Source organism: Pseudomonas sp. LB3P93 (genome assembly GCF_054898025.1).
Genome location: NZ_CM142713.1, coordinates 3,554,735 through 3,611,178 on the forward strand (window position 1 = coordinate 3,554,735; position 56,444 = coordinate 3,611,178).

At 59.2% G+C, this 56,444-nt stretch carries 55 protein-coding genes and 2 pseudogenes (2 of these 57 running past the window's edge); 27 read left to right on the top strand and 30 right to left on the bottom strand.

Annotated features, from left to right (window positions below):
• Positions 1-395, bottom strand: partial view of a sterol desaturase family protein gene (locus ACYZT8_RS15955; RefSeq protein ID WP_461974061.1) — the beginning only. It extends 676 nt beyond the left edge of the window; only the first 395 of its 1,071 coding nucleotides appear in the window; the start codon lies at positions 393-395; its stop codon lies off the left edge, out of view.
• A gap of 205 nt (positions 396-600) precedes the next feature.
• Positions 601-1,932 carry an aminotransferase-like domain-containing protein gene (locus ACYZT8_RS15960; RefSeq protein ID WP_461974063.1) on the bottom strand — a complete coding sequence of 444 codons (1,332 nt, stop codon included), beginning with the start codon at positions 1,930-1,932 and terminating at the stop codon, positions 601-603.
• Between the two features lie 90 nt (positions 1,933-2,022).
• On the opposite strand from ACYZT8_RS15960, the gene ACYZT8_RS15965 reads away from it, so the two are divergent.
• Positions 2,023-2,919, top strand: coding sequence for a DMT family transporter (locus tag ACYZT8_RS15965; protein WP_461974065.1), 897 nt, complete (start codon positions 2,023-2,025; stop codon positions 2,917-2,919).
• Between the two features lie 131 nt (positions 2,920-3,050).
• Here the strand turns inward: ACYZT8_RS15965 and ACYZT8_RS15970 are convergent, their stop codons facing one another.
• The 3 genes from ACYZT8_RS15970 to ACYZT8_RS15980 all read right to left on the bottom strand — a co-directional run bounded on the left by ACYZT8_RS15970 (position 3,051) and on the right by ACYZT8_RS15980 (position 5,370).
• Positions 3,051-3,413 (bottom strand): DUF6124 family protein, encoded by a 363-nt coding sequence (locus tag ACYZT8_RS15970; protein ID WP_461974067.1) that lies wholly within the window; start codon positions 3,411-3,413, stop codon positions 3,051-3,053.
• A gap of 432 nt (positions 3,414-3,845) precedes the next feature.
• Entirely contained in the window at positions 3,846-4,247 is a 402-nt protein-coding gene (locus ACYZT8_RS15975) for a hypothetical protein (protein WP_461974069.1), read from the bottom strand.
• Positions 4,228-5,370, bottom strand: coding sequence for a polymorphic toxin type 44 domain-containing protein (locus ACYZT8_RS15980; protein ID WP_461974071.1), 1,143 nt, complete (start codon positions 5,368-5,370; stop codon positions 4,228-4,230). Before ACYZT8_RS15980 ends, ACYZT8_RS15975 begins: the two co-directional genes overlap by 20 nt.
• Positions 5,371-5,719: 349 nt before the next feature.
• On the opposite strand from ACYZT8_RS15980, the gene ACYZT8_RS15985 reads away from it, so the two are divergent.
• The gene (locus tag ACYZT8_RS15985) at positions 5,720-6,340 is read left to right on the top strand and encodes a LysE family translocator (protein WP_461974073.1); all 621 of its coding nucleotides are present in this window, start codon (positions 5,720-5,722) and stop codon (positions 6,338-6,340) included.
• A 250-nt stretch (positions 6,341-6,590) separates the two neighbouring features.
• Here the strand turns inward: ACYZT8_RS15985 and ACYZT8_RS15990 are convergent, their stop codons facing one another.
• Positions 6,591-6,950, bottom strand: coding sequence for a DUF6124 family protein (locus ACYZT8_RS15990; RefSeq protein ID WP_461974075.1), 360 nt, complete (start codon positions 6,948-6,950; stop codon positions 6,591-6,593).
• A 683-nt stretch (positions 6,951-7,633) separates the two neighbouring features.
• Between ACYZT8_RS15990 and ACYZT8_RS15995 the strand changes: the two genes are divergently transcribed.
• Positions 7,634-8,038, top strand: coding sequence for a DUF6632 domain-containing protein (locus tag ACYZT8_RS15995; protein ID WP_461974077.1), 405 nt, complete (start codon positions 7,634-7,636; stop codon positions 8,036-8,038).
• Positions 8,039-8,044: 6 nt separating this feature from the next.
• Here ACYZT8_RS15995 and ACYZT8_RS16000 read toward each other — a convergent pair whose 3' ends face one another.
• Positions 8,045-8,872, bottom strand: coding sequence for an alpha/beta fold hydrolase (locus tag ACYZT8_RS16000; protein ID WP_461974079.1), 828 nt, complete (start codon positions 8,870-8,872; stop codon positions 8,045-8,047).
• Between the two features lie 118 nt (positions 8,873-8,990).
• The gene (locus ACYZT8_RS16005; RefSeq protein ID WP_461974081.1) at positions 8,991-9,242 is read right to left on the bottom strand and encodes a DUF6555 family protein; all 252 of its coding nucleotides are present in this window, start codon (positions 9,240-9,242) and stop codon (positions 8,991-8,993) included.
• Positions 9,243-9,284: 42 nt separating this feature from the next.
• Here ACYZT8_RS16005 and ACYZT8_RS16010 point away from each other — a divergent pair, with 42 nt between their 5' ends.
• Both ACYZT8_RS16010 and ACYZT8_RS16015 read left to right on the top strand, forming a co-directional pair.
• Positions 9,285-9,434, top strand: coding sequence for a hypothetical protein (locus ACYZT8_RS16010; RefSeq protein ID WP_461974082.1), 150 nt, complete (start codon positions 9,285-9,287; stop codon positions 9,432-9,434).
• 142 nt (positions 9,435-9,576) lie between these two features.
• Entirely contained in the window at positions 9,577-10,602 is a 1,026-nt protein-coding gene (locus tag ACYZT8_RS16015; RefSeq protein WP_461974084.1) for a sensor histidine kinase, read from the top strand.
• A 294-nt stretch (positions 10,603-10,896) separates the two neighbouring features.
• Here ACYZT8_RS16015 and ACYZT8_RS16020 read toward each other — a convergent pair whose 3' ends face one another.
• From ACYZT8_RS16020 to ACYZT8_RS16030, 3 genes are all read right to left on the bottom strand, one after another.
• Positions 10,897-11,049 (bottom strand): YHYH domain-containing protein, encoded by a 153-nt coding sequence (locus ACYZT8_RS16020; RefSeq protein WP_231669741.1) that lies wholly within the window; start codon positions 11,047-11,049, stop codon positions 10,897-10,899.
• Between the two features lie 505 nt (positions 11,050-11,554).
• Complete coding sequence (locus ACYZT8_RS16025; RefSeq protein WP_461974086.1) at positions 11,555-12,505, bottom strand: alpha/beta fold hydrolase; 951 nt, start codon at positions 12,503-12,505, stop codon at positions 11,555-11,557.
• A gap of 62 nt (positions 12,506-12,567) precedes the next feature.
• Positions 12,568-13,773 carry an MFS transporter gene (locus ACYZT8_RS16030; RefSeq protein ID WP_461974088.1) on the bottom strand — a complete coding sequence of 402 codons (1,206 nt, stop codon included), beginning with the start codon at positions 13,771-13,773 and terminating at the stop codon, positions 12,568-12,570.
• Between the two features lie 105 nt (positions 13,774-13,878).
• Between ACYZT8_RS16030 and ACYZT8_RS16035 the strand changes: the two genes are divergently transcribed.
• From ACYZT8_RS16035 to ACYZT8_RS16065, 7 genes and pseudogenes are all read left to right on the top strand, one after another.
• Complete coding sequence (locus ACYZT8_RS16035) at positions 13,879-14,520, top strand: TetR/AcrR family transcriptional regulator (RefSeq protein WP_461974090.1); 642 nt, start codon at positions 13,879-13,881, stop codon at positions 14,518-14,520.
• Positions 14,521-14,635: 115 nt separating this feature from the next.
• A pseudogene (locus tag ACYZT8_RS16040) lies at positions 14,636-14,769 on the top strand (LysE family translocator); the annotation flags it as partial.
• 83 nt (positions 14,770-14,852) lie between these two features.
• Positions 14,853-15,344 carry an arsenate reductase ArsC gene (locus ACYZT8_RS16045; protein ID WP_461974092.1) on the top strand — a complete coding sequence of 164 codons (492 nt, stop codon included), beginning with the start codon at positions 14,853-14,855 and terminating at the stop codon, positions 15,342-15,344.
• Complete coding sequence (gene arsH / locus ACYZT8_RS16050) at positions 15,344-16,033, top strand: arsenical resistance protein ArsH (RefSeq protein WP_461974094.1); 690 nt, start codon at positions 15,344-15,346, stop codon at positions 16,031-16,033. The genes ACYZT8_RS16045 and arsH overlap by 1 nt, the downstream gene beginning before the upstream one ends.
• A 64-nt stretch (positions 16,034-16,097) precedes the next feature.
• Positions 16,098-17,180 carry a bifunctional transcriptional activator/DNA repair enzyme AdaA gene (locus ACYZT8_RS16055; protein WP_461974096.1) on the top strand — a complete coding sequence of 361 codons (1,083 nt, stop codon included), beginning with the start codon at positions 16,098-16,100 and terminating at the stop codon, positions 17,178-17,180.
• A 41-nt stretch (positions 17,181-17,221) separates the two neighbouring features.
• On the top strand, positions 17,222-18,025 hold the full coding sequence (locus ACYZT8_RS16060) for an isocitrate lyase/PEP mutase family protein (RefSeq protein ID WP_461974098.1): 804 nt from the start codon (positions 17,222-17,224) through the stop codon (positions 18,023-18,025).
• A 5-nt stretch (positions 18,026-18,030) separates the two neighbouring features.
• On the top strand, positions 18,031-18,648 hold the full coding sequence (locus tag ACYZT8_RS16065) for a DNA-3-methyladenine glycosylase family protein (protein WP_461974100.1): 618 nt from the start codon (positions 18,031-18,033) through the stop codon (positions 18,646-18,648).
• 155 nt (positions 18,649-18,803) lie between these two features.
• On the opposite strand, the gene ACYZT8_RS16070 is transcribed toward ACYZT8_RS16065, so the two are convergent.
• From ACYZT8_RS16070 to ACYZT8_RS16080, 3 genes are all read right to left on the bottom strand, one after another.
• Complete coding sequence (locus tag ACYZT8_RS16070) at positions 18,804-19,901, bottom strand: extracellular solute-binding protein (protein ID WP_461974102.1); 1,098 nt, start codon at positions 19,899-19,901, stop codon at positions 18,804-18,806.
• 2 nt (positions 19,902-19,903) lie between these two features.
• Positions 19,904-21,013 (bottom strand): agmatine deiminase, encoded by a 1,110-nt coding sequence (aguA, locus tag ACYZT8_RS16075; RefSeq protein ID WP_461974104.1) that lies wholly within the window; start codon positions 21,011-21,013, stop codon positions 19,904-19,906.
• 100 nt (positions 21,014-21,113) lie between these two features.
• Positions 21,114-21,998 carry a LysR substrate-binding domain-containing protein gene (locus tag ACYZT8_RS16080; protein ID WP_461974106.1) on the bottom strand — a complete coding sequence of 295 codons (885 nt, stop codon included), beginning with the start codon at positions 21,996-21,998 and terminating at the stop codon, positions 21,114-21,116.
• 278 nt (positions 21,999-22,276) lie between these two features.
• On the opposite strand from ACYZT8_RS16080, the gene ACYZT8_RS16085 reads away from it, so the two are divergent.
• The 3 genes from ACYZT8_RS16085 (at position 22,277) to ACYZT8_RS16095 (ending at position 24,107) form a co-directional block, all read left to right on the top strand.
• Complete coding sequence (locus ACYZT8_RS16085) at positions 22,277-22,681, top strand: PaaI family thioesterase (protein WP_461974108.1); 405 nt, start codon at positions 22,277-22,279, stop codon at positions 22,679-22,681.
• 46 nt (positions 22,682-22,727) lie between these two features.
• On the top strand, positions 22,728-23,216 hold the full coding sequence (locus ACYZT8_RS16090) for a GFA family protein (protein ID WP_461974110.1): 489 nt from the start codon (positions 22,728-22,730) through the stop codon (positions 23,214-23,216).
• 102 nt (positions 23,217-23,318) lie between these two features.
• Complete coding sequence (locus ACYZT8_RS16095) at positions 23,319-24,107, top strand: MipA/OmpV family protein (RefSeq protein ID WP_461974112.1); 789 nt, start codon at positions 23,319-23,321, stop codon at positions 24,105-24,107.
• Between the two features lie 135 nt (positions 24,108-24,242).
• Here ACYZT8_RS16095 and ACYZT8_RS16100 read toward each other — a convergent pair whose 3' ends face one another.
• The 3 genes from ACYZT8_RS16100 to ACYZT8_RS16110 form a co-directional block, all read right to left on the bottom strand.
• Positions 24,243-25,529, bottom strand: coding sequence for an ATP-binding protein (locus ACYZT8_RS16100; protein WP_461974114.1), 1,287 nt, complete (start codon positions 25,527-25,529; stop codon positions 24,243-24,245).
• Positions 25,530-26,237, bottom strand: a complete 708-nt coding sequence (locus tag ACYZT8_RS16105; RefSeq protein WP_461982484.1) for a response regulator — start codon at positions 26,235-26,237, stop codon at positions 25,530-25,532.
• 247 nt (positions 26,238-26,484) lie between these two features.
• Positions 26,485-27,093 (bottom strand): MiaE family protein, encoded by a 609-nt coding sequence (locus ACYZT8_RS16110; protein WP_461974116.1) that lies wholly within the window; start codon positions 27,091-27,093, stop codon positions 26,485-26,487.
• Positions 27,094-27,254: 161 nt separating this feature from the next.
• Between ACYZT8_RS16110 and ACYZT8_RS16115 the strand changes: the two genes are divergently transcribed.
• Positions 27,255-28,118: a universal stress protein gene (locus ACYZT8_RS16115; RefSeq protein WP_461959199.1), complete on the top strand. Its 864-nt coding sequence runs from the start codon at positions 27,255-27,257 to the stop codon at positions 28,116-28,118.
• Positions 28,119-28,238: 120 nt separating this feature from the next.
• Here the strand turns inward: ACYZT8_RS16115 and ACYZT8_RS16120 are convergent, their stop codons facing one another.
• Entirely contained in the window at positions 28,239-28,709 is a 471-nt protein-coding gene (locus ACYZT8_RS16120) for a DUF1289 domain-containing protein (protein ID WP_461974117.1), read from the bottom strand.
• A 510-nt stretch (positions 28,710-29,219) separates the two neighbouring features.
• Between ACYZT8_RS16120 and acnB the strand changes: the two genes are divergently transcribed.
• On the top strand, positions 29,220-31,829 hold the full coding sequence (acnB, locus tag ACYZT8_RS16125; protein ID WP_461982486.1) for a bifunctional aconitate hydratase 2/2-methylisocitrate dehydratase: 2,610 nt from the start codon (positions 29,220-29,222) through the stop codon (positions 31,827-31,829).
• A gap of 183 nt (positions 31,830-32,012) precedes the next feature.
• Here acnB and ACYZT8_RS16130 read toward each other — a convergent pair whose 3' ends face one another.
• The gene (locus ACYZT8_RS16130; protein WP_461974119.1) at positions 32,013-33,293 is read right to left on the bottom strand and encodes a serine/threonine transporter; all 1,281 of its coding nucleotides are present in this window, start codon (positions 33,291-33,293) and stop codon (positions 32,013-32,015) included.
• Between the two features lie 269 nt (positions 33,294-33,562).
• Here ACYZT8_RS16130 and ACYZT8_RS16135 point away from each other — a divergent pair, with 269 nt between their 5' ends.
• The 7 genes from ACYZT8_RS16135 (at position 33,563) to ACYZT8_RS16165 (ending at position 40,018) form a co-directional block, all read left to right on the top strand.
• A complete protein-coding gene (locus tag ACYZT8_RS16135; protein WP_461974121.1) occupies positions 33,563-33,946 on the top strand; it encodes a tautomerase family protein in 384 nt (127 codons plus the stop codon).
• Between the two features lie 44 nt (positions 33,947-33,990).
• The gene (locus ACYZT8_RS16140; protein ID WP_461974123.1) at positions 33,991-34,911 is read left to right on the top strand and encodes a DMT family transporter; all 921 of its coding nucleotides are present in this window, start codon (positions 33,991-33,993) and stop codon (positions 34,909-34,911) included.
• A 61-nt stretch (positions 34,912-34,972) separates the two neighbouring features.
• Positions 34,973-35,560: a TetR/AcrR family transcriptional regulator gene (locus ACYZT8_RS16145; RefSeq protein WP_461974125.1), complete on the top strand. Its 588-nt coding sequence runs from the start codon at positions 34,973-34,975 to the stop codon at positions 35,558-35,560.
• A 110-nt stretch (positions 35,561-35,670) separates the two neighbouring features.
• Positions 35,671-36,639 (top strand): 2-hydroxyacid dehydrogenase, encoded by a 969-nt coding sequence (locus tag ACYZT8_RS16150; RefSeq protein WP_461974127.1) that lies wholly within the window; start codon positions 35,671-35,673, stop codon positions 36,637-36,639.
• 201 nt (positions 36,640-36,840) lie between these two features.
• Positions 36,841-37,908 (top strand): phosphotransferase family protein, encoded by a 1,068-nt coding sequence (locus tag ACYZT8_RS16155; protein ID WP_461974129.1) that lies wholly within the window; start codon positions 36,841-36,843, stop codon positions 37,906-37,908.
• 48 nt (positions 37,909-37,956) lie between these two features.
• Positions 37,957-38,724, top strand: coding sequence for an SDR family oxidoreductase (locus ACYZT8_RS16160; RefSeq protein WP_219093920.1), 768 nt, complete (start codon positions 37,957-37,959; stop codon positions 38,722-38,724).
• 178 nt (positions 38,725-38,902) lie between these two features.
• Positions 38,903-40,018: a Gfo/Idh/MocA family protein gene (locus ACYZT8_RS16165; protein ID WP_461974131.1), complete on the top strand. Its 1,116-nt coding sequence runs from the start codon at positions 38,903-38,905 to the stop codon at positions 40,016-40,018.
• Between the two features lie 3 nt (positions 40,019-40,021).
• Here ACYZT8_RS16165 and ACYZT8_RS16170 read toward each other — a convergent pair whose 3' ends face one another.
• The 5 genes from ACYZT8_RS16170 to ACYZT8_RS16190 form a co-directional block, all read right to left on the bottom strand.
• Positions 40,022-40,648, bottom strand: coding sequence for a trimeric intracellular cation channel family protein (locus ACYZT8_RS16170; RefSeq protein ID WP_461974133.1), 627 nt, complete (start codon positions 40,646-40,648; stop codon positions 40,022-40,024).
• A 410-nt stretch (positions 40,649-41,058) separates the two neighbouring features.
• On the bottom strand, positions 41,059-41,313 hold the full coding sequence (locus ACYZT8_RS16175) for a DUF1652 domain-containing protein (protein WP_461974135.1): 255 nt from the start codon (positions 41,311-41,313) through the stop codon (positions 41,059-41,061).
• A 195-nt stretch (positions 41,314-41,508) separates the two neighbouring features.
• Positions 41,509-43,005, bottom strand: coding sequence for a helix-turn-helix transcriptional regulator (locus ACYZT8_RS16180; protein WP_461974137.1), 1,497 nt, complete (start codon positions 43,003-43,005; stop codon positions 41,509-41,511).
• Positions 43,006-43,326: 321 nt separating this feature from the next.
• A complete protein-coding gene (locus tag ACYZT8_RS16185; protein ID WP_461974139.1) occupies positions 43,327-44,610 on the bottom strand; it encodes a Zn-dependent hydrolase in 1,284 nt (427 codons plus the stop codon).
• Positions 44,611-44,776: 166 nt separating this feature from the next.
• Positions 44,777-46,261, bottom strand: a complete 1,485-nt coding sequence (locus ACYZT8_RS16190; protein WP_461974141.1) for an NCS1 family nucleobase:cation symporter-1 — start codon at positions 46,259-46,261, stop codon at positions 44,777-44,779.
• Between the two features lie 553 nt (positions 46,262-46,814).
• On the opposite strand from ACYZT8_RS16190, the gene hydA reads away from it, so the two are divergent.
• From hydA to preA, 3 genes are all read left to right on the top strand, one after another.
• Positions 46,815-48,254, top strand: a complete 1,440-nt coding sequence (gene hydA / locus ACYZT8_RS16195) for a dihydropyrimidinase (protein WP_461974143.1) — start codon at positions 46,815-46,817, stop codon at positions 48,252-48,254.
• Between the two features lie 160 nt (positions 48,255-48,414).
• A complete protein-coding gene (locus ACYZT8_RS16200; RefSeq protein ID WP_461982488.1) occupies positions 48,415-49,782 on the top strand; it encodes an NAD(P)-dependent oxidoreductase in 1,368 nt (455 codons plus the stop codon).
• Positions 49,783-51,057 carry an NAD-dependent dihydropyrimidine dehydrogenase subunit PreA gene (gene preA / locus ACYZT8_RS16205; protein WP_461974145.1) on the top strand — a complete coding sequence of 425 codons (1,275 nt, stop codon included), beginning with the start codon at positions 49,783-49,785 and terminating at the stop codon, positions 51,055-51,057. It abuts the gene before it with no gap.
• A gap of 109 nt (positions 51,058-51,166) precedes the next feature.
• On the opposite strand, the gene ACYZT8_RS16210 is transcribed toward preA, so the two are convergent.
• The 6 genes and pseudogenes from ACYZT8_RS16210 to pqqC all read right to left on the bottom strand — a co-directional run.
• Positions 51,167-51,787 carry a TetR/AcrR family transcriptional regulator gene (locus ACYZT8_RS16210; protein ID WP_403098525.1) on the bottom strand — a complete coding sequence of 207 codons (621 nt, stop codon included), beginning with the start codon at positions 51,785-51,787 and terminating at the stop codon, positions 51,167-51,169.
• Between the two features lie 214 nt (positions 51,788-52,001).
• Positions 52,002-52,142, bottom strand: a pseudogene (locus ACYZT8_RS16215) (IS110 family transposase); the annotation flags it as partial.
• 24 nt (positions 52,143-52,166) lie between these two features.
• The gene (locus ACYZT8_RS16220) at positions 52,167-53,894 is read right to left on the bottom strand and encodes a PAS domain-containing hybrid sensor histidine kinase/response regulator (RefSeq protein WP_461974147.1); all 1,728 of its coding nucleotides are present in this window, start codon (positions 53,892-53,894) and stop codon (positions 52,167-52,169) included.
• Positions 53,878-55,041: an alcohol dehydrogenase-like regulatory protein ErcA gene (gene ercA / locus ACYZT8_RS16225; RefSeq protein WP_461954414.1), complete on the bottom strand. Its 1,164-nt coding sequence runs from the start codon at positions 55,039-55,041 to the stop codon at positions 53,878-53,880. Before ercA ends, ACYZT8_RS16220 begins: the two co-directional genes overlap by 17 nt.
• A 224-nt stretch (positions 55,042-55,265) precedes the next feature.
• Complete coding sequence (gene pqqE, locus ACYZT8_RS16230) at positions 55,266-56,399, bottom strand: pyrroloquinoline quinone biosynthesis protein PqqE (RefSeq protein WP_461974149.1); 1,134 nt, start codon at positions 56,397-56,399, stop codon at positions 55,266-55,268.
• On the bottom strand, positions 56,396-56,444 hold the 3' portion of the coding sequence (gene pqqC, locus ACYZT8_RS16235; RefSeq protein WP_461974151.1) for a pyrroloquinoline-quinone synthase PqqC. Its footprint extends 704 nt past the window's final position; the window shows 49 of its 753 coding nt (coding positions 705-753); the start codon falls outside the window, past its right edge; the stop codon is at positions 56,396-56,398. The genes pqqE and pqqC overlap by 4 nt, the downstream gene beginning before the upstream one ends.

The window sequence follows — 56,444 nt, forward strand, 5'->3', positions numbered from 1 at the left end:
AAGAGGTGGTCCCCCACTTGTGCCCGTGCGCCCCAAAGGTTGGTCATGAAAAGGACGTAGTCCCCGGAGCGCAAAATGTACGGATCGACGAGACCGACGATGGGCACTACCAGCGCGACTTTCAGGATGGCGCGAACGAAGTAATAGCGGTAATCCAGCAACGCCGAGCGATGCAAATGTACCCGGGTGCCGCCGATGAATTGCCCGAAAGAACGCGCGTCGGTCAACCCGCGGGATTTCCTGAAACGGAACAGGCCGTAGGCAACGCTGTAGGAGGACAACAGAAACACCAGGCCAAGACGGCCGTTCAAATCGAAGATGCCAAGAAACTGGTCGGTGACCGGTGTAATCACCCAAAGAGACAAGTAGTCATAGAAAAGCGCAAGAACATCCACGAGCGGCCAGCCTCCGTCAACGAGCAGAAAGTGTAAATCAGATCGCCAGAGCGGTGAATGCCCCGACCCCTTCGCGAGCAAGTCGGATCACAGCACCGCCACTCCCACAGGGGAACGCATTTCACATGTGGGAGCGGGCTTGCTCGCGAAGAACGATGACGCGGTGTACTTGCCAGTCATCCTTCTTTGGCCAGGTATGGCTTCGCTACGTATAAGCCCCCACCACCCGCTTCACCTTTTCCAGCGCCACGGCGAGTGCGTCCATGTCCACCGACCCCAGGGCCAAGCGGATCGCGTGCGGCACATGGACCGAGGTCGCAAACGGTTCGGCGGTGGATACCGCCACCTGCTCGCGCATCAACGCCATGGCGATCTGGTCGGCCCTCGCGTCTTCCGACAAGGGCAGCCAGATGAAGTAGGAAGATGGGTGGCGCACGAAATGCAGGCCGGCCAGGTGCTTGTCGGCCAGGGCCTGCCTGGCCTGTGCGTCCGCGCGCTTTTGTGCTTCCAGCAGGCTGACAGTTCCATCATCGATCCAGGCGCAGGCAATTGCCGTCATCACCCCGGGCGTATTCCAGGTAGTCGCCCTGATCGTGCGCTCCAGTGCGGCCACTGTTTGCAAGGGTGCTGCGACGAATCCGACACGTAACCCGGTGGCGACGCTTTTGGAAAATCCTGAAACGTACACCGTTCTTTCGGGTGCCATTTGCGCTATCGGCGGCAGTAAATCTTCCGCCAGAAAAGCGTACGCAGCGTCCTCGATGATGTGCAGGTCGTGCTTGCGCGCAATCGCCACGAGACGCTCGCGTTGATCCCCTGCCATCACCCACCCCAGCGGATTGTGCAGGGTCGGCATGGTGTAAAGGGCACGCACCGACCGGCTCCGGCAGAGCTTTTCGAGTGCATCAAGATCAGGCCCGGTGTCAGTGCCAGGAATGGGCACGACTTCAAGATGCAGCGTTTCAGCCAGCACCTTGAACCCCGGGTAGGTCAAGGCATCTGCCGCGATCACGTCACCGGGTTGCAACAGCGCCATCAGGGCCACCGTCAATCCGTGCTGAGCGCCACTGACGAGCAACACCTGCTCGGCCTGGACCGTCAGCCCGCGCCTCTCCAGATGACGCGCGACTGATGCCCGCTCATGCGGACGCCCCGCATGTGGCTGGTAGCGCAGATGGGATTCCAGGTCACCGGACAACGCGAGCTGACGCAAGGCCGTACGCAGCAGATCGGCCTGCCCCGGCACGGAGGGATAGTTGAAGTTGAGGTCGATCATCCCCGCCACAACGCTGGGCTGGTGAATGCCCAGGCTGGGCGGCAACGAAGTCTCGCGCACGAAAGTGCCGCGCCCCGTTTCGCCACTGACCAGGCCCATGGCCTCCAGCTCCCCATAGACCCTGCTTGCAGTAACCAGGGCCAATCCGTGGGTAGCGGCAAGCAATCGGTGGGTCGGCAAGCGCGTACCTGGCGCCAAACGCCCGGAACGGATATCGGCTGCAAAGGCGTCCACCAGCGACTTGTACCGGGAGCGAGGCATAGGGAAATGTATCCATGACAATTTTTTGATTGTATCGATAGTCGGTCATACGATGCGCTGAATGCAACCCGACACATGAGTGGACGCTAAATGGAACGGATATCGAAGCTGCACAACCAGACGTTGGAAAAGAACACCAGCGGGCTGATCAATGGGCTGATCGGCGTAGTGATTTTCAGTGGTTCGCTGCCCGCGACACGGGTGGCCGTCCTGGAATTCGACCCGGTCTTTCTGACCGTGGCCCGCGCCACCATCGCCGGCGTTCTGGCGCTGTGCATTCTGTGGCTGTTCAAGGAAAAGCGTCCTGCGAGAAATCAGATCCTGCCCCTGGTCATCGTCGCGTTGGGCGTTGTGATCGGGTTTCCGCTACTGACCGCGCTGGCACTTCAGTACGTGACGTCTGCGCATTCCATTGTCTTCGTCGGCATGTTGCCGCTCGCGACCGCCGCGTTCGGTGTGCTGCGCGGTGGCGAGCGTCCGCGGCCGGCGTTCTGGTTCTTCTCGGTCCTGGGCAGCCTGCTGGTCGTCGGCTTCGCCGTTTCCCAGGGGCTGACCGCCTCGCCGACAGGCGACATCCTGATGCTGCTGGCCATCCTCGCCTGCGGTCTCGGTTATGCCGAAGGGGCGAAGCTGTCCAAAACCCTGGGTGGCTGGCAGGTGATTTCCTGGGCACTGGTATTGTCGCTGCCGATTGTCGCCCCGCTGACCTGGTGGCTGGCGCCCTCTTCGTTCTCGGGGATCAGTGCGCCGGCCTGGTTGAGCCTGGCGTACGTGTCGCTCTTCAGCATGCTGATCGGCTTTGTATTCTGGTATCGCGGGTTGGCTCAGGGGGGGATTGCAGCCGTCGGGCAGCTTCAGTTGCTTCAGCCATTTTTTGGATTGGCGCTGGCGGCGACGTTGCTTCATGAGCAGGTCAGCATTGGCATGCTTGGGGTTACTGTTGCGGTGATTCTGTGTGTGGTGGGTGCGAGGAGGTTTGCGAGATAACGTGTCGGTCCTCGGCGAGGCCAGTCGGTCTAGAGGCCAACAAAAACCCCCAGTGATCGGTAGACCACTGGGGGTTTTCTTTGCGCTTGTAACGCTGCGAGTCACTACCCGCTAACCACGCCAGACCGCACCTATTTGGGTAAATCAATTTTATCCAACACTCGGTTCGCGGTGATCTCCGCCACCATGATGCTGTTGGAAATGCCTAGCAGCGCATAACGCGATTCACCCTCCAGATGATCCACCAACTGGTGCACCATCACATCTACCGAGGCCAGTGTCTCAACCAGATAAACCGCCAGGGTTTCGGCCGTAGCCTCGGGGTCCACGGAAAACAGGGTGCTGCGTGTGCGCGGTGTGGACTTGATGTCGGCATTCGACGGGAAGTGGAAGTCGAGCGCCCGCTCGGCGGCTTCGTTGATTTTTTTGGAATCGGCGGTTTCGTAGGGGGAAACGTCGTCGGTTTCCGGGGGATTGGGTGTGGCTTTGAACATGGTGATGCTCCTTGATTAGTGGAGCCGCCACCGTTCGCGGTCAAACGAATAGAGGTGGCAGCTGTACGCGGGTTGACCGACCGGAAATCAAGGAATCCGGCACACCCGAAGATGTCCCACGCACAGCCACCGCAAAAAAGCCGGAAGCTTTTCTTGGGCACTGGTGCGCCTTGATTGAGTCAGACGGTCAAATCCGGACGCTGAATTGGCAGCGACCCGGAAACGATAGAGCCCAGGCCCAAGGCGTACAAGCCGGCGGATTCTGGCGCAGCCGTAGGCAACGGCGCAAGGATTTGTAGCTTTCAGGAAGTAAACTTGATGGCGATTAAACACGCCCCTCAAATCATGTTGTATGGGCGGGCGCGCACTCACGACGAACAACAGCTCTGCGTTCATGCGGCTCCCCTAGGATGACAAAAATCAGCCCATAGCTTAATCGCCAGCCGGAAATGGCCCACAAGGCTCAATTCGGCGACTGTCAGTGCGACTATCAATCTCTCCCTCTGGCCCAATGTAAATATCAGTATTAGGCCATACTGGTTTGACGCGAACGCAATGCGATTTTCCTCCGTTGCTCCAATCAAACTCCATGAAAAACTTCCTATCGGGAAAGATGTGACTTGGCCCACCAGTCACCTCACCGGGATAAATTTCACCCTTAGAGATCTCGTGCTGAACATTCAGGATGTAACCCAGACGGCCTTCGCCTTTCTCGGAAAAATAGAAGTTCACCTGAGGCGTTGCGAAATACCAAAAGATGATAGGCACCAGTAAAAGCAAGGCAATCCAACGCCAGATATGCTGGGGCCGAGGTTCACTTACAGACGTGGTCACGGATACCCTCCCCCCAGCTTGAGCGCGGCAGTGCTAACACTTCGTTCATCAACATCTTCGCTGTTATCCCGCCGTGTGGGTGCTGCTTGTAAAGTTTGACGCCAATACTGATCGACACCCTGTCGCCAATATCATCCCACGCCCGCATCCCTTCGATGTCTGCTGACCGGTGTGGCCCCTGTCTTTTGCCCCACTTTTGAATTTTTCGTAAAGAATCCGAGGCGATCTGTTCGAGACCGGCGCCGTCCAGGAGAACGCCTTCAGAAAGTCCCCCAGCCATGCCGACATATCCGTAGTGCACGTTCGACCAGATGTCGTAGAAATAATCGACCTTGCCCTGTTTCTGCCACGCCCCGCCGAACTGTTCCCCTATCGTCACTTTGTGATCCCACGGTCTGTTCTGCCCCACTCGTTCTGCCCATAGGGCCATCGCAGCGCCCTTGTTTCCCAGTTCCATGGCTTCGAAGTTGGGCGGAGATAGACGGGCATACCAAGGCTCTTGCTGAAGTTTTTTATATTCATTCGCGGCGTTAAAGCTGTTGAGCTTCTTCATTTTCATCACTGACGGGTGAGTGATGTTGCGGTTCATTTCGCCAGCGATGTAGCTCGATACCTCATCCATTAAATCAGGGTCTTTGCAAACGGCAGGCTTTGCTACCTTCTCTGCTTGCTTAGGTTCGGAAGCGGGGGCTGCTTTAGCCGCTGGTTTTACCAAGGCATTCGCAGCAGTTGCTTTCTCTGTCAACTTCGGATCAGCCAACAGGGTCGCCATGCGCTCATCATCCACGGAACCATCTGGCCGGAATGCTCCGAGCGTCATAAAGTTGATGATTGTTGCACCACCAGCGTCCCCCATCACAAAGCCACCGCCGACATCGCCTGACCCGCTGATGATGGTCCCACCATGGCTAGTCGGGCTACCCAAATGAGCCATTGGGCGTCCGTTCACTTGAATGGAGGGAAATCCTGTAGTGATGACGGCGCCACAACCACAGGTATCCCCCACACGGGCCGAGCCCATGAAGTTAATGTTCGTGTCAGCGCTGGCAGTGGCAATGGGCGTAGTGCCGTGTCCCGGCAATGGGCAGACGTGCTTATCGCCCAGTCGTGCAGAAGAAATCATTCGTCATCCTTGATACATCTTAAAATCCCGGCTTAAGGCGGGGCAGAATCACATTGCCGGGAGGTGCTGACGCCGACTGCAGGGAAAGACCCAACAGTCACATCTCACTTACCCAGCTCCATGTCATTGCCGAGGGATGATAACCGCTCTAGCACGGTGCGTTGAATGTAAAACTCGATGGATTTAATTCTCTCCGCTAAATGCACAAACGTACGTGAACAAATCAAAGTTACAGATTGTTTTTTTGACGTATCAAGGCACGTGTACGGCGACTTGCGTTCATGGCTGTATGGGTCAAACCCTCTCCCATCCATGATAAAAATACCGTTCTCGCTTCCGGAGACCTGTCATGGACCTCGCCACGCTCACGCTGTTTCTCCCCGCCTGCTTCGCGCTGAACATGGCGCCGGGCCCGAATAATCTGCTGTCGGTCAGCAACTCGACGCGCTACGGCTACCGCATCTCCTGCGTGGCAGGGATCGGTCGGTTGTTGGCGTTTGCCGGGATGATTGCCTTGGCGTCGGCCGGGTTGGCGGCGGTGCTGCAAACGTCCGAATTGCTGTTCTACGGCATCAAAATTGTCGGCGCGGCGTATCTGTTTTACCTCGCGTGGCAATTGTGGCGGGCGGATCCGGGGACGGAAAAAGCGGTGACGGGCGCGTCGGTCGGCGTGTTGGCGTTGGCGCGGCAGGAGTTTCTGGTAGCGGCCGGTAACCCCAAGGCGATCCTGATCTTCACCGCTTTCCTGCCCCAATTCGTCGACCCGACCCGCGCGGTGACACCGCAATTTGCGCTGCTCGGCGCGTTGTTCTTGATGCTGGAATGGATCGCCATCAGCGCCTACGCCTACATGGGCCTGCACATGCGCCGCTGGTTTGCCGAGCCTCGGGGCAAGCGGATATTCAACCGTTGCTGCGCAGGGTTGTTGTCGGCGGCGGCCTCGGTGCTGTTGATGGCGCGCCGTGCCTGAGTTCCAGGGTTGAGCGGATGATGCGCAGGTTCAAACTGCGGTGCGGAAATGGCGCAGTCACATCACTGCTTACATGAGCATTTGACCGGCGATGAAGCCGGCCGGTCTTGCTGCCAACAAAAGCCCCCTGTGATCGGCAAACCACCGGGGGTTTTCATCGCGTTTGAAACGCAGCGAGTCGCTGCTATGTCACTTCTGGCCCTGATTAACAGCCAAACATCAGTCAGCCATTCACCACAGCAAGCGGCACCTACTTGGACAGATCAATCTTATCCAGCACCCGATTCGCTGTGATCTCCGCCGTCATGATGCTGTTGGAAATACCTAGCAGCGCGTAACGCGATTCACCCTCCAGATGATCCACCAACTGATGGACCATCACATCGACCGAGGCGAGCGTCTCGACCAGATAAACCGCCAGGGTTTCGGCCGTGGCCTCAGGGTCTACGGAAAACAGGGTGCTGCGGGTTCGCGGGGTGGCTTTGATGTCGGCATTCGACGGGAAATGGAAGTCGAGTGCCCGCTCGGCGGCTTCGTTGAGTTTTTTGGAATCGGTTTCGTACGGGGAGACCGGATCGGTGTCCGGCGGATTTGGTGTGACTTTGAACATGGTGAAACCTCGTTTACGGGTGAAGCTGCCACATTCGTTTCCAAGCGAAGGGGTGGCAGCTGTACGCAGGTTGGAAAACCAGGGTAAACGAGCCCGGCAGACCTATAAGGTCTCCCACGCACAGCCGCCATAACGGAATGCACATAGTGCGAAAAAATACGTTATGAAGAGGTGCCTTCGTGTCGTTTACCCGTCGAGTTTCCAAGCCCGACCGCTGAGTGTTCAGCGGCACGGAAACGATAGAACCAAGGGCTACGACACACAAGCCGGCGGATTCTGGCGCAGCCGTAGGCAACGGCGCAAGGATTTGTAGCTTTCAGGAAGTAAACCCGGCGGAGCTTAAACAAGCGCCCTCAAAGCCTGTTGAATGAACGGGCGCGCACTCACTTTGAGTAAGCCAAAATATTCCGGAGTAGAAGCGGCTAACTAGGGTTTTGACTCACCCTGGGCCCGAAGCAGCCGACGGACGTAGCGATAGCTAATGAGTAGCTATGCTTGGTCTACTGCCGAAACTCATTGAGCAGATTGGGCTTTCCGTCCATTTTCAGCGGTTACCCGACTGTCACAATGCCCGGCCTAGTCAGGGCTAGACGACAGAACAAGGAATGTATCCACCAAGCCCGTGAGGGTGTTATCACCCCACTTGAGGTCAATTTAGAGTCAGGCCCAAAGAGGAATCCGTCATGACCGTAGTCGATCGCCTCAGGTATTTGCGCGTCGTTCTAGTGTTGACTGGCCTCGCGTGCCTTGCCCTCTACCCACTTATGTTGTTCTGGCCGTCCGGCTGGGCCTGGCACGTCGGTCACTCGGACTACCCGATGATGATCGTTGGCATCTACGCCACACTTGGCGTGTTCTTGATCCTGGCCGCACGTGATCCATTAGCCAATCTGAGCCTGATCTGGTTCACCGTGTGGTCTAGCGCCGTACACGGAGGAGTCATGGCCGTCCAGGCAGTCACCCAGCCGGAGCAAATGGGGCACTTGGCAGGTGACGTGCCGGCGCTCTTCATCGTGGCGGTTGCCTTGGCCATCTTGACGCCCCGCTCGCAATTGGCCGCTCGTCCCCGGACACACAATGGGGCCTAAGAGGCGTCAGCGATTAATCTGCTCGGATCGCAGAAAGCTGGCTTGAATATGCGGTTGGCGATCATCGCTGTGCGGTTGGCAGAGAAATTCGCGTATTACGTCGGCGGTTCGCCCGGCGTTGGTCACCACGAAAAAATGCCCCTCGCCCCCCAGTATGTGCATTTCGGAACGGCGAATGGTGCGGCGCAGGATGTGCGCGTTGTACAGCCGCACCAGGGTGTCGCGTTCGCCGGTGAGGATCAGCGTGCGTTGGCGCAGACGGAACAGCCGCAGCAGGCTGGTCCAGCCGACCAAGGCGGTAAGCTGGTGGTAATAGGTTCGCGGGTTGGCCGTGAGCATGCCGTTCACCACACCGAAGCGCAGCAGCGTCTGTATCGAATTGCGCGAGCCTTCTTGCTTGGGCAGTCTGGCGCTTTTGCTCCTGCCAAAAAAATCCAGGATGTCGGCGGGCTTCACCAGCATCACCGGACCGGCCGAGGTCGCCGCGAGGATCAGCCGGCGCACCATGCTCGGGTAACGCAGGGCGAATTCTTGCGCCAATGCACCGCCCCAACTCACGCCGAACACGTCGACCTGGTCGATTCCCAATTGCTTGAGCATTTCGGCGATCAGGTCGGCATGACGCGGCAGCCGCATCGGCCAGCGGGGCATTTGCGATTTGCCGACCCCGGGCACGTCCAACGTAATGGTCTTGTAGTCCGCCAGTTCATCGCGCAGGGGATCGAAGGTTCGGATCAAACCGCCCAGGCCGTTGAGCAAAAGCAGCGGTGAACCTTGGCCGCGAATTGAAACGTTCAACTGCAGGTCTTTAATGGTTAATTTGCGCGTTGTCATAGTCTCCCCCTTGGTCAACCCGCCGTTAAGAGATGCAATCGGACAATGAAGCAAGAAATTCCTGTTTTTCATTGCCCATCCTTCCTTCGAGTTGCTCTATCGGGCAGTGCCTTGGTCGTTATCTTGCGATCTCTGTCCAGACCAACGCGGCGGACTCACGCCATTTCACATCACTCAAGCCGTATTTTTCAGCTTGCGGCTTTGAGATGACTTTGAGCGGGGGCCTGCCCGGTTTCGGTATCGGAGCCACCCCAGCATCACAGCTAGCCCAATGCCATGCATCCGCATCACTTCGGATCCTTGTTCTGATAATGAAGGACTTGGGCTCCCCGTGAAGCTTGTATTCGATAATGAAAAGATCCGTATTCATGTGGCGCCCTCCTTTTAGCTCTCAAGCAAGGGAGGCCAGCATTTGAAAAAAATTCAAAGCGTTTCAGGGCTGATGGACGGTCGCGCTCCAGACTTGTCGATTGACGAGATTGCTCACCTGCTGGAAGGCGAGATCATCCGGCTAAAAGCCACCAGCGTAGGTCAAGTTCCGACCCAGTGCGCATTCCAATGAGTTACGTTAGTACTCTACATACGATGACGGCCTGCACATTGGCGAAATGTCCTCGGAACGATCAGGACCGCTCGGTGGTCGACCGGCAAGACAGTGTTCAGGAGCGTTATTCTCGGGAGACGAAAATGTTTGAGCCCCACCCATGAGCAACGCGGATGACAAAAACGAGCGTGAGACAGCCAATGCCGCTCACGAACTTTTCCTGCTTGGCCGGAAAACGGTCGCGGCACGTGCGGTGCTCGCGGCGTTGCATAAGGAACTCAGCAACGCTAACAACCAGGTCGTCGATAGCGTGCAAGTCGAGCAACTCATTGAGGCCAATCAGCAGTTGGTGCTGGCCATTTTATCGGCGCAATCGGATGTTGAGGATCAGAAAAACGCTCAGGCAGAACAGCATCTGTATTTGGAGATGCGTGAAGCCAACGAGCAATTGGTGATAGCAGCGCTTAGCGCTCAAGACTTACAGGTTGCAGCTGAACAGGCACTGAAACAGCAACGCAGCGTCCTCTCTTTGGTGGCCCACGAACTGCGAAATCCTCTGACGCCGATTAGCATGATTGCTGGCCGGCTGGTAAGGGTCCCTCGCGAAGAATTGCCCCGCATGCAACTCTTGATTGAAGGCCAAGTGCAGCAGATGTCCCGCTTGGTGGAAGATTTGCTCGACATTGCTCGCGCTACCACCGGGAAATTTCGCCTCAACTGCGAGGTTGTCGATATGGCTGCGATTATTACGGGGGCAATAGAAATCTGTACTCCGGTCATGGACGCTCACGGCTTGGATTTCAGCTCAGAACTCGTAGAGTCTCCTTTAGCGGTAAACGGAGATCCTATACGGCTGACGCAAATTCTCGGCAACCTACTGGGTAATGCGGCCAAGTACACGCCAAAGGGCGGCTCGGTCGTGCTTGATGTGTCCACTGAAGGCGATTCGGTGCGAATTTGTATAAGAGATACCGGCATTGGTATCACCGCCAAAGCGCTGCCTTTCATCTTTGAGCCGTTTGTTCAGGATGTTCACGCGATGGGTTTCAATGGCGCTGGCTTAGGCATTGGTCTGACGGTGGTGCGAGAGTTGGTTGAAGCCCATGGCGGCACAGTGACCGGTGCGAGTACCGGGGAAGGTAAGGGAAGCGAATTCGTGGTGACACTGCCACTGGTGAATCATTAATGGACAAGGTCAATCTACAGAACGCATGCCGAGTCTTGAGAGAGCCGTCGACTTACCGCGGCTCCTGCCACATTGGGCCAAAGTATGAAGATGAGTATATCCGTTTCTATTGGGACACGACTTCATGAGCGGCAGCCAAGGGTCAGTTGCTGCCCTTGGTGACAGGCAAAAAACGGCCAAAAGCGGTCGTTCACTTTAAAGTCTGAAGCGCATGAAAGAAGCCTTTCTTTAACTGGCCTCCACAAATGTGAGAAAGCCACCTTGCGGCCCAGCCGCAAGGTGTGCTCTTGCTGTTTAGTGGCAGTGGTAGTCGTTCGTTTTATGGTTGCGATGGCAACCTTTTGAATCAGTACCGCCACTGTGCGCGAAGACAGCTACGGACGTAATCGAAAGTAAAGCGGCGATCAAAATGGCGGACAGTTTCATCAGGGCTTGCTCCATGCTCATGTTTTTTTATCCGTGAGATATCTCACGCTTCGCAGCGTATGGCTAATTGCCTTCACTGGGCAAGCGACTTCCTAACTGTCTTCCCAACATTAGATGAACGGCTGAGCGCCTACTTCTTGAGCTACCACTGGCTCTGGTTTCGGATGGCCCCACATCCCCCTAGGGGGGATATAAAATCCCCTACAAACTGGAAACTCGTCGCTTTCATGCGGCGGTGGCGAAAAAGGCACAACCTCCGAGAGTGCCGAGCACGGCCATTCGCACGAGTAACACTCCGAAATAAACAAGGCTGCGATTGCGGCCTTGTTTATTTCTACGTGACGACACTGTCCTCTGAGCCAGCGATTGAGCGACTCAAAATGAATGTCGGCTTTGGGTCGTTTTCTGCCTCTCGCGACAAGCAGAAATCGACCAGAAGCCGACGTTGGCCAAGCCCCCGACCACGGCTCTCATCAGTGGCACCCGCGTTTCAAATAGCAGCCACCTTACGTATCAAGAGCATCCGTCAGTTATTCAAGAATTTGACCACCAGAGGATTCAATTCAGCGGAACACTCCTCCGGCAACCAGTGCCCACAATTGGGCAAGACTTGGCCTTCTACATTCGTCGCGTACTCTTTCATCTGATTCACTTGAAATTGCCCCATTCCGCCGTGCCCTCCACCGCCGATTGCCAGCACAGGCATGTTCAGGGAGGTCTTCGACAGCTCGACGTTTTCAGCGACCGATTGGTTAAGCGCTCGGTAGTATTCGAACGACGCGTTCAGCGTATGGGGCTTGGCGTATGACTTGGCGTACAGATCGAGCAGCTCAGGCGTGAAGACATCCTTGTTGGTCGCGTGTTCTTTGATGAAGTGCGAGAGGAACAGCTTTTCATGCCCTGTGATCAACTTTTCGGCCAACTGGTCGCCAGCGGCGAAGAAGCTGAAATGCCAGACCAGTGACTCACCCTGTGGTGAGAATGCCGGGAAATCGTAAATGCGCTTGTCGGGAATCGGTGCCTCCATGTAGACCAGTTTCTTTATCTGGCTTTGGTGGGTTACTGCCATTGGATAGGTGTTCCAGATACCGATGTCATGCGCAACCAAGTCAAACGGCTGGTTGCCGCTTAGCTGTGTCGCGAGGGCGAACAGATATTTCGAGACGTCAGTGCCGGTGTAACTGGTCTTGGGCGGTTCCGACTCGCCCAGGCCCGGTAAATCCACCGCAACGACGGTGTGAGTCTTCGCAAGTTCGGGCATCAAGCTGTGCCACTCATACCAGGCTTGACCAAATCCGTGGACCAGGTAAACCAAGGGCCCTGAACCGCCCTTCACATAGTGGAGCCTGACGCCGTCTATGATTTTAAACTCACTCTTGAATCCCGCTGGAACCGGAAACTCTGCCGCTTGTGCCAGGCATGGCAAAGCCACGGTGATTGCGACTGCGGCGAGGGCCGATCTAATGCTCTTTTTCATTTTATTTCTCCATCGAGGGATGACTGAAAATGACGACCATGCGAAGGCGTGCTACCCGCCGATCAATGACTGTGGATCGCCTGGGTGGTGTGCCGTTGACCTTGCGGAAAACCATGCGCCCGTGCCCGAAATGCAATGGCCAGGCTGATCAATAGCAACGCCAGCAACACGCCCGGAAATGCACTCGTTCCCCATTGGCCGAGTAACACGCCACCCAGCAGTCCTCCGCCGGCAATAGCGCTGTTCCAGACCACTACGTTCATGGAGAGCGCAACATCGGAGCCCTTACCTGCGGCGTCGGCGAGTGCTGTTTGCAGCAGAGTGGCCGCGCCACCAAAGGTCAGCCCCCACATGAAGACCCCCACATAAATGGCCGCGGCGGAGCCCGAGAACACTCCGAGGAAAATCGAAACCGCTGCGAAGGTTGCAAGGCTGACCAGCACGGTTGTTCGCAGGTGCCGGTCAACCAGTCGGCCCGTGAGCCAGATGCTGGCCAGCGCCGCGACACCAAATGTGAGCAATACCAAATCGACGTCACTGTTCAGCCCAGCCTTTGAAACAAAGGGCGCGACATAGGTGTAAAGAATGTTGTGGGCCAGCATCCAGGTGAAGACGACAGCCAATACCGAGCGGACGCCTGGGGTGAAAAACACCTGACGTAACGGCATGCGCTGTGAGGATGATTGGCCTGGGTAATCCGGCACTTTGATCAGCACCCAAACGATCAATACAAGGGTCATGCCGGACATCAGTCCGAAGGCCATGCGCCAGCCCATGAATCCACCCAGCCACGTTCCCATCGGCACACCCAGCGACAACGCGATGGGCGTACCCACCATGGCCACCGCCAATGCGCGCCCCTGCAAATGAGGGGCTACCATGCGCCGTGCATAGCCCGCGATAAGGCTCCAGGCCAGCCCGGCTGAAACCCCGGCGAAAAACCGTGCAATCAGCGTCAACCAGTAATCGGAAGACAGCGCCGTGAGGGAGTTGAATACCAGGAAGCCGACAATGGTCACCAGCAGTACCGTTCTGCGGCGCCAACTTTGCGTGGCAATGGTCAGCGGGATTGCCGCCAGCAGCGATCCCAACGCATAGACAGTCACCATCTGCCCGGCCAGAGACGCAGAGACACCCAGGCCACTACCAATTTCGGGCAGCAAGCCCGCTGGCAAGGTCTCGGTGACAATGCAAATGAAACCCGTCATCGCCAGTGCAAGTAATGCCCCAAGCGGAAGTTTTTTGCTCTGTCGCTCATCTGTAGTCATTTGTCACCTCACATATATACCGATCGATATAATATGGAGGTGTGTCGCGATCTAGTCAACGACTTATATATCGATTAGTATTTAAGTGATCGAAAGGAGGTTCACATGGCACAGATGGGACGTCCACGCACCTTTGACCGTGACGTGGCAATTACTCAAGCGATGCATTTGTTCTGGGAGCACGGCTATGACGCAACATCACTCAGCCAGCTCAAGGCAAATATCGGCGGCGGCATCACGGCACCCAGCTTCTACGCTGCTTTCGGCTCAAAGCAGGCGCTGTTCAATGAAGTGATGGAACGTTATCTGAACACCCACGGCCGGGTGACCGATAGCCTGTTTGACACCACGCTCCCCCCGAGAGAGTCCATCGAACTAACGCTGCGGCGCTCCGCGAAAATGCAGTGTGAGCCCGACCACCCAGCAGGATGCCTGGTGGCGCTGGGTCTGCTGAGTGCCTGCACGGATGAAAGCAAAGCCATCTCCCAGCCACTGGCTGACGCAAGATCCTTGAACCGTGCAGCGATGGTGGCGTGTGTCGAACGCGCTATCGCATCTGGAGAGCTGCCACCCACGGTTGTGCCCGAGGCATTGGCCACGGTGTTTGACAGCTTCGTGTTGGGGATTTCGGTACTGGCCCGAGACGGCGTGCCCCTGAAACAGATAGATGACGCGGTGACGCAAATCATGACGTTATGGGATGCGTCGTGTATCGATCGTCCGGCTATTGGTTCAGGCAATCCCTAAACGGCAGTAAACAGCGAACGACCGCGGATCGATTTAGCCAATCTGTTGCGTCGACCGGTTGAATCCACAGTCGAAAGCATCCCCCCGGGCATAGGGACATCAAACCAGGCCCAGTAACCCCAAGGCGATCCTGATCTTCACCGCATTCCTCCCCCAGTCCGTCGACCCGACCCGCTCGATGACGCCGCAATTACACCGCTCGCCGCGTTGTTCCTGATGCTGAAATGGATCGCCATCAGCGCCTACGCCCGAGGTAACGGCGCATAAAAGGGAGTTGGCAATCCGGACAAGCATCCGTATATTCGGATATCCATATATACGAGCTTCCAGCGATGAGCCCACTCCCCTCTCCCACCAAAGTTCTCTTCATGTGCACCGCCAACAGCTGCCGCAGCGTACTGAGCGAAGCACTGTTCAATCACTTGGCTCCCATGGGTTATGAGGCTGTGAGTTCCGGCAGTTTCCCCAGTGGCCGGCTCAATCCTCAAGCCGTGCAAACACTGCACAACCTCGGTATCTCGACCGAAGGCCTCTACAGCAAAGACTCTTCAGCGTTCGCCGATTCCCCGCCCGATATCGTCATCACCGTGTGCGACAAAGCCGCCGGGGAAGCGTGCCCGGTGTATTTCGGCCCGGCGATCAAAAGCCATTGGGGGCTGGCCGATCCGTCGGAGGTGCATGGCTCCGAGCAGGAGATTCAGGCCGCGTTTGCGAGCACCGTCGAAACGATCAAGCAACGGTTTGCAGCGTTCTTCGCGCTGGACCTGAAAAATCTTTCGGACGCCGAACTGAAAGTCGAACTCGACCACATCGGAGCCCTGTGATGAACGACGACCTGCCCAATCTCGATCTGGACCTGCTGACGCCTGCAACCGAAAGCACCCACAAACCGCGCATCCTGCTGCTCTACGGTTCCACCCGTGAGCGCTCTTTCAGTCGGCTGCTGACCGAGGAAGCCGCACGAATTCTGCGTCTGCTGGGGGCCGAAACGGTGATCTTCGATCCTTCCGGCCTTCCCCTCCCCGACGATGCGCCCAGCGACCACCCGAAGGTCCAGCAACTGCGCGAGCTGGTGCTCTGGTCAGAAGGCCAGGTCTGGTGCTCGCCGGAACGCCACGGTTCGATGTCGGCGGTGTTCAAGGCGCAAATCGACTGGATCCCGCTGACGATGGGCGCGGTACGTCCGACCCAGGGCAAAACCCTGGCGGTGATGCAGGTCTGTGGCGGCTCCCAGTCGTTCAACACGGTCAATCAACTGCGCGTGCTGGGCCGCTGGATGCGCATGTTGACCATCCCCAATCAATCTTCGGTGCCCAAAGCCTTCATGGAATTCGACGAGGCTGGCCGGATGAAGCCTTCGGCGTACTACGATCGGGTGGTGGATGTGATGGAAGAACTGATGAAGTTCACATTGCTGGTGCGTGGCCGCGAGGAGTTCCTGGTGGACCGTTATTCAGAGCGCAAAGAGAGCGCTGAAGAGTTGTCGAAGCGGGTCAATCAACGCTCGATCTGAGGCAGCGGAATTCTCTGTCGATTTTCCGGTGGAGGCGCCGGCCAACGCGCCTTATGCTCAGCCCATGAACCTACAAAACGCTTTGCTTCCGCCCCACGCCGAGATGGTTCGCGCCATGCTCGAACGAGACACCGCCTACGAGGGGGTGTTCTTTACTGCCGTGAAGACCACCGGGATCTTCTGCCGCCCCAGTTGCACAGCGCGCAAACCCAAACCGGAGAACGTCGAGTTCTTCGCCCACGCCGATGAGTGCATGTCGGCGGGCTACCGCGCCTGTCTGCGCTGCAAGCCGCTGGACGCCGCGGCCATTGCGCCGGATTGGGTGCAGGCGTTGCTCAAGTCCGTGGATATCGATCCCGAGGTGCGCTGGACCGATGCCCAACTGGTGGCCGAAGGCATCGAGCCGCTGAAACTGCGGCGCTGGTTCAAGCAGCATTTCGGCATGACCTTCCACGCGTGGCTGCGCACCCGGCGCCTGGGCATGGCGCTGGGCGGTATCAAACAGGGTGACTCTATCGACAACGCGGCGTTCGACTCGGGCTACGAGTCCCTGAGTGGTTTTCGCGATGCGTTTCAAAAGTCCTTTCACATCACGCCGGGCCGCGCGGCCAACAGTGAGCCGCTGCTGTTCACTCGCCTGACCACACCGTTGGGGCCGATGATCGCCATGGCTGAACGCCGTGGGCTGGTGCTGCTGGAGTTTCTGGATCGTCCGGCACTGACCCGGGAAGTTGAAGAACTGCAAAACCGTTATGGCTATGCCGTAGCGCCGGGGCATAACGCCCATTTGCAGCAGATTGAAGCCGAACTCGCGCAGTATTTCGCCGGCAAACTCACCGAGTTCTGCGTTCCACTGCACTTGCCCGGCAGCGAATTCGCCCGGCAGGTCTGGGCCGAGCTGGCGAAAATCCCATACGGCCAGACCAGCACCTACGGCACCATCGCCGCGATACTGGGCAAGCCCGGCGCCAGTCGTGCAGTGGGCCTGGCCAACGGGCACAACCGTCTTTCGATTGTGTTGCCTTGCCACCGGGTGATCGGTGCAGACGGCTCGTTGACGGGCTATGGTGGAGGACAACCGCGCAAGGCGTTTTTGCTCCGGCTGGAAAAAGCCGCCGTGCAGGTCACCGAGCAACTCGCATTCTGACCCCTTGGTATTCTCTGAAAAGTCATAAGGAAGGACACTCGATGGACACGCAATTTCATCAACTGCACCACGACGGTTTGTTGATTCTCACCAACGTCGCCGATGCCACCGGGGCGCGTATCGTCGAGCAACTGGGCTGCAAAGCCGTGGCCACCAGCAGCGCGGCGGTGGCCTGGGCTCATGGGTACGCGGACGGCAATGCCCTGCCCCTCGAACGCCTGATATCGACCGTCGAATCCATCGCCCGGGTGATCTCGGTGCCGTTGACCATTGACGTCGAGGCCGGTTATTCCGATGACCTGACGCGGGTTGCCGAAGTGATTGATGCGGTGATCGCTGCCGGTGCGGTCGGGATCAATATCGAGGACGGCGCTGCCCCGCCGGAGTTGCTGGCACGCAAGATTGAAGTCGCGCGGCAGGTTGCCAATCGCCGCAATGTGAAGCTGTTCATCAATGCCCGCACCGACGTGTACCTCAGGGGCCTGGTGCCTGCCGAAGATCGCGTCGCCGAAACGCTCAAGCGTGCCGCGTTGTATCAGGCGGCGGGCGCTGATGGGCTGTTTGCGGCGGGCGTCACTGCAAAATATGAGATTGAGGCGCTGTGCCAGGGCAACTCGTTGCCGGTGAATGTACTTGGACTGCCGGGTTTGCCATCGCCTGAAGAGCTGCAGGCGCTCGGCGTGCGGCGCCTGAGTGCCGGCTCGGGCATTGCCGAGTTTCTTTATGGCGCAATGGCTTCCTTGGCCAAAGGCTTTCTGGAGACCGGCAAACTCGACAGCAGCCACCTCAAGGCCTTCACGTATGGGGAAGTTAATGCTCTGCTGAAAACGGCTGGAAACACTTAATCGCCATGCCCGATCCCTATCTGTTCGCAACCGAGTTTCTGTCATCGATCGATGACGACTGGCGGCGCCACATCGAGGCCATCGGCCCGTGCTTGCACCAACCCCACGCGGCTCGCGATCCGTATGAGTCGCTGGTGCGGGCGATTGCCTATCAGCAACTGCACGCCAAGGCCGGTGATGCGATTGTCGGTCGGCTGCTGGGGTTGTTTCCGTCGACCGCGTTTCCAAGGCCTGAGCAGATTCTGGCGACCGGGTTTGATCAAATGCGCAGTTGCGGGTTTTCCGCGGGCAAGATCGCGACCATTCAAGGGATTGCGCAGGCGGCGTTGGACGGTGTGGTGCCGGATTACGCAACGGCACTGGCGATGGACGATGAGGCGCTGATCGAGCGGTTGATCACCTTGCGCGGGGTGGGCCGCTGGACGGTTGAGATGTTGCTGATTTACAGCCTGGAGCGCCCGGATATTTTGCCGGCGGATGACTTCGGGGTGCGTGAGGGGTATCGGCGGCTGAAGGGGCTGGAGGTGCAGCCGACGCGTAAGCAGATGGTTGAGATCGGGATGGCGTGGAGTCCGTATCGCACGGTGGCTTCCTGGTATTTGTGGCGGATGACTGGCAAGTAGACCGCGTTATCGTTCATCGTCGGAACGCCGCCCGGAGCAAGCCCGGCTCCCACAGGGATTGTTGTCGTATACAAAACCTGTATTCACTGAAGAACCTGTGGGAGCGGGCTTGCCCGCGATGACGGCGTCACATTCACTGCATCACCCAAAGCTGATCACAATCCCGACTTCAACCGGCTAAACGCCCGAATCAGCGCCCGGTTGAACGCCTTGCCATTGTCATTCTTGCTATACAACGAAGCCCTCACCTGCGCCGACGGATACGTCCCCGGATCATTACGGATAGCCGGATCGATCAACCCGTCCGCCGCCGTAATCGCGTTGGCGTAGTGAATGGTGTCGGTAATCGGCGCAATCACCTCGGGGGTCATCAGGTAATCCATCAACGCAAGCCCTGCCTCAGGGTGCGGTGCATCCTTGGGAATGACCATGGCGTCAAACCAGATCAACGTGCCCTCCTTCGGTATCCGGTAACTGAGCTTGAACGGCTTGTTCGCCGCCTCGGCCTGCCCGGCCGCGATGGCCACGTTGCCGTTCCACGACATCGCCACGCAGGTGTTGCCGTTGGCCAGGTCGCTGATATTCAGGTCATTGTCAAAGTAGCGAATGTACGGCCGGATCTTCGCCAGTTGTTGTTCGGCCAGTTTCAGGTCATCGAGATTCTGACGGTTGATGTCCAGGCCCATGTACTTCATCACCGCGGCGAAAACCTCGTTCGGGTCATTGAGCAGGCTGACCCCGCAATCGGCAAATTTCGAGACCACGGCCGGGTCGAACAGCATCGCCCAACTGTCCCGTGGCGCGTCCGGCAAGCGCTGTTTGATCGCCTCTTCCTGGTAGCCGACGCCCGTAGTGCCCCAAGCATAAATCCCGGCGTAACGATTGCCCGGATCGAACGCCGCCATGTGTTGGCGGAACTCTTCCCCGACGCCGGCAAAGTGCGGCAATTGTTGCAGGTTCAACGTTTGAATCGCTCCGCTCTGAATCGCCCGGGACAGGTGTTGCCCCGCCGTCAGCACCAAGTCATAACCGCTGCGGCCGGTCAGCAGTTTGGTCTCGACGGTTTCCAGGGAGTCGAAGTGATCGGCCACCACATGGATGCCGGTTTTCTTCTCGAAATTGGTCAGGGTATCCGGGGCCAGGTACTCGCCCCAGATGTACAGGTTCACCACCGGTTTCGCGGAGTCGGCAGCCTGCACACACAAGGGTGCAAGCACCAGCAATAACGCTTGAGTCAGTTTGTGCAGGCCCATGTTTAAATCCCCTTCCCGGCGTACTGCGGCATGGTGATACAGGCGACATTGCCGCCACCCAGAAGGATTTCCCGAGAGTTTTCGATGCCGACGATTTTGTGTTGCGGGAACAATTCGGCCAGGGTCGCCTGCGCCGCCTGATCATTGCGATCACCAAACAGCGGCACCACGATCGAGCTGTTGCCGGCGTAGTAATTGATGTACGACGCGCAGATTTGGGTCCCGGCCTGACGGGTATGGGTGCTGTCTTGCTGGTCCAGGCCTTCGGCCTCTTCGGCAGTCCATTCCAGCACATCCGGTTGCGGCAGCTTGTGCACGATCAAGTCGCGGCCACGGCTGTCGCGGGTGCTGCGCAGAATGTCGTAGGCCTCTTGATAGATCTCCCACTGCGGGTCTTCGCGATTGTCGGTCCATTGCAGCACCACTTCGCCGGGACGCACGAAGCAGGCGAGATCGTCGACGTGGCCGTCGGTTTCGTCGAACTTGCAACCCCGTGGCAACCAGATGATTTGCTCGGCGCCGAGGTAGTCGGTCAGACGGCGGGTGACTTCTTCCTTGCCCAGATGCTGGTTGCGATTGCGGTTCAGCAGGCATTGTTCGGTGGTGAGGATGCTGCCTTGGCCGTCACTCTGGATCCCACCCAATTCGGCAATCAACGGCGCGCGATAACGGTCGAAGCGCTCGATTTCGAGGATTTTGCTGGCGATCTGATCGTCCTTGTCCCACGGGTAGTACAAGCCGCCGTCGAGACCGCCATAGGCGTTGAACTCGAAGTCGACGCCGCGCACTTCACCGCTGGCGTCGTTGACCACAAAACACGGACCGCTGTCGCGGAACCAAGTGTCGTTGCAGGTCATTTCCACCACTCGTACCTGAGGCGGCAACTGGCGGCGGGCGGTGGCGAATTGTGCGGCTGAGGCGCAAACCGTGACCGGTTCGCTCCGGGAAATCGCAGTGACGATTTGCACCCAAACCTTCTGCGCAGGCTTGGCACCGTTGCGCCAGACGTCGGTGCGCTCCGGCCAGCCGAGCCAGCAACCGGCCTTGGTTTCGAATTCGCCGGGCAAGCGAAAGCCGTCGAGTTTCGGGGTGGAATCGAGCAAACGTGCCATGGTCAGACCTCATCAGCGGGGATTGGAATGACCACAGGCTAAGGTCGTCGGCGCCCTCCTCGCCAACGATGATTATTTCGGAATACTTGAATTTAACTCATCAATCGATCAGCTGATCGTTGAACCATTCCAGCATCTGCGCGACGGCCGGACGCTCCAGGCGCACCCGCTCACACACCAGCGCATATTGCCCGAGCGCGGTCATGCTGGCAGTGAAAGGCCGGACCAGCCGACCGCTGAGCAAGTCGTCCTGGGCGGTCAAATTGTCGCCCATGGCCACGCCCTGCCCTTGCACCGCCGCTTCCAGCGCCAGGCCCGCATGGGCAAAATACAGTTGCCGTTCGGGACGTTGATCGCCGGCATGACTGGTGAGCCATGCGGTCCAGGTCTTGCCGTCCTGATCGTCGTGCAGCAGGCAATGGCGCGCCAGGTCCTTGGGTGTTTTTAGGGTGCCCTGGTTGAACAGGCCGGGACTGCACACCGGGAAGAATTGCAGCGCCGGCAAGGGCCTGACGAAGTACGCGCTGCTGTCGACCGGGCCGGTGCCGTAAGTGATCGCCAGGTCGATGTCTTCCCCCGGCGCCGTGGCGTCGATCGGTTGTTCGTAGAGGTGCAATGTGATGTGCGGATAGCGCGCGTAGAAGTCGGTGAGGCGACTCATCAGCCACTTTTGCGCCAACTCGGCGGTGACCGCCAGACGCAACACGGCCAGCGAGGACGGGTCGCGCAATTCATCGCAGGCTTCGCCGATCAGTTCAAAGGCTTGCTGCAAGCTTTGCATCAATCGGCCAGCGGCCATGGTCGGGCGAATTTGCCGGCCTTCGCGGATGAACAGCGAGACGCCCAAGTGCTCTTCGAGCTGGCGAATTTGATGGCTGACGGCGCTGTCGGTGACGCACAACTCGGCGGCTGCCCGGCCGAAATGGGCGTGACGGGCGGCGCATTCGAAGGTTCTGAGTGCGGCTAAGGAAGGCAGTCGTCGCATGAATTCAGCCCCGGTGATGAAGGCGACCATGCTGCCTTGGCCATAGGTGGGCGTCCAGTCAGACCGCGTTATCGTTCATCGCGGGCAAGCCCGGCTCCCACAGGGTTCTCGTGTGAATACAAGTTTGGCATACGACAACAGTCCCTGTGGGAGCCGGGCTTGCCCGCGATGAGGCCGGAACATTCACCACCAATCCAATGGCCCATCACCCGCCCTTATCCACCATGACATCCCCCAAAACCCGGCGCATGTTGGTGCCTCAACCGGAGGGATTCGTCATGCTCAACGCACTCAAACAGATCAACTCAACCTCAGCCTTCAACCGCTGGGCCGGTTTCGAAGTGACCGCTGCCGCGAGCGGCGAAGCCGAGCTGATCCTGGCTTTTCGCGAAGCCGACATGGCGCAATATGCCGGTTTTCTGCATGCCGGCCTGATCGGCGCAATGCTCGACACGGCCTGTGGATTCGCCGCCGGAACGGTCGCCGGCAACGTGCTGGCTTCGCACTTTTCGGTCAACTGCCTGGCACCCGCCGTCGGTGAAGTGTTCATCGCACGAGGCCGGGTGGTGAAGGCCGGCAAGAAGCAGGTGTTCGCCCGCGCCGAGCTGTTCGCGCAAACCGGTGATCAGTTGAAACTGGTGGCGACCGGCGATGCGATTCTGGTGCCGGTCGAGGGCCGCTGACGGTCTAGGCTGTCTTGGGTAAACCCAACCCTCGTCGGAGGTTCCCATGCAGCTCGAAGGCTCCTGCCATTGCGGCGCTGTGTCGTTCAGTTTGACCAGCGCCCACCCCTACCCGTATCAGCGTTGCTATTGCTCGATCTGCCGCAAGACTCAGGGTGGTGGCGGTTACTCGATCAACATTGCCGGTGATGCCGCCAGCCTGAAGGTTCGTGGGCGCAAGCACGTCGCGGTTTACCATGCGCAACTCAAGAACGAAGGCGAAAAGCGTGCCCATCGCAGTAGCCTCGGCCGGCATTTCTGCTCGGTCTGCGGCTCTTGCCTGTGGGTGTATAGCCCCGAATGGCCGGAGTTGATTCACCCGTTTGCCTCGGCCATCGACACCCCCCTGCCGGTGCCGCCGGAACACACGCACTTGTTGCTCGACTCAAAGGCGCCATGGGTGGAGGTCAACATGCGACCCGGTGACAGGCAGTTCGAGGTCTATCCCGAAGAGTCCATTGCCGACTGGCATGAACGCCTGGGTTTGAGCCGCTAAAACCGCTTCACAGTCTTTGACAGTTTCCCGACAAAGCTCTCAAAGATTGCCGACCGGCAGCCGCCTAGCATGGGCGTATCCAATCTCCCTTCGGGTACTCCCATGTTACGTTCGCTGCCTCTGTCGTTGACTTCCCTTGCCCTGCTCTTTCCCGCCGACTCATTACGCGCTGAAGAATGGCAATACACCTTACGCGCCGGTGCCGCCAGCGTGCCGCGTTACAGCGGCAGTGACGAGCGCGTGGTCGCGCCGCTGTTGGGTGCCAAGGTTGTCAGCCCGTATGGAATCTTTCTGGACACAGAAAAGGGATTGGGCTGGGCGTTCGATGAAGACGACTTCGGCCTGAGCGTGTACATCGGCGCGAGCGATGTGCGCAAGGATCGCAAGAGCGGGTTCAAAGGCTCGGATGAGCTGAACGGAATGGGCTCGATCAAGTCGCGGCCAGTGCTGGGGCTGGACGGGACTTACGAAATGGGCCCAATCATTCTCGGTGCCAGTTTTGAGCATGCGCTGGAAAAGGATGATGACGATCACGACACCGGCTCAGCCTGGAATCGCCTGAAGCTGAGCATCAGCGCGCCGTTTTATGAGGGCGACTACGGCAAGGTCGTGGGCAGTCTGAACAGTCAGTTTGGTGACAGCAATTACGTGCGCACCTGGTATGGCGTAAGCGCGGCGCAGGCGTCGCGCAGTCAGTTCAGGGCGCATGACACTCACGGTGGGCTGGTGAGCCGCGGGGCGGATTTGACCTGGTCGTTGCCGATCAATGATCAATGGAGTGTTTCGACGGTGCTGGCCGTGCAGTATCTGGCGGGGGATGCGGCGGACAGTCCGATAGTCGAGCGGCGGATGCAGACATCGGTGGGTGGGCAGGTGGCGTACACCTTTTAGCAATGCTTTGTTGCTGATGGCCCCTTCGCGAGCAAGCCCGCTCCCACAGGAGTTCTGGTGTACACAGAACTTGTGTACGACATAAACACTGTGGGAGCGGGCTTGCCCGCGATGGCGTCAGTGAGAGCAACACAATCAATCCAGATGCGCCCAGGTCATGCGAAACGAAGCCCCGCCCCAGGGCGAATCCGCCACTTCCACTTGCCCACCATGGGATTGCGATACCCGCCGGACCAACGCCAGCCCCAGGCCAAACCCACCCGTGCGGCGATCACGGCTGGCGTCCAGGCGCGAGAACGGTTCGAAGATTTTCTCGCGCCCGTCCACCGGCACGCCCGGGCCATCATCGTTGACCAGCACTTCATAGCAATCACCGCTACGGACCAGCGACACTTCCACCCGCTCATCGGCATACCGAATGGCATTGCGCAGCAGATTGATCACCGCGCGGGCCATGAAGCGCGGTTCAATGCGCACCTCATCGACCTGACAGTCGGCAATCAACAACTGCACCCCGGCGGCCTCGGCCTCCAGCGCGACGCTGCCTACCACGCTGTCCAGCCAACTGTTGGCCTGAATGTTTTCCCGAGTGATGACTGTGGCACCGCGCTCCAGACTGGCGTAGGTCAGCAACTCGGAAACCATTTCCTCCAGCTCGCCGAGGTCGGCGTACATGTCGGCAATCAGTTCGCGGTTCTGAGCCGGATCGGGTTGTTGCTTTAGCTGATCGAGTTCGAAAGACAAACGCGCAATTGGCGTGCGCAATTCATGGGACACCGCGTTGGTCAGCTCGCGCTGATTGGCGATCAAACCTTCGATACGCGCCGCCATCAGGTTGAAGTGTTCGGACAGGTCACGAATGTTCGAGCGCTTGGACAGCTGGATCCGCGACGACAGGTCGTTATCGCCAAAACGCTCGGCCGCCAGGCGCAGTTTCTCCAGGTCTCGCCAATGCGGCCGGACCCAGAACATCAACACGAAACCGATCATCACCGCGATCATCAGATACGCCGCAGCAATGTAGAACGGCATCAGGCTGGGCTCGGCCGGCAGCTTGATGCTAAGCAGCTGAGAACCGTCGTCGATGCGCGAGATGAACTGCGTGTACTTGTCACGAATCACCAACTGCCCCAGGGCCAACTCGGCTTTCTCCTGATCGGTCAAGGACAGTTGACTGCTTTCGACCAAGGTCAGGCCCAAGCCATAGTGGGGGCGCACCGCTTCCAGTTGTCGCTCCCGGTCCGATCCGTCCAGATCGCGCAACTGCTCGGCCAGTGTCCAGGCCTGACCTCGCACCGCCTCACGGTTGTAGCTCTGCATCTGGCCGTCGAGCAGCGCATCGAACGTGCGCTCGACCGTTTGCAGCCCCAGGACCAGGCCAACGGTCATCACCAGAAACAGCCCAAGAAATAACCGCAGCATTTACAGCTCCCACGCAAACGGATTGAACAAGTAACCCTTGCCCCAGATGGTCTTGATGCACACCGGTTCGCGCGGGTTGTCCTTGAGCTTGCCGCGCAACTTGCTGATGTAGACGTCGACACTGCGATTGAGGCCGTCGAAGGCAATACCGCGCATGCGGTTGAGGATGTCGTCGCGGGACAGAATCTTGCCGGCGGCGCTGGCCAGCAACCACAGCAGTTCGAATTCCATGGTGGTCATTTCAATGACATCGCCCGCCAGCCGCACTTCGCGGCAGCTGCGGTCGATGCTCAGGCTGCCGAATTCCAGGGCGCTGCACACGCTGCTGTCCGGGGTCTGACGCCGTTGCAACGCACGCAGACGAGCCAGCAGGACCGGCGGTTTGATCGGTTTGATCACGTAATCGTCGGCGCCAGACTCCAGACCGAGGATGTGATCGAGATCATCTTCCTTGGCCGTGAGGATGACGATCGGCGTGTCGGACACGCTGCGGATCTCGCGGCACACGTGCAGGCCGCTCTGACCCGGCAGCATCAGGTCAAGCACGACAACTTTCGGTTTGAACTCGAGGAATGCGGCCAACGCGAGGTCACCGCGGTGCACCTGCCGGACCTCAAAGCCATGTTGGGACAGGAAATGCGCGATCAACCCGGAGAGCTTCTCGTCGTCTTCCACCAGCAATACTTTGCCAAAACCCAGGTTATCCATAACGACCGTCTGCTGCCCCTTGTGTGAAGTGGCCGGCATTATGGCGCCAATCGGTGACGGGACGGTTATGACGGGCAGCAAAAACCGGCCTCGGGGGCCGGTTTTGGGTGATGTTTCATACTCTTAAGAGTTTTTAACAATTCACATGCAAAAGATCGCAGCCTCGTTTCACTCGACAGCTGCTACAGGGGATACGCAGTTCTATGTAGCAGCTGTCGAGTGAAACGAGGCTGCGATCTTTTGATCTTTACGCCGTTGCTGGCACGCCACTGTGAAAACGGAACTCCACGTCCGGCGACTCAATCAATTCCTGCTCGGCAGCGCGAACCCGGTCGATCACCTGGGCAATGTCCTTGGCATCACCATACTGGTAAGCCAGTTTCAGGTAACCCTGGAAGTGCCGCGCTTCGCTTTTCAGCAAGCCGAAGTAGAACTTGCCCAGTTCTTCGTCCAGATGCGGCACCAGCGCCTCGAAACGCTCGCAACTACGGGCCTCGATAAAAGCGCCAACCACCAGGGTGTCCACCAGCTTGACCGGCTCGTGGCTGCGCACCACTTTGCGCAGGCCCGAGGCGTAACGCCCGGCGGACAGCTGGCGCAACTCGATCTTGCGCTTTTTCATCAGGCGCATGACCTGCTCGTGGTGCACCAGCTCTTCCCGGGCCAGACGCGACATCAGGTTGATCAGGTCGACGTGGGAGTGATACTTGGCGATCAGGCTCAACGCCGTGCTGGCCGCCTTGAACTCACAGTTCTTGTGGTCGATCAGCAGGGTTTCCTGATCGGCAAGCGCGGCCTGGACCCAACCGTCGGGGGTGCGGCAGCCGAGGAACTCGTGAATTTCGGGAAGGATCATGGGGCTCACGGAATAAAAGGTGTAAATCGAAGGGCGCCGATTATACCGGCCTGCCGCCAGACCACCAGTCGCGACCGTTGATATGCATCAACTACCGGGTTGGCAGCGAACAACTATAGTTGTCCAACGCAGTATTTTTTACCTCCCTGGAGATCCCGATCATGCAAGCCATTCGCAGCATTCTGGTGGTCATCGAACCCGAACACTCGGAAAGCCTGGCGCTCAAACGGGCCAAACTGATTGCTGGCGTGACCCAGGCTCATCTGCATTTGCTGGTGTGCGATCGCAAGCATGACCATAGCGGCATGTTGGGCGTGCTCAAGGCGGCCCTGATTGAGGACGGCTATAGCGTCACCACCGAGCAGGCCTGGAATGAAAGCCTGCATGAAACCATCGTCGATGTGCAGCAGGCTGAAGGTTGCGGGCTGGTGGTCAAACAGCATTACCCCGACAGCTCGTTGAAAAAAGCCCTGCTGACCCCGGCGGACTGGAAATTGCTGCGTTATTGCCCTACGCCGGTGCTGCTGGTGAAAACCTCAAAACCGTGGACGGGCGGGGTCATTCTGGCGGCGATCGACGTCGGCAATACCGAGAATGAGCACCGCACCTTGCACGCCGCCATCGTCGATCACGGCTACGACATCGCCAGCCTGGCGAAGGCTCGTTTGCACGTGGTCAGCGCCCATCCGTCACCAATGTTGTCGGCGGCCGACCCGACGTTGCAGCTCAGCGAAACCATCGAGGCGCGCTATCGCGAGCAGTGCAAATCGTTTCAGGCCGAATTCGATATCGATGATGAACACCTACATATCGCCGAAGGCCCGGCGGACGTGTTGATTCCGTTCATGGTGCACAAGCTTCAGGCGGCCGTGATCGTCATTGGTACTGTTGCGCGGTCCGGACTGTCTGGGGCGTTGATCGGGAATACGGCGGAGGTGGTGCTGGATGCGGTGGAGAGCGATGTGCTGGTGCTGAAGCCGGATACGATCATGGATCATCTGGAGGAGATTGTGACGCAGCATTGAGATCTGTGGCGCGAATAAGGACGCCATCGCGGGCAAGCCCGCTCCCACAGGTTTTGTGTCGTACAAAATGGTTGTGATCGATACAAAACCTGTGGGAGCGTGGCTTGCCCGCGATGCTTTTCAGCCGCCGAAGGCGTCTCTGAGGAAACCCGGGGCGATGTAGCGCTGGTAATGCGCCTCAGACAGCAAAAAGAATTCCCGATCAATGGCATCGCGCAATTCCGGCAGGTTCCAGTCGCGAAACTCCGGCATCAATACCATCCCGTAGGCTTCCAGGTTGTTGATGACCCGCGCACCCCGGGCGATCAGCTGATAAGCCCAGCAATACTCGGACTGATGCGGCACAAAGCGGATCTTGCGCTGCTCCAGCTGCAAGCGCAGGCGCTGGGCATCGAAAACCTCCAGCTTGCTGGCCATCACCTGGGACAACAGCTGCTCAAGACGCAGCCACACCGCGCGCTTTTCCTCCTCGTTGTAACCATTCCAGTTGATCACTTCATGGTGGAAACGCTTGCAGCCACGGCACACCAGATCACCGTAAACAGTGGAGCAGAGGCCGACGCAGGGGGTCTTGATGGTCTGATTGGGCATAGGTAGGCAAAACACGGGAAAGCAGAACAGGCCGGCATGTTAGCCCTTTGTCCGGCATTCATCACCCCTCAAAATGCAGGGGCTCAGGGTCTGCTGGACGTTGGTGACTGCCGCGACGGATGCCCGCGCCTTGCTTCGGACACGTTGGCACGGCAACGCGGCTCTCCACCAAAGTCCAATAGCCCCTGACTTACCTTTAATTTTTTTTTGCCGTAGAATCAGCCAGCCTTTTAAGGCGCCAATGTCCGTTAGAAGCTGTTTTCAAAGCGTCACGAGCACAGTCGTTCCTTCAGAGCGGTGTTGGCGATGGGTTTTTCCAGCGGGGAAAAGCCCAACGCCAACCCTCATCAGCTCCCGTTCTGCAGGCGTAAAACTTTGAAAGCAGCTTCTGTAAGGAATTGTCGGTAATTCTGGCTAAGTGGCCCACAACGCCACGCAGCGCATGAGTACGGCAATTTCGGGATGAGCGTCCCGGACACCCATTTGGGACCACTGATGAGGGTAATAACTGTGCTTGAAGCCTACCGCAAACATATCGAAGAGCGTGCAGCACTGGGTATCGTTCCCCAGCCGCTAAACGCCGAACAAACTGCAGGCCTGGTTGAGCTGCTGAAGAATCCCCCGGCTGGCGAAGAAGCTTTCCTCGTTGACCTGATCACCAATCGCATTCCGCCTGGTGTGGACGAAGCGGCCTATGTAAAGGCTGGTTTCCTGTCTGCCCTCGCCAAAGGCGAAGCAAAATCCCCTCTGATCGACAAGAAACGCGCGGTTGAACTGCTCGGCACCATGCAGGGCGGCTACAACATCGTGACGTTGGTTGACCTGCTCGACAGCGCCGAACTGGCCCCTGTCGCTGCCGCTCAACTCAAGCACACCCTGCTGATGTTCGATGCGTTCCACGATGTGGCGGAAAAAGCCCGCAACGGCAACGAACACGCCAAAGGCGTGATCCAGTCCTGGGCTGACGGCGAGTGGTTCCGCAACCGCCCTGTCCTGGCCGACAAGATCAGCCTGCGCGTGTTCAAGGTCACCGGCGAAACCAACACCGACGACCTGTCCCCTGCTCCGGACGCCTGGTCCCGCCCGGACATCCCGCTGCACGCCCTCGCCATGCTGAAAATGGCACGTGAAGGCATCGTACCTGACGTCCAGGGCGTTACCGGCCCGATGAAGCAGATCGAAGAAATGCGCAATTCCGGTTTCCCAATCGCCTACGTCGGTGACGTGGTCGGTACCGGTTCTTCGCGTAAATCCGCCACCAACTCGGTGCTGTGGTTCTTCGGCGACGACGTTCCGAACGTTCCGAACAAACGTGCCGGCGGTTTCTGCTTCGGCAGCAAAATCGCTCCGATCTTCTACAACACCATGGAAGATGCCGGCGCACTGCCGATCGAATTCGACGTCTCCAACATGCACATGGGCGACGTGATCGACCTGTACCCGCATGCGGGTAAAGTCTGCAAACACGGCACCGACGAAGTCCTGACCACCTTCGAAATGAAGACCCCGGTGCTGTTGGACGAAGTTCGTGCCGGCGGCCGTATCCCGCTGATCATCGGCCGTGGTTTGACCGACAAGGCTCGTGCCGAATTGGGCCTGGGCCCTACCGATCTGTTCAAACTGCCTGAAGCACCTGTCGACACCGGCAAGGGCTTCACCCTGGCACAGAAAATGGTCGGCAAGGCGTGCGGCCTGCCAGAAGGCAAAGGCGTTCGTCCAGGTACTTACTGCGAACCGAAAATGACCACCGTCGGCTCTCAGGACACCACCGGTCCTATGACCCGTGACGAACTGAAAGACCTGGCGTGCCTGGGCTTCTCGACCGATCTGGTGATGCAGTCCTTCTGCCACACCGCGGCCTATCCAAAGCCGATCGACGTGACCACCCACCACACCCTGCCAGACTTCATCATGACCCGCGGCGGCGTTTCCCTGCGTCCGGGCGACGGCATCATCCACAGCTGGCTGAACCGCATGCTGCTGCCGGACACCGTCGGTACCGGTGGTGACTCGCACACCCGTTTCCCTATGGGCATTTCGTTCCCGGCCGGTTCCGGCCTGGTAGCGTTCGCCGCAGCCACTGGTGTTATGCCGCTGGACATGCCGGAATCGATCCTGGTGCGCTTCAAAGGCAAAATGCAACCGGGCGTCACCCTGCGCGACCTGGTTCACGCCATTCCTTACTTCGCGATTCAGGCTGGCCTGTTGACCGTTGAGAAGAAAGGCAAGAAGAACGCATTCTCCGGCCGCATCCTGGAAATCGAAGGCCTGGACGACCTGAGCATCGAGCAGGCTTTCGAGCTGTCCGACGCCTCGGCCGAACGTTCGGCTGCCGGTTGCACCATCAAGCTGTCGAAAGAGTCGATCACCGAGTACCTGAACTCCAACATCACCCTGCTGCGCTGGATGATCGGCGAAGGCTACGGCGATGCACGTACCCTGGAACGTCGTGCTCAAGCGATGGAAGCCTGGGTCGCCAACCCTGAGTTGATGGTTGCCGATGCTGACGCCGAATACGCTGAAGTCATCGAAATCGACCTGGCCGACATCAAAGAGCCAGTGCTCTGCGCGCCAAACGATCCGGACGACGCCCGTCTGCTGTCCAGCGTTGCTGGCGAGAAGATCGACGAAGTGTTCATCGGTTCGTGCATGACCAACATCGGTCACTTCCGCGCTGCCGGCAAGTTGCTGGAACAGGTCAAAGGTCAGCTTCCAACCCGTCTGTGGCTGTCGCCGCCGACCAAAATGGACGCTCACCAGCTGACCGAAGAAGGCTACTACGGCATCTACGGCAAGGCCGGCGCACGCATGGAAATGCCAGGCTGCTCGCTGTGCATGGGTAACCAGGCACGTGTAGAACCGAACTCCACTGTGGTGTCGACGTCGACCCGTAACTTCCCGAACCGTCTGGGTGACGGCGCGAACGTCTACCTGGCTTCGGCTGAGCTGGCGTCTGTTGCTTCCATCCTGGGTCGCCTGCCGACCGTCGAGGAGTACATGGAATACGCTGGCAAGATCGACAGCATGGCGGCCGATGTCTACCGCTACCTGTCCTTCGACCAGATCGCCGAGTTCCGTGAAGCTGCTGCGAACGCCAACATCCCGGTCGTTCAAGCCTAACGCTGCAACGCAATAAAAAACGCCGCCCATCGTGAGATGAGCGGCGTTTTTTTATGCCTGATCGTTCCCACGCTTCGCGTGGGGATGCAGCCCTGGGACGCTCTGCGTCCGAAAACGTGACGCAGAGCGTCACAAGAGGCATTCCCACGCAGAGCGTGGGAACGATCAGTCAGATATCGCTGATCAGGCAGTCAGCGAATAGATCAACGCCGAAATAGCCACCAAACCAACGGCCGTCACGAAGACATTGGACGCCTGACCACGATAGCGCGCCATTGCCGGCACTTTGCGGATCGCGTACATCGGCATCAGGAACAGGATTGCCGCGATGACCGGGCCGCCGAGGGTTTCGATCATGACGAGGATGCTCGGGTTCAGCGTGGCAACGATCCAGCACACCACCAGCATGAACGCGGCAGTCATGCGGTCCAGAGTCTTGGGCGCCGGGCGTTTGCCGCTTTTCATGACCAGGCCTTTGAGGCCTTCGCTGGCGCCGATGTAGTGACCCAGGAACGACTTGGAAATCGCCACGAAAGCAATCAACGGCGCCGCAAACTCGATGGTCGGGTTGCTGAAGTGGTTGGCCAGGTACGACAGGATCGACAGGTTCTGCGCCTTGGCTTCGGCCAGTTGCGCTGGCGACAGGGTCAGTACGCAGCTGAAGACAAAGAACAGCACCATCACCACCATCAAGGCGTGGGCGCGGGACAGGATCTGCGAGCTGCGCTCTTCAGCGTGTTCGCCGTAACGACGCTTCTGGTCCACCGCAAATGCCGAGATGATCGGTGAGTGGTTGAACGAGAACACCATCACCGGAATCGCCAGCCACAGCGTGTGCAGCAGCGCCGACGGTTCAGGCAGGGTCGAAGCCGTGGCCAGGATGCCGCCGTTCCAGTGCGGAATCAGGAACACCGCCAGGAACAGCAGCGCAACAATGAACGGATACACCATCAGGCTCATGGCCTTGACGATGAGCTGCTCGCCGCAACGCACTACAGCCAACAGGCCGAGGATCAGCACGAACGACAGCACGGCGCGCGGTGGCGGCATGATGTGCAGTTGATGCTCGAGGAAACTACCCACGGTATTGGTCAGGGCCACGCTGTAGATCAGCAGGATCGGGAAAATCGCGAGGAAGTACAGCAAGGTGATCACCGCACCGGCCTTGATGCCGAAGTGTTCTTCAACCACTTCGGTGATGTCCGCGCCTTCGCGTCCGGACAGCACAAAACGGGTCAGGCCACGGTGCGCATAAAAGGTCATGGGGAACGCCAGCACCGCCAGGATCAGCAACGGCCAGAAACCGCCCAGGCCCGCGTTGATCGGCAAAAACAGGGTACCGGCTCCGATTGCCGTGCCAAACAGGCCCAGCATCCAGGTGGTGTCATGGCGATTCCAGCGGGTGAGAGTCGCTGGTGTCGCCGCTACATAGCGTTCGTCGACGCTATTGGCCTGATCATTCATCCGGTGGGATCTCCGCATTCCGGTCATTTGCTACCCGGTCAGGACGAGTCGGGAAAATCCGACGGGCAGCGCCCTGGCCGAAACAGGGGCGCGATTGTCCGGGATTAATCAACAGAAGCAAAGACTTAGCTGAGGAACGGTTGTGCGGATCAGTTTCACCGACCACTGCATTAAATAGATGTTTTGAAAAATCTATTTAACAAAAGAGTAGCGTCAGGTACTTTCGAACCTGACTGCTGACCGGCAGCCTTCTTCTGCGGAGACCTTCCATGCCACTCGTTCGCGTCGATATCAAAAAGAACCAGGACCCGACCTTCGCCAAGCGCATCGGCAAACTGATCTACACTGCCATGCACGCCACCATTGGCGTCCCCGAGAACGACAACTTCCAGATCCTCGCCGAACACGACGAGAACCACTTCATTTTTGACCCCATCTATATGGGCATCAATCGTACGGACAACCTGGTGATCATCCAGATCACCCTTCGGGAAGGCCGCACCCTCGAGCAGAAAAAACTGCTCTACAAGACCATCGCCGAAAGCCTCAACGCTGAACTGGCTGTTCGCCAGGAAGATGTCTTCATCAATCTGGTGGAGGTCAAGGCGGAGAACTGGTCGTTTGGCAATGGCATCGCTCAATACGCCAGCTGATTGTCGCCACGTCTGGCGTTTACAAGGTCCCTGGAGGACATCTCATGAAACAGGCCGCGTATCTCGCGTTCGCTCTGCTCGGCCTGATCTGGGGCACCAACTTCATTTTCATGAAGTGGGCGGCCGAATGGATTACTCCCACTCAAATTGTCTTTCTGCGCGTATTGTTCGGGTTTTTGCCGATCCTGGCATTCGCCCTCGCGCGTCGAAGCCTGAGTTGGTCGCACCTGCGCTACAGCCATCATTTTCTGGTGATGGCGCTGTTGGCGACGGTGATTTACTACTACGCCTTCGCCAAGGGCACTTCCTTATTGCTGTCCAGCGTGGCCGGGATGCTCAGCGGTGCGATTCCACTGTTTTCCTTCGTCACTGCATGGCTTTTCCTGCGCGCCGAACCGCTTAATTCCCGCACGGCTTTCGGCATTTTCCTCGGTTTTGTCGGGGTGATTCTGATTGCACGACCCTGGAACAGTCTGGCGGCCGGTGTCGATGTCAGCGGCGTGCTGTACATGATTGCCGGTTCGCTGAGTGTCGGTTGCTCGTTTGTCTACGCCCGACGCTTCATCACGCCGCTGGGTTTGTCGCCGCTGGCGTTGTCGACCTATCAGATCGGTTTCGCCCTGGTGCTCATCACGCTCATTACCGACATGCATGGCATGGCGCGCATCTCGCTGGACCCGGTGGCGCTGTCTGGCGTGATATTGGGCCTGGGGCTGGCCGGAACCGGTGTCGCCTACATCCTTTATTACTTCATCGTGCAACGGCTGGGCGCCCTCGCCGCGTCGGGCGTCACCTATATTCCGCCGGTGATTGCCTTGCTGATCGGCACGCTGCTGGTAGGCGAACCTATCAAGAGTCTCGACCTGCTGGCGATGCTGCTGATCCTTGGCGGGGTTTACGTCCTGCAATCGGGAAAGAAAAACCCTACAGCCAAGTCAACTGTTGCCGCGAAAGTGACTCACTGACACACGACCAACAGCTCCTTATGATGCCAATCATCTAAACCTTCCAAATCTGTGAGCCGCCATGCCTCGAGTCTCCCGAAAACAAGCCGAACTCAACCGCGAGATCATCGTCGAGGCCGCCACGCGGTTGTTTCGCGAGCGCGGCCTGCACGGGATCAGCGTCGTCGATGTGATGGGCGCGGCCGGCCTGACCCATGGCGGGTTCTATGGTCATTTCGAGTCCAAGGAAGCGTTGGCGAAAGAGGCCTGCACTCGGGCGTTCACGCAGTCGATGGAACGCTGGAAACAGAAAATCGACGCCAATGACGACAGCGTCTCGGCGCGCACGAGCATCATCGCGCCCTACCTGTCGTCGGCCAATCGCGACAATCCGGGCGAAAGCTGCCCGGTGACTGCCTTTGCCGGGGACATGTGCCATGAGACGGCGGAAAGCGGTTTGCACCAGACCTACACCCAAGGGCTGGAAGCCTTGCTGCAGATGCTCACACCCTTGATGGGTGCAGATCAGCCCGAAGCCAATCGCCAACAAGCCTTGGTGGACTATTCATTGATGGTCGGCGCACTGACCCTGGCTCGCGCCACACGCGGAGACGGGTTGTCCGATGAGATTCTCGACGCCGCCCGGAATTTTCTTACCTCGCAAGGTTAATCAATCTGACCAACAGCATGTGCGATCCTTGGTAATTGCTAAACTCCTCTGGAATCAGCAATCTGAAGCAACATTCGAGATCCGACATTCAATATCCACAGGAGCCCAGCATGCCTGCAACTGTTCTGGTACTGGTTGAAACCATCAATGATTACTTGCCGATTCTCGAACATCAGGGCTTTCACCTGATTCTGGCCCCGACGCCCGCCGAGCGCGTCGCCGCCATTACACGGCATGGCGCTCAGATTGATGCGGTATTGACCCGCGGCCCATTGGGCCTGTACGCCGATGAAATCGCCGCCCTGCCCAATCTCAAGATCATCTGCGTAATTGGCGCGGGTTACGAACACGTCGACCTGCAAGCCGCTGCCGACCGGGACATCACCGTCACCAATGGCGCCGGCGTCAATGCTTCTTCAGTTGCCGACCATGCCATGGCGATGTTGCTGGCGCTGGTGCGCGACATTCCCCGATGCGACGCCGCCGTACGCCGCGGCGAGTGGCCGAAGATCATGCGCCCTTCCCTGGCCGGCAAGCGCCTGGGGATTCTCGGCCTCGGCGCCGTCGGAATGGCCATCGCCAAACGCGCCGCCGCAGGCTTTGACATGACCGTGAGCTACCACAATCGCCAACATCGCAGCGACGTCCCTTATGCCTTCTGCTCGACGCCGACCGAACTGGCACGCGCCTCGGACTTTTTGATCATCGCCACGCCCGGCGGCCTGGGCACCAAACACCTGATCAACAAACAAGTGCTCGAGGCCTTGGGCTCCAAGGGGTTCATCGTGAACATCGCCCGAGCCTCGGTGATTGCCACGGCGGACCTGGTCAGCGCGCTTGAACAACGACGCATTGCCGGTGCCGCACTGGATGTGTTCGATGCCGAACCTCACGTGCCGGATGCATTCAAGGCGCTGACCAACGTGATCCTGACGCCGCATGTCGCGGGATTGTCCCCGGAAGCGACTCAAGGCACCGTTGAACTGGTGGGGAAAAACCTGGTGGCGTTCTTTTCCGGCGAACCGGTGTTGACGCCCATTGACTTACCCGCACCGGTCACCGCCGTTCTCGTTCGCTGACTAAGGACGCCCGCCAGCGTCCAGAGCCAGGGCGCTGTTCGTCCCCCGAGACCTGCCCCCGCGCCTGTTCCCGCACATCAGGAACGCTGATTATCCAGCAACACGCTAACCTATAAGACCGTGCCACGCTTGTGGCGACCCCGGCGCACCATTAGATTAGCCAATGATGTCTGGCCTCAAAAATAAGCAGAAGGGATAAGCATGGCGCTTACTGACCAGTCCACCCGTATCCGTACCGGCGAAGAACTCGATGCCAGCCTGATCGATCCGTACCTCAAGGCCCACATTCCGGGCTTGAGTGGCTTGCCTGTGATCAGCCAGTTTCCCGGCGGTGCGTCGAACCTGACTTACCTGCTGGAATACCCGGAGCAGGAATTTGTCCTGCGTCGACCGCCGTTTGGCCACAAGGCCAAGTCCGCACACGACATGGGCCGCGAGTTTCGCATCCTCAATCAGTTGCGCGACGGTTTTCCGTATTGCCCCAAAGCCTATGTGCACTGCACCGACGAATCGGTGATCGGCGCCGAGTTCTATGTGATGGAACGGGTCAACGGGATCATCCTGCGCTCCGAACTGCCACCGGAACTGGGCCTGGACTCGGAAAAAACCGAAGCCCTGTGCAAAAGCTTCATCGACAAGTTCGTTGAACTGCATCGGGTCGACTACAAGGCCTATGGCCTGGGCGACCTCGGCAAGCCCGAAGGCTATGTGGCGCGGCAGATCAAAGGCTGGAGCGATCGCTACGAAAAAGCCTTGACCCCGGACGCGCCGAAGTGGGAAGCGGTCAAGGCCTGGCTCAACGACAAGATGCCAGCCGACCACCCGACTTCTAGCATCGTCCACAACGACTACCGCTTCGACAACGTGATCCTCGACCCGAACAATCCGATGCAAATCATCGGTGTACTCGACTGGGAGCTCACCACCCTCGGCGATCCGCTGATGGACCTCGGCAACACCCTCGCCTACTGGATCGAAGCCGCAGACCCGGCGCCGGTGCAACTGATGCGTCGCCAACCGAGCCACGCCCCGGGCATGCTGACACGCCGCGAGTTCGTCGATTATTACGCCGAGCGCTCGGGCATCCAGATCGACAACTTCGACTTCTACTACACCTACGGCCTGTTCCGCCTCGCCGGCATCGTGCAGCAGATTTACTACCGCTTCTTCCACGGTCAAACCCAGGACAAACGCTTCGCGCAGTTCATTCACATGAACAAACTGCTGGAGCAGATGAGCCTGCAAGTCATCTCCAAATCCAGCCTCTGATCGCGCGGCTCCGTTTACATTCCCTGGCCCCTATAACAAGGAAAAACCATGTCCAAGACTCAGTTGTTCGACCTCGACGGCAAAATCGCCTTCGTCTCCGGCGCCAGCCGCGGCATCGGTGAGGCCATCGCCAAACTGCTGGCCCAGCAAGGCGCCCACGTGATCGTCTCGAGCCGCAAGCTCGACGGCTGCCAACACGTGGCCGACGCGATCATCGCCGCTGGCGGCAAAGCCACCGCCGTCGCTTGCCACATCGGAGAAATGGAACAGATCAGCCAGGTCTTCGCCGGCATCAAGGAACAGTTCGGGCGCCTGGACATCCTGGTCAACAACGCCGCGACCAACCCGCAGTTCTGCAACGTACTGGACACCGACCTCAGCGCCTTCCAGAAAACCGTCGACGTCAACATCCGCGGCTACTTCTTCATGTCGGTCGAAGCCGGCAAACTGATGCGCGAAAACGGCGGTGGCAGCATCATCAACGTCGCGTCGATCAATGGCATCTCGCCGGGCATCTTCCAGGGCATCTACTCGGTGACCAAGGCTGCCGTGATCAACATGACCAAAGTGTTCGCCAAGGAATGCGCGCAGTTCGGCATCCGCTGCAATGCCCTGCTGCCAGGGCTGACTGACACCAAGTTTGCTTCGGCACTGGTGAAGAACGATGCGATCCTGAAGACCGCGTTGCAGCAGATTCCGCTCAAGCGCGTGGCCGATCCGAGTGAGATGGCCGGGGCCGTGCTTTATCTGGCCAGCGATGCGTCCAGCTACACGACCGGGGTTTCGCTGAACGTGGATGGCGGGTTCTTGTCCTGATGCATTTCTGCGGATGAACAAAAGGCAGCCTTGAGGCTGCCTTTTTCGTTCGCCCGATCGTTCCCACGCTCTGAGCTACCCCCACAAACTTAATGAATATTTATTCCGAATATTGCATTAAGCGAATATTTATTCCATAAAGTGCCTTCTGAAAATAAAATTCAAAAGGCCTTCCATCATGCGCGAACTCGGTATCGGACTCATCGGCACAGGTTTCATGGGCCGCGCCCACGCCCTGGCCTTTCGCAACGTCAGCGCGGTGTTCGAGCTCCCGCTGAAGCTCAGACTGGTCGCCCTCGCCGACGCCGATCCACACCGCGCGCAACACTGCGCCGACGCCTGGGGTTTCGAAACTGCTCACACCGACTGGCAACAACTGATCGATGACCCGAAGGTCAATCTGATCGCCATCACCACCCCCAATCACCTCCACTACCCCATGGCCATGGCCGCCCTCGCCGCTGGTAAACCGGTGTATTGCGAGAAGCCTTTGGCGGTGAATCTGCAGCAAGCCGATGCCATGCGTCTGGCCGCCAAAGCCGCGGGCGTGGTGACGCGGGTGGGTTACAACTATCAGCACAACCCGATGATCGGACTGGCTCGGGAGTTGATCGACAGTGGCGAGCTGGGGCGGATCATTAGTTTCCAGGGTGAGTTCAGTGAAGACTTCATGGCCGACCCTGCTTCGCCGTGGTCATGGCGTTGCGATGCCGATCACGCGGGCGGTGCGCTGGCGGATCTGGGCAGCCATTTGCTGGCGATGGCGCGCTATCTGGTGGGCGATGTCGAATCGGTGTGCGCCGACACTCAAACCGTACATCAGCAGCGTCCTGCGACGGCGGGCAGCCAGGAACAACGGCACATTGCGGTCGACGATCAGGTCCACGCGTTGCTGCGGTTTGCCAACGGCGCGCACGGTACGTTCAGCAGCAGTTGGCTCAAGCATGGCTACAAGAATCACCTGAGCTTCGAGGTCAGCGGCACTGAAGGCACGCTGGCGTTCGATCAGGAGCTCCTGAACGAGCTGCGGCTGTATCGCGCCGGCCAGGACGGCTTCCAGCGTTTGCTCGCGGGGCCGAATCTGCCAGGTTACGCGGCGTTCAGTCCGGCGGCGGGTCATCAGTTGGGATACAACGAACTCAAGACGCTGGAAGTGCATGACCTGGTGATGGCGCTGGCCGGCCTTTCCCAAGGTGGCACTGACTTCGAGCAAGCATGGGAAGTCGAACGTCTCGCGACGGCAATCCGGCTGGCGGCAACCGAGTCACGATGGGTCAGGATCGAGGACGTCTGAAGCTCAGGCGCCCATGACTTTCGGCAACTGCCAGCCGTAACTCACTGACAGCAATCGCAACGCCAGGCACGCCGCCCCCGCCAGCAACGCGCAGGCCACGGGCGGTACGCCGCAACGGCGTCCGATAATCAGCACGGCGGCACCGACAAAGGCCGAACTCGCATACAGATCGGCCTGCAACACCACCGGCACCCGCGCCAGCACGATGTCACGCAGCACCCCGCCACCCACGCCGGTAATGGTGCCCATGAGCATCGACACGAACGGCGAGATGCCAAAATTCAGCGCCTTCTGCGCCCCGGCCACAGCGAACAACGCGAGCCCCGCGGCGTCCAGCACGATCAACGTCGAACCGGACCAGCTCAGCACCTGTTCATGAAAAACAAACGCGACCCCGCCCATCAAAAAGGCCAGCGCCGGATAACGCCAATCGGCGACGGCATTGGGCGGCGTGGCGCCGATCAACAGATCCCGTGTCACCCCGCCGCCCAGGGCGACGATGAAGGCAATCACCATCACCCCAAGCAGGTCGAGGTTGCTGCGCATGGCGCTGATCGCGCCTTCAACGGCAAACACCGCGGTGCCGACCAGGTCGGCCACCAACACGATTTTTTCAACACGGGGCTTCAACGATGCAGTCGCCCTGGCTTATTGCGTAACGCAACGGGTCAGCGTCGTTTGCCGGGTCACTTCCTCGGTCACTCTCGCGTCGCCCGCCACATCGGTTTGTTCAGTGGTTTCGCACGTGCGCTCAGGCATAGGTGGTGGTGCAGCGGGCGGTGGAGGCGGCGGACTGGAGCAACCACTGAGAATCGCTACGCAGAAGGCGAGCGAGAGCGGCGAAAAAGCACGTTTCCCAAGACTGTTCATAGGCTGTCCCGCGATAAGTAATCGACACTTTCCGCGACCCGACACCCCTACCGCGAAGCCGCGGACTGGTCACAGAAAATAATACCCTCGCATTTCTTATAGCCTAGCCAGCCGCCAATGCCAGCAAACAAGGCACTTTGCCCCTTTTCAACCCTGAAAAGCGACAGCTCCTACGAGGTCGAATCGGACCGACGGTCCAAGCTGTTGCTCTCGAGTTCATAACGCAACTCATCAATCAACGTCGTGACCGCTTCCGGGGTTCTGAGGTGCTCGACACTCAATCCACTGACCACAAGATCAACCTGACCCGACACCGGGTGATAAAGCTTCACAGTGACCGAGTTGTCACCCGAGACACTGCAATCACAAGCCAGCGGGGAAAAATGCTGTTCCAGTTGTGCACGCAATTGCGCCAGATAAATCATTGCGATTCACCCATGAGCCGGCTGACCCCGTCGACTGAAAACCTGTTGAATTGGCCGAGCATGTAACTGTTCCTTAAGCTGTTTCGTAGAGGACACGACGCAGGCCAAAGACCCGCATCGCACCCTCACAGACTAAGAATTGCCACCGTCCGCCAGAACATCCATTTGCACTGCCCTACCTAGTGCATTTGCACCTTATCGCTGGCTCTTCGGTCTCCATTCGCTGGAGAACAAACCGCGTTCCCGCGCCCACACAATCGCCTCGCTGCGACTGTGCACATCAAGCTTGGAATACACCGTCGACACATGGTTGCGCACCGTATTGGGCGCCAGTTTCAAGCGCGCCGCGATTTCCTTGTCGGCAAGGCCTTCGCAGATCAGGCCGAGCACATCGCGCTCGCGGGCGGTCAGGTCGGTGAAGGACACGCTGGGCAATTGCGGCGAGTTGATGTTCTTCACGTTGGCGAGTTTTTCGATCAGCGTACGGGTGAACCACGAAGCGTCCTTCATCACCTCCTCGATCGCCGACACCAGCTCCAACTCGGTGCGTTTGCGCTCGGTGATGTTCATCAACACCAGCAGGTAGCAAGGTTTGTCCTGAATATTCACGGTGTCGGCCGACACTGTGCAGTCAATCAACGTCGAGTCTTTCCTGCGGATCCTGACATCGATCCGATCCAGGCTTCCAGCCTTCTCCAGCGCCGCAAACAGCCCGGTGCGCGCGCCCTTGTCATCGATAAAGTCGATCTCTGCAACGGTCTTGCCCAGCACTTCCTCACTGGGATACGCGAGGGTATCCAGGAAGGCCTCGTTGACGTCGATCACCACCTGATCCTGCGCATCGCAGACCAATGTCGGCACCGGCGTCAGGCGAAACGCCTTGGCGAACCGCTCCTCACTTTGGCGCAGCGCCACCTCGGCCTTGTGCCGCGGCTCCATGTCGACGAAGGAAAACAGCATGCAGTCCTCCTCGTTGAACTCCAGCGGCTGCCCGGCGACGATCACCTGCTTGCTGCCGCCGTCAGCCATTTTCAGCTCTGCCTGCATCTGCGGAATTGTGGCGTGCTCACGCAGGCGCTCGATCGCCAGGTCTTTCTTTTCGGCACCGTCAAGGATGTCCAGCTCATAGGTCGATACCCCAATCACTTGATCGCGGGCATAGCCGGTCATTTCCAGGAAGCCTGCATTGACCTTGATGTAACGCAAGTCACTGAGACGGCAAATCACCGCCGGTGCCGGGTTGGCATTGAAGGTCTTTTCGAAACGCTGCTCGGCACTGGCCCACTCCGTGACATCGTCCATGATCAACACCAACAACTCCGGCTCGCCAGCGCTGTCGGCCAGCACCAGGCTGCGCACGCTGTGAACCCAAGTGCGCTCTTCGTCATCGGCCGGCGTCACCTCAACCAGCACATCGCTGAACATCTCGCCATTGGCAACACGGCTGATCGGGTAGTTTTCCGGCGGCACCGGGTGATTGTTGCGATAGCGCAAGGCAAAACGCTTGGCGTATTCCTTGGCATTGACGCCCAACTCGCCGATCCGACTGACGCCGTGCATGGCCAGCGCGGCATCATTGGCCCACAGGATCGTCTGATCGAGCTCCAGCAGAATCACCCCGTCGGACAAACCGGCGATGATCTGCTGCAACTGACGGCGATTGGTTTCGGTGGTCAGGACGTCCTGGCTCATTGGGTCTCCACGGGTGCAGCGGCGCAGTGACGCGCCGCCTGTGAAGATTACGACCGCAGGGGGGTGGGATAGTGCGAAGCAGGTGCAGCGACCGGGCACATGTAGCAGCTGTCGAGCTTGCGAGGCTGCGTTCGGCGACGAAGTCGTCGCTGGATCCGGCACTGCGGTGTATCAGGGGGATCCAGCATTCAGGATTGACGACGACTGCGTCGCCGAACGCAGCCTCGCAAGCTCGACAGCTGCTACGAACGGTGTGAAGGATGACGATTGAGGCATCGGGTTTGTGACGTGCGCTGATACTTTCAGCGCACGCCACGGGTTTCAGGCCGCCAACTGGCCGCTGGCAATCGCCGCCGACGCCGCCAGCATCGCCCGCAACAACACCGCACACCCGGCCGCCAGGTCATCCGGCGCGGCGTTTTCGATTTCGTTGTGGCTGATGCCGCCTTCGCATGGCACGAAGATCATCCCGGCGGGGCCGAGTTCGGCGAGGAAGATCGCGTCGTGCCCTGCTCCGCTGACGATGTCCATGTGCGACAGCCCCAGACCTTGCGCAGCACCGCGTACCGCTTCGACGCACCCCTTGTCGAAGTACAGCGGCGGGAAATCAGCGGTGGGCGTGAGTTCGAAGCTCAGGCCGTGTTCCTCGCAGGTGGTTTCGATGACTGCGCGGACTTCGGCGATCATCGAGTCCAGCCGCGCCGGTTCCAGATGACGGAAGTCGAGGGTCATGCGTACTTCGCCGGGGATGACGTTGCGTGAGCCGGGATAGGCTTGCAGGCAACCCACGGTGCCGCAGGCATGAGGTTGATGGCCGAGGGCGGCGCGGTTGACGGCACCGACGATCACTGCGGCGCCAACCAGCGCGTCCTTGCGCAGGTGCATCGGCGTCGGGCCGGCGTGGGCTTCGACACCGCGCAGTTTCAGGTCGAACCATTTCTGGCCAAGAGCCCCCATCACCACGCCGATGGTTTTGTGTTCGTCTTCGAGGATCGGGCCTTGCTCGATGTGCGCCTCGAAATAGGCACCGACGGCGTGGCCGCTGACTTTACGTGGGCCAGCGTAGCCGATGGCATTCAGGGCTTCGCCAACGGTGACGCCCTCGGCATCGACCTTGGCCAGGGTTTCTTCGAGGGTGAATTTTTCCGCGAACACGCCGGAACCCATCATGCACGGAGCGAAACGCGAGCCTTCTTCGTTGGTCCAGACCACGACTTCCAGCGGCGCTTCGGTTTCCACGCCGAGGTCGTTGAGAGTGCGTAGCACTTCGACACCGGCCAGCACACCGAAGCAGCCATCAAACTTACCGCCGGTGGGTTGGGTGTCGATGTGGCTGCCGGTCATCACCGGTGGCAGGTTCGGGTTGCGCCCGGGGCGGCGGGCGAAGATGTTGCCGACGGCGTCGATGCTGACGGTGCAACCGGCGTCTTCGCACCAGTTGACGAAGATGTCCCGGGCCTGGCGGTCCAGATCGGTCAGCGCCAGACGGCAGACGCCGCCCTTGACCGTGGCGCCGAGCTTGGCCAAGTCCATGAGCGACTGCCACAAGCGGTCGCGGTTGATGTGCTGATGGGTGGACTGCAGAACGTCTACAGCAGCGTTCATGATGATCTCCTCAGGCAGTTGTTATAGGTTTCTTCAGGCAATTTTTTGCTGTATTTGAGGCCGCCATCGCGGGCAAGCCCGCTCCCACAGGGATTGAGGTCGTACACACATGCTGTGTACACCCGATTCACTGTGGGAGCGGGCTTGCCCGCGATGAGGCCAGTGTTCACACCGCAGATTTCGCGATTGATGGATCAGGCCGCATCGAGCACAACCCGTAATAAATCAGCCCTCCCAACGCCGAGCCGGTAAACCAGCCATAGCTGTAGAACCAGCTAAACGCATCGCTGCCCAGCGAAAGCAGCGTCAACGCCACCGGCACCCCAAACGCTATAAACCCAAACCAGTTCCACGCCGGGTACACGTCATCGCGATACAACCCGGCCAGGTCCAGTTGCTGTTTCTTGATCAGGAAATAGTCCACCACCATGATCCCGGCGATCGGACCCAACAGGCTCGAATAGCCCAGCAACCAGTTGGAATACACCGTCTCCAGGCTTAAATCCGAGACGATCAAACCGAGCTTCTTCAACAGCTCATGGGCCATCAGCGCCAGGCCGACCAGGCCAGTGAGCAAAACCGCGGTGGTGCGGTTGATGAGTTTGGGCGCGACGTTCTGGAAGTCGTTGGTCGGCGACACGATATTGGCCGCGGTGTTGGTCGACAACGTGGCGATGATGATCAGCGCCATGGCCAATGCGACCCAGACCGGACTCTGGATATGGCCGATCAGGGTGACCGGATCGGAAACGCTGACGCCCACCAGTTTGACCGAGGCAGCCGTCATCACCACGCCCAGCGAGGCGAACAGAAACATGGTCAGGGGCAAGCCGATAATCTGCCCGACGATCTGGTCCTTCTGGCTTCTCGCATAACGACTGAAGTCAGGAATGTTCAGCGACAACGTGGCCCAAAACCCGACCATCGCAGTCAGCCCGGCGGCAAAGTAACTGACCACGCTGGCCCCTTCCGGACGCTTGGGCGGGATCGCCATCAATTCGGTCATCGATACGTTGGGCATGGCCCACACCAGCAACCCCACACCCACCAGCACCAACAATGGCGCCGAGAGGGTTTCGAGCCATTTGATCGAGTCCGCACCGCGAATCACCACCCACAGGTTCAAGGCCCAGAACACCATGAAGCCGATGACTTCACCTGTCCCGCCGAGGGCTTTCCAGCCGTCGAACACCGAGCCGAGAAACAGGTGAATGGCCAGCCCGCCGAACATGGTCTGAATGCCGAACCAGCCACACGCCACCAGCGCACGGATCAGGCACGGAATGTTGGAGCCCAGAATGCCGAAGGACGAACGCAGCAGCACCGGAAACGGAATGCCGTACTTGGTGCCGGGGAAGGCGTTCAGGGTCAGCGGGATCAGAACGATGATGTTGGCGAACAGAATCGCCAGCAGCGCTTCGCCGACGCTCAGGCCGAAATAAGCGGTGAGCACGCCACCGAGGGTGTAGGTCGGCACGCAGATCGCCATGCCGACCCACAACGCGGTGATGTGCCATTTGTTCCAGGTTCGTTCGCGCACCTTGGTCGGTGCCATGTCGTGGTTATAACGGGGACTGTCGAGGACGTCGGTGCCGGCTTCGAGCTCAAACAAGCCGTCGCGCTCGGTCACTTGCGATCTGATCTGTTGCATGGCCGCTCCACTGTTCTTTGAATTATTGTTTGCTCATCAGGGGTTGGCGGCATCAATAAACGTGCCGGGCACCCTGTTTGCGCATCGGGCAGTTCCACAAAAACTTCGCAACCAACTGATGTTTATCAGTTTTTATATAGAGTCCGGATAAGCCCCCGGTTATTTGCTTGTTCACTCAGGCCGAATGCCAGGCAAGTTGTCCGAACAGTCAGGGCTCAATCTGGTGCATGGCTCTTTTTTTCAAAGTTGCGCATCAACCATAGACCATACTCAAGCAGCTGATTTCACATAAGAAATCTCGTTCATTTTTAGAAGCTGTCAAGTGCGTCAAAATGGTTCGAGGCCACACCATTTTGGTGATTTTCAGTTTTAATCGTTATTAATCAATGCTTTAAAACAGGCATAAGCTTATAAAAAATATTCTTGCTCAATCCATAAACTCAGACTAGCTTCTATTCCTGACAGCGTTGACAGGAATACACCTGTTTGCGTCGGCTTCATATAAAACATTTAGAATCGACATAAGTCGGTCATTGCCTGCGAGGAACTCGGAATGTCTCTGTTGATCCGTGGCGCCACCGTTATTACCCATGATGAAAGTTATCGCGCCGACGTCTATTGCGCCGACGGCGTGATTAAAGCCATCGGCGACAATCTTGATGTTCCCGCAGGTGCCGAAGTACTCGACGGCAGCGGCCAATACCTGATGCCCGGCGGCATCGACCCGCACACCCACATGCAACTGCCCTTCATGGGCACCGTGGCCAGCGAAGACTTTTTCAGTGGCACCGCAGCGGGTCTCGCAGGTGGTACCACGTCGATTATCGATTTCGTGATTCCCAATCCGCAGCAATCCTTGATGGAGGCTTTCCATCAATGGCGCGGCTGGGCCGAGAAATCGGCATCGGATTACGGTTTCCACGTCGCGATCACCTGGTGGAGCGAACAGGTTCGCGAGGACATGGCGGAGCTGGTCAGCCAGCACGGGGTCAACAGCTTCAAGCATTTCATGGCGTACAAGAACGCGATCATGGCGGCCGATGACACCTTGGTGGCGAGTTTCGAGCGCTGCCTGGAACTCGGCGCGGTGCCGACGGTGCACGCGGAAAACGGCGAGCTGGTCTATCACCTGCAACGCAAGTTGATGGCTCAGGGCATGACCGGCCCTGAAGCGCATCCGCTGTCGCGGCCTTCTCAAGTGGAAGGCGAAGCCGCGAGCCGGGCGATCCGAATAGCCGAAACCCTGGGCACGCCGCTGTACCTGGTGCATGTCTCGACCAAGGAAGCGCTGGACGAAATCACCTACGCCCGCAGCAAGGGCCAGCAAGTCTACGGCGAAGTACTGGCCGGGCATTTGCTGCTGGACGACAGCGTCTACCAACACCCGGACTGGCAGACCGCCGCCGGTTACGTGATGAGCCCGCCCTTCCGTCCTCGCGGCCATCAAGAGGCGCTTTGGCACGGACTGCAATCGGGCAACCTGCACACCACCGCCACCGACCATTGCTGCTTCTGCGCCGAACAAAAAGCCGCCGGCCGCGATGACTTCAGCAAGATCCCCAACGGCACCGCCGGTATCGAAGACCGCATGGCCGTGCTCTGGGATGAAGGGGTGAACACGGGGCGTTTGTCGATGCAGCACTTCGTCGCGCTCACCTCCACCAACACCGCGAAGATCTTCAACCTCTACCCGCGTAAAGGCGCGATTCGCGTGGGTGCGGATGCGGACCTGGTGTTGTGGGATCCGGAGGGGACGCGGACTATTTCGGCGAAGACCCATCACCAGCAAGTCGACTTCAACATCTTCGAAGGCAAGACCGTACGCGGTGTACCGAGCCATACCGTGAGCCAGGGCCGGGTGGTATGGGCCGATGGTGATTTGCGGGCCGAGCGTGGTGTCGGGCGGTATGTCGAACGGCCGGCGTATCCGGCGGTGTTTGATTTGCTGAACAAGCGGGCTGAGTTGAACAGGCCAACGGCAGTGAAACGCTGACCTGTACCAATGATCGTTCCCACGCTCCGCGTGGGAATGCAGCCCGGGACGCTCTGCGTCCCATTGGAACGCGGAGCGTCCCTTGAGGCATTCCCACGCAGAGCGTGGGAACGATCAGCCCATCAGAGGCATCACCTCAAATAACCGTGAGGCCAACACCGTGATCAAGACCCTGAACCACCTCCCGCACCCCTACGAGAATGCGGCCGCCCTCGCCGGCCACTTCACCGACCTTGCGCCGCCACTCAACGACCGTCAGGCGCATCTGGAAGCCTCGCGCTGCCTGTATTGCTACGACGCGCCGTGCGTGAATGCCTGTCCGAGCGAGATCGATATTCCGTCGTTCATTCGCAATATCCATCAGGAAAACGTTCAGGGCGCCGCGCAAAAAATCCTCTCAGCGAACATCCTCGGCGGCAGCTGCGCCCGGGTGTGCCCGACAGAAATCCTCTGTCAGCAAGCCTGCGTGCGTAATAACGATCACGAATGCGCACCGGTATTGATCGGCCTGCTGCAACGATACGCCGTCGACAACGCGCACTTCAGCGAACACCCCTTCCAGCGCGCCGCCGCCACCGGCAAACGCATCGCCGTGGTCGGTGCCGGTCCGGCCGGGTTGTCTTGCGCTCACCGCAGTGCGATGCATGGCCATGACGTGGTGATTTTCGAGGCACGGGAAAAGGCTGGCGGCCTCAACGAATACGGGATCGCCAAGTACAAACTGGTGGACGACTACGCGCAGAAGGAACTGGATTTTCTCTTGGCGATTGGCGGCATCGAAATCCGCCACGGCCAGAAACTCGGCGAGAACCTGACCCTCAGTGAACTGCATCAGCAATTCGACGCGGTGTTCCTCGGCCTCGGTTTGGCTGCCAGCAAACAGCTGGGCCTGACTCACGAGGATGCACCCGGCCTGCTGGCCGCCACCGATTACATCCGCGAACTGCGTCAGGCGGATGATCTGAGCCAACTGCCGCTGGCGGATCATTGCATCGTCCTCGGCGCCGGCAACACGGCCATCGACATGGCCGTGCAAATGGCCCGCCTCGGGGCTCGCGACGTGAATCTGGTGTACCGCCGCGGTGTCGAGGAAATGGGCGCCACCGGCCACGAACAGGACATCGCCAAAGCCAATCAGGTTCGCTTGCTGACCTGGGCACAGCCCGAAGAAGTGCTGCTCGACGAACAAGGCAACGTGCGCGGCATGCGCTTCGCCCGCACGCACTTGGTGGCCGGTCGTTTGCTAACCACCGGCGAAACCTTCGAGCTGGCCGCCGACGCGATTTTCAAAGCCATCGGCCAGGCCTTCGATGCAAGCGCCCTCGCCGATCCGCTGGCGCGCGAACTCAAACGCCAGGGCGATCGAATCGAGGTCGATGAACAGCTGCGCACCAGCATCCCCGGTGTGTATGCCGGCGGTGACTGCACCAGCCTCGATCAAGACCTCACCGTGCAAGCCGTGCAGCATGGCAAACGGGCGGCCGAGGCCATCAACGCTCAACTGATGCTCAACGTGGAGGCTGCGTAAATGGCCGATCTTTCGATTGTCTTCGCCGGCATCAAATCCCCTAACCCGTTCTGGCTGGCCTCCGCGCCGCCGACCGACAAGGCCTACAACGTGGTCCGCGCCTTCGAGGCCGGCTGGGGTGGGGTGGTCTGGAAAACCCTGGGTGAAGACCCGGCGGCGGTCAACGTGTCGTCGCGTTACTCGGCGCTCTTCGGTGCCAACCGAGAAGTGGTGGGCTTCAACAATATCGAGCTGATCACCGACCGTTCGCTGGAGATCAACCTGCGGGAAATCACCCAGGTCAAAAAGGACTGGCCGGACCGCGCGCTGATCGTTTCGCTGATGGTGCCCTGCGTCGAAGAATCATGGAAATTCATTCTGCCGCTGGTGGAAGCCACCGGCGCCGATGGCATCGAGCTGAACTTCGGTTGCCCGCACGGCATGCCGGAACGGGGCATGGGCGCGGCGGTCGGCCAGGTGCCGGAGTACGTCGAGCAGGTCACCCGCTGGTGCAAGACGTATTGCTCGCTGCCGGTAATCGTCAAGCTCACGCCGAACATCACCGACATCCGTGTCGCCGCCCGTGCGGCCCATCGTGGCGGCGCCGATGCGGTGTCGCTGATCAACACCATCAATTCGATTACCAGCGTCAATCTGGAGCGCATGGTCGCCAACCCCACGGTCGGCAGCCAAAGCACCCACGGCGGTTATTGCGGCTCGGCGGTGAAGCCGATTGCGCTGAACATGGTCGCCGAAATCGCCCGTGACCCACAGACCCAAGGCTTGCCGATCTCCGGCATTGGCGGCATCGGCAGCTGGCGCGATGCGGCGGAATTCATCGCCTTGGGCAGCGGCTCGGTGCAGGTGTGCACCGCGGCGATGCTGCATGGCTTCCGGATTGTCGAGGAGATGAAGGACGGGCTGTCACGCTGGATGGACAGTCAGGGTTACGCCAGCATCGCGGAATTTTCCGGGCGGGCGGTGGGCAATACCACGGACTGGAAGTACCTGGACATCAACTATCAGGTGATTGCGAAGATTGACCAGCAAGCGTGCATTGGTTGCGGACGCTGCCATATCGCTTGCGAAGATACTTCACACCAGGCGGTGGCCAGCCTGAAACAGGCGGACGGGACGCATAAGTATGAAGTGATTGATGATGAGTGCGTCGGGTGCAATTTGTGCCAGATCACCTGCCCGGTGGAGGACTGCATTGAGATGGTGCCGATGGAGAATGGGAAGCCGTTTCTGGACTGGAATCATGATCCGCGTAATCCTTACCACGTCGCTCCCTAACCGATCGTTCCCACGCTCTGCGTGGGAATGCAGCCCGGGACGCTCCGCGTCCCAAAGCGGACGCAGAGCGTCCATTGAGGCATTCCCACGCAGAGTGGGAACGATCGAGTTAGGGCTCCAACCCAATCCCCCGCAATATCACACTCGTCACCGTCTGCACCGCCCGCTCGAACTGCATGTCCGACAGCGGCTGATGATCATTGAGAATATTCACTTGATGATCAAAGTCCGCGTAGTGCTGGGTCGACGCCCAGATCATGTACAGCAGGCTTGAAGGCTCCACCGGCAGGATGCGTTTGTCGTCCACCCACTGACGGATTTTCGCTTCCTTCATCTTGGCCCAGTCGTACAGGCTCGCGTCCAGCGCCACGCCCAATGTGGGGGCGCCGTGGATGATTTCGTTGGCCCAGACTTTCGAGCCATAAGGCCGGCTGCGGGAGTGGTTCATCTTGGCGCGGATATAGCTGCTGAGCACCACGCGCGGGTCGTCGAACATCTCGAAGCACAGCGCGTCCTGCTTCCAGACTTCCAGCAGATCGAACAGCACCGCGCTGTACAGTTCGGTCTTGGTGCTGAAGTAGTAATGCAGGTTGGAGCGCGGCAGTTGCACTTGCGCGGCAATGTCGGCCATGGCGGTGCCACCGAAGCCTTTTTCGGCGAAGACCTTTTCGGCCCCCAGCAAAATCTTCTCGACGTTACTGCGACGAATCTCGATCTTGTGATTGCCCATGAAGCCTCCCTGACAACAGCGTTGGCCAAGACTAGCATCCGCTCTACCTCGCGGCGACAAGGGAAAACGAAACTTCATGCACCCAGGTTCTCGCAGGTAAACTGACGCCTCTTCGAACTTGCCTCTGAGAGATGGGTGCGGTGGCGGCCGTTTCCCTGCTGGGCACCATGCCCCCGATGATCGTGAGCTGAAACCGGATTCCCTGTGGGAGATTCTATGTTGCAGGGGAACTCGGCTGGTATTCGCTCTGGTTTTTCATGAGTGCGAATGCCACCCGGCACAGCTTGCGGGCAAGAATGACCAAGGCCTGGGTTTTAGCCAAGCCTCTGGCCTAATAGGACTCGTAGTACGGTTTCAGCCTGCACTATCGCAAGCTCGACTACCCCAGCATCTGACTCAGCACCGCACGCAATTTGCCGGGTTTCACCGGTTTGTTCAGCAGCGGCGCGGCGAGTCGCTGCAACGAGCGTCGGCACTGGTCGGTGCGGTCAGCGGTGATGATCACCGCTGGAATCGCGTGATTGAAATGCTCGCGCAAATGCCGCACCACATCACAACCCACCACCCCGTGATCGAGGTGGTAGTCCGCGAGAATCAGCTCCGGCGCTCGGCCCTTCAAAGCTGCCAACGCTGAGTGCTCATCCGTGGCAATGACCACCTCGCAGCCCCACTGCCCGAGCAGCGCGCTCATGCTCTCAAGAATGCTCACTTCGTTGTCCAGCACCAGCAGGCGCCGGCCCGGCAACGGATTACCCGTGCCGGGTTGCGGCGCTGCCAGGCTGATCGGCAGCGGCACCTCATGGGAAATCGGCACGTCGATGCTGAACACCGAACCGCGTCCCGGCCGTGAATGAACCTGGATCCGGTAATTGAGGATCTTGGCGATCCGCTCAACGATGGCCAACCCCAGCCCCACGCCCTTGCGGTCAGCGGCGCGCCCGACATCCAGTTGGTTGAACTCCAGGAAGATCGAGTCCAGCCGATCCGCCGCGATCCCGCGCCCGGTGTCCCACACCTCCAGGCGCAGCATGTCGCCGCGCCGTCTGGCCCCCAGCAGAATGCTGCCCTCATCGGTATAACGACAGGCATTGCTGAGGAAGTTGCGCAGGATCCGAGTCATCAGGCGCAAGTCGGTATGAATGGCGTAATCGCCCATGTGCACCCGCAGGTTCAACCCGGCGGCCTCCGCCACCGACTGGAACTCCGAGACCAGCGGCGCGAGCAATTCGTCGAGGCGGTACAACGCGACGTCTGGTTTGACAGCGGCCTGATCGAGCCGGGAAATATCCAGCAGATCGGTGAGCAGATCTTCTGCCCCTTCCAACGCCTGGTGCGTGCGCTCCACCAACACCTGCTCGACATCCGGCAACTTGCGCTCGCGCAAGGTCGAGATCAGTAATCGGGCGGCATTGAGCGGCTGCAACAGGTCATGACTGGCGGCGGCGAGGTATTTGTCCTTGCTGCGGTTGGCGGACTCGGCGGCATCCCTGGCGTCGCGCAAGGCTTCTGCGATCTGTTTGCGCTGGGTGATCTGCTGTTGCAGGTTGCGGTTGGCTTCCAGCAATTCATCGGTGCGCGCAGTCACCCGCTGCTCCAGTTCGTCATTGAGTTGTTGCAGGCGTTGCTGGGCGAGTTTGCGCTCGGTGATGTCGGCGACAAAGCCCTCGACCAATCCTTCCTGATCGGGCTTGAGCAGCAGGTTCATCAACACATCAAGGCTGCTGCCGTCCTTGCGCCGCAACTGGGTTTCATAGCCGTGCAGACTGCCCTGATGCCGGAGGATTTCGCCGATGTTTTCCAGCTCCCCGGCACCACCGACAAACAGGTTGCTCGCCAAGTCCGCCAGCGAAAACAGCACCTCTTGCGGGTCCTGATAGCCGAGCATCCGTGCCAGCGCCGGGTTGGCGGCGCGCATGCCTTGCGTGAGGCTGGCCTGAAAGATCCCGTGCACGGCGTTTTCGAACAGCCACTTGTAGCGATTGCGCTCGGCTTCCAGCTCGTCCAGCCGTGCGGAGAGTTCCGGGTAATGGCTCTTGCGCGCCGAGTGGCTGCCTAATCCCAGTAGCCCGGCGAGCGCGCGTTGCTGCTCGTCAGAGGGCTTCGCCATAGACGACCTCGACATCACGCTGGCTGGATTCGCGCGGGTTGGTGAGGATGCACGGGTCGTGCATGGCGTGCTGCGACAGGAACGGAATGTCCGCGGTGCTGACCCCGTGCAAACCGAGGGTTTCATGGAAGCCGATCGCATGCTTCAGGGCGATCAGGTGTTCGACCAGGCGCCCGCAAATCTGCCGGTGATTGAGGCCACGGCAATCGATGCCGAAGGTCTCGGCGATCACCTTGAAGCGATCCGGCGCCGAGCTGTAGTTGAACGCCACCACGTGTTCCACCAGCACCGCGTTGCACAAGCCGTGGGGCAAATCGAGGAACCCACCGAGGCTGTGGGACATCGCGTGCACCGCACCGAGGATCGCATTGGAGAACGCCAGACCGGCCTGCATGCTGCCGAGCATGATTTTCTCGCGCAGGGCGATGTCCGTCGGGTTGGCGATCATCTGCACCAGGTTGCCGTTGATCAGGCGCATCGCTTCCAGCGCGTGCGGGTCGGTCAGCGGCCCGTGACCGGTGGAGACGAAGGCTTCGATGGCATGCACCAACGCATCGATGCCGGTACAGGCCGACAGGAACGGGTCCATGCTCAGGGTGGTTTCCGGGTCGATCAGCGACACGTCCGGCACCACGGCCTTGCTGACGATGGAGAACTTCATGCGTTCTTGCTGGTTGGAAATGATCACGAATTGCGAGACATCGGCCGAGGTGCCGGCGGTGGTCGGAATCAGGATCAACGGCGGGCTGGGCACGCGGATGGTGTCCACGCCTTCGAATTCAAGGATGTTGCGTCCGTGAGCGACGACGATGCCGATGCCTTTGCCGCAATCCATCGGGCTGCCACCGCCGACCGCGACGATCACATCGCAGTGGTTTTCCTTGTACAGCTCGGCGCCGAGCATGACTTCCTCGACCCGCGGGTTGGGCGAAACGTCGCTATACAAAAAGTAATCGATGCCCTGGGCTTGCAGGCTGGCTTCGACATCGGCAACCCACCCGGCGGCAATCACACCGGGGTCGCTGACCACCAGCACCTTGCGGGCACCAAAGGTCTTGGCACAGTTGCCGACGTTATGCCGGCAACCGGCACCGAAGATGATTTCAGGCGAAACGAATTTACGCAGCTGGCTGAGACTCTGGCTCATTGGAAAGCCTGTTTTTATTGTTCTGAAGGTAGAACCACACTAACCCATCCCGTCGCGAATGCAATCAGACCAATGGGTGGTGCCCCCCGGGATTTTGCATTCACCGCAGAACCCCTGTGGGAGCGGGCTTGCTCGCGAAAGCGGTGGGTTAGTCGACATCAATGTTGAATGTGATGCCGCCTTCGCGAGCAAGCCCGCTCCCACAGGGGTTCTGCGTGCAAAGGTCATCCGCGATAGATCAGCCGCGAAGCCTTCTCATTACGCAACGTCAGGTGTTCCATGCCCTGCCCCGGCGCATCCGCTTCGTCACGGGCCTTGAGGATCACCCCGTGGTGCGCTGACTTGCTGCACACCGGGTCGGCATTTTCGGCATCGCCGGTCAGCATGAACGCCTGGCAGCGGCACCCGCCCAGGTCCTTGTGCTTTTCATCGCAAGAGCGGCACGGTTCTTTCATCCAGTCATCGCCACGAAAGCGATTGAAGCCGAATGATTCGGTCCAGATGTGCGAGATGCTGTGCTCGCGCACGTTGGGAAACGCCACCGGTAACTGGCGGGCGCTGTGACACGGCAACGCCGTGCCGTCCGGGGTGATGTCGAGAAACAGATTGGCCCAGCCGTTCATGCAGGTCTTGGGGCGCTCTTCGTAGTAATCCGGGGTGACGAAGATCAGCTTGCAGGGACGGCCCTGGGCTTCAAGACGCTCGCGGTATTCGTTGGTGATGCGCTCAGCACGCTGCAATTGTTCGCGGGTCGGCAGCAGGCCGACGCGGTTGAGTTCGGCCCAGCCGTAGAACTGACACGTGGCCAGTTCAACGAAGTCTGCTTCCAGCTCCAGACACAGGTCGATGATCTGCGCGATCTGGTCGATGTTGTGCCGGTGGGTGACGAAGTTCAGCACCATCGGGTAACCCTGAGCCTTTACTGCACGGGCCATGGCGAGTTTCTGCGCGAAGGCTTTGCGCGAGCCGGCGAGCATGTTGTTGACCTGCTCGTCGGCGGCCTGAAAGCTGATCTGGATGTGATCCAGCCCGGCGACCTTGAAGTCGCGGACTTTCTGCTCGGTCAGGCCGATGCCCGAGGTGATCAGGTTGGTGTAGTAACCCATGTCCCGCGCGGCTTTGATCAGCTCGGCGAGGTCCTGGCGAACCAACGGCTCACCGCCGGAAAACCCCAGTTGCGCCGCACCCATCTCCCGCGCCTCGCGGAACACCCGAATCCACTCTTCGGTACTCAGCTCCTCACCTTGCTGGGCGAAATCCAGCGGGTTGGAGCAATACGGGCACTGCAACGGGCAGCGATACGTCAGCTCTGCCAGTAACCACAATGGCGGACCCGGTGGCTGTTCGATCAGGTTCAAAGGGCGATCCCCCGGTGCCAGACAGGTTCGGTGGTGACGGTGTGA

Excerpts from the sequence above, each read along its gene's own strand:
- ACYZT8_RS16005 (WP_461974081.1), bottom strand. The coding sequence starts at position 9,242 with ATGAATACGGATCTTTTCATTATCGAATACAAGCTTCACGGGGAGCCC.
- ACYZT8_RS16150 (WP_461974127.1), top strand. The coding sequence starts at position 35,671 with ATGCCTGCAACTGTTCTGGTACTGGTTGAAACCATCAATGATTACTTG.
- ACYZT8_RS15995 (WP_461974077.1), top strand. The coding sequence starts at position 7,634 with ATGACCGTAGTCGATCGCCTCAGGTATTTGCGCGTCGTTCTAGTGTTG.
- ACYZT8_RS16130 (WP_461974119.1), bottom strand. The coding sequence starts at position 33,293 with ATGAATGATCAGGCCAATAGCGTCGACGAACGCTATGTAGCGGCGACA.
- ACYZT8_RS16025 (WP_461974086.1), bottom strand. The coding sequence starts at position 12,505 with ATGAAAAAGAGCATTAGATCGGCCCTCGCCGCAGTCGCAATCACCGTG.
- ACYZT8_RS16180 (WP_461974137.1), bottom strand. The coding sequence starts at position 43,005 with ATGAGCCAGGACGTCCTGACCACCGAAACCAATCGCCGTCAGTTGCAG.
- ACYZT8_RS16190 (WP_461974141.1), bottom strand. The coding sequence starts at position 46,261 with ATGCAACAGATCAGATCGCAAGTGACCGAGCGCGACGGCTTGTTTGAG.
- ACYZT8_RS16080 (WP_461974106.1), bottom strand. The coding sequence starts at position 21,998 with ATGCGACGACTGCCTTCCTTAGCCGCACTCAGAACCTTCGAATGCGCC.
- ACYZT8_RS16100 (WP_461974114.1), bottom strand. The coding sequence starts at position 25,529 with ATGCTGCGGTTATTTCTTGGGCTGTTTCTGGTGATGACCGTTGGCCTG.
- ACYZT8_RS16185 (WP_461974139.1), bottom strand. The coding sequence starts at position 44,610 with ATGAACGCTGCTGTAGACGTTCTGCAGTCCACCCATCAGCACATCAAC.
- arsH (WP_461974094.1), top strand. The coding sequence starts at position 15,344 with ATGAACGACGACCTGCCCAATCTCGATCTGGACCTGCTGACGCCTGCA.
- ACYZT8_RS15970 (WP_461974067.1), bottom strand. The coding sequence starts at position 3,413 with ATGTTCAAAGCCACACCCAATCCCCCGGAAACCGACGACGTTTCCCCC.
- ACYZT8_RS16015 (WP_461974084.1), top strand. The coding sequence starts at position 9,577 with ATGAGCAACGCGGATGACAAAAACGAGCGTGAGACAGCCAATGCCGCT.
- ACYZT8_RS16020 (WP_231669741.1), bottom strand. The coding sequence starts at position 11,049 with ATGAGCATGGAGCAAGCCCTGATGAAACTGTCCGCCATTTTGATCGCC.
- ACYZT8_RS16160 (WP_219093920.1), top strand. The coding sequence starts at position 37,957 with ATGTCCAAGACTCAGTTGTTCGACCTCGACGGCAAAATCGCCTTCGTC.
- ACYZT8_RS15960 (WP_461974063.1), bottom strand. The coding sequence starts at position 1,932 with ATGCCTCGCTCCCGGTACAAGTCGCTGGTGGACGCCTTTGCAGCCGAT.
- ACYZT8_RS16030 (WP_461974088.1), bottom strand. The coding sequence starts at position 13,773 with ATGACTACAGATGAGCGACAGAGCAAAAAACTTCCGCTTGGGGCATTA.
- ACYZT8_RS16070 (WP_461974102.1), bottom strand. The coding sequence starts at position 19,901 with ATGGGCCTGCACAAACTGACTCAAGCGTTATTGCTGGTGCTTGCACCC.
- ACYZT8_RS16175 (WP_461974135.1), bottom strand. The coding sequence starts at position 41,313 with ATGATTTATCTGGCGCAATTGCGTGCACAACTGGAACAGCATTTTTCC.
- ACYZT8_RS16085 (WP_461974108.1), top strand. The coding sequence starts at position 22,277 with ATGCTCAACGCACTCAAACAGATCAACTCAACCTCAGCCTTCAACCGC.
- ACYZT8_RS15980 (WP_461974071.1), bottom strand. The coding sequence starts at position 5,370 with ATGATTTCTTCTGCACGACTGGGCGATAAGCACGTCTGCCCATTGCCG.
- preA (WP_461974145.1), top strand. The coding sequence starts at position 49,783 with ATGGCCGATCTTTCGATTGTCTTCGCCGGCATCAAATCCCCTAACCCG.
- ACYZT8_RS16115 (WP_461959199.1), top strand. The coding sequence starts at position 27,255 with ATGCAAGCCATTCGCAGCATTCTGGTGGTCATCGAACCCGAACACTCG.
- hydA (WP_461974143.1), top strand. The coding sequence starts at position 46,815 with ATGTCTCTGTTGATCCGTGGCGCCACCGTTATTACCCATGATGAAAGT.
- ACYZT8_RS15985 (WP_461974073.1), top strand. The coding sequence starts at position 5,720 with ATGGACCTCGCCACGCTCACGCTGTTTCTCCCCGCCTGCTTCGCGCTG.
- ACYZT8_RS16110 (WP_461974116.1), bottom strand. The coding sequence starts at position 27,093 with ATGATCCTTCCCGAAATTCACGAGTTCCTCGGCTGCCGCACCCCCGAC.
- ACYZT8_RS16045 (WP_461974092.1), top strand. The coding sequence starts at position 14,853 with ATGAGCCCACTCCCCTCTCCCACCAAAGTTCTCTTCATGTGCACCGCC.
- ACYZT8_RS16105 (WP_461982484.1), bottom strand. The coding sequence starts at position 26,237 with ATGGATAACCTGGGTTTTGGCAAAGTATTGCTGGTGGAAGACGACGAG.
- ACYZT8_RS16145 (WP_461974125.1), top strand. The coding sequence starts at position 34,973 with ATGCCTCGAGTCTCCCGAAAACAAGCCGAACTCAACCGCGAGATCATC.
- ACYZT8_RS16155 (WP_461974129.1), top strand. The coding sequence starts at position 36,841 with ATGGCGCTTACTGACCAGTCCACCCGTATCCGTACCGGCGAAGAACTC.
- ercA (WP_461954414.1), bottom strand. The coding sequence starts at position 55,041 with ATGAGCCAGAGTCTCAGCCAGCTGCGTAAATTCGTTTCGCCTGAAATC.
- ACYZT8_RS16000 (WP_461974079.1), bottom strand. The coding sequence starts at position 8,872 with ATGACAACGCGCAAATTAACCATTAAAGACCTGCAGTTGAACGTTTCA.
- ACYZT8_RS16210 (WP_403098525.1), bottom strand. The coding sequence starts at position 51,787 with ATGGGCAATCACAAGATCGAGATTCGTCGCAGTAACGTCGAGAAGATT.
- ACYZT8_RS15990 (WP_461974075.1), bottom strand. The coding sequence starts at position 6,950 with ATGTTCAAAGTCACACCAAATCCGCCGGACACCGATCCGGTCTCCCCG.
- ACYZT8_RS16055 (WP_461974096.1), top strand. The coding sequence starts at position 16,098 with ATGAACCTACAAAACGCTTTGCTTCCGCCCCACGCCGAGATGGTTCGC.
- ACYZT8_RS16035 (WP_461974090.1), top strand. The coding sequence starts at position 13,879 with ATGGCACAGATGGGACGTCCACGCACCTTTGACCGTGACGTGGCAATT.
- ACYZT8_RS16060 (WP_461974098.1), top strand. The coding sequence starts at position 17,222 with ATGGACACGCAATTTCATCAACTGCACCACGACGGTTTGTTGATTCTC.
- ACYZT8_RS16120 (WP_461974117.1), bottom strand. The coding sequence starts at position 28,709 with ATGCCCAATCAGACCATCAAGACCCCCTGCGTCGGCCTCTGCTCCACT.
- ACYZT8_RS16165 (WP_461974131.1), top strand. The coding sequence starts at position 38,903 with ATGCGCGAACTCGGTATCGGACTCATCGGCACAGGTTTCATGGGCCGC.
- ACYZT8_RS16095 (WP_461974112.1), top strand. The coding sequence starts at position 23,319 with ATGTTACGTTCGCTGCCTCTGTCGTTGACTTCCCTTGCCCTGCTCTTT.
- ACYZT8_RS16140 (WP_461974123.1), top strand. The coding sequence starts at position 33,991 with ATGAAACAGGCCGCGTATCTCGCGTTCGCTCTGCTCGGCCTGATCTGG.
- ACYZT8_RS15965 (WP_461974065.1), top strand. The coding sequence starts at position 2,023 with ATGGAACGGATATCGAAGCTGCACAACCAGACGTTGGAAAAGAACACC.
- ACYZT8_RS16090 (WP_461974110.1), top strand. The coding sequence starts at position 22,728 with ATGCAGCTCGAAGGCTCCTGCCATTGCGGCGCTGTGTCGTTCAGTTTG.
- ACYZT8_RS16220 (WP_461974147.1), bottom strand. The coding sequence starts at position 53,894 with ATGGCGAAGCCCTCTGACGAGCAGCAACGCGCGCTCGCCGGGCTACTG.
- aguA (WP_461974104.1), bottom strand. The coding sequence starts at position 21,013 with ATGGCACGTTTGCTCGATTCCACCCCGAAACTCGACGGCTTTCGCTTG.
- ACYZT8_RS16065 (WP_461974100.1), top strand. The coding sequence starts at position 18,031 with ATGCCCGATCCCTATCTGTTCGCAACCGAGTTTCTGTCATCGATCGAT.
- ACYZT8_RS16135 (WP_461974121.1), top strand. The coding sequence starts at position 33,563 with ATGCCACTCGTTCGCGTCGATATCAAAAAGAACCAGGACCCGACCTTC.